This is a genomic window from Mariniflexile ostreae (assembly GCF_042427585.1).
Taxonomy (GTDB): Bacteria; Bacteroidota; Bacteroidia; order Flavobacteriales; family Flavobacteriaceae; genus Pseudalgibacter; species Pseudalgibacter ostreae.
The window spans coordinates 1-57,671 of the sequence record NZ_JBHMFC010000011.1; the positions used below are offsets into that span (position 1 = coordinate 1).

The following is a 57,671-nucleotide window of genomic DNA, read 5'->3' on the forward strand; positions in this document are numbered from 1 at the left end:
TAGAGCGCAGTTCAGAGGGGTTAGAAACGTAGAGTTCTTCCTATATAGACTTACAACAATTTATGCATAATCTTAAAATCCCACAACTTTATGACTTGATCCAGCATCATGGAAGGTTTATAGAAATAGAATTAAAATAAGCCTATTCTCAATAGTCCTAAAAATAAAAAGTCCTTACTTTTTTTTAAAGCAAGGACTTTTATTCTCTTGTTGGCCTACTAGGGCTCGAACCTAGACTCTTCTGGACCAAAACCAGACGTGTTGCCAGTTACACCATAGGCCAATATACGTTTGAGCGTGCAAATTTAGTATAAAGTTTTATTTAAGCAAACATTTTGACTAAAAAATTTCAAAAAACTTAAGCTTTACTTAAAAACATACAAAATTTAGTATTTATTAGTAAATTCGCCAGAGTAAATTAACAAATAAAACGAACTATAGCTTATCCTTTTTATAATCCTGCACATCACATGTTACCGTGCTCGCAAGATAACCCTTTGCAAATACCGTAAAACGGATGCTTTATAAGACCATTTTAATAGACACACCGATACATGAAAGATTTCAATTTTAAGAAATGGAATACCATTTTAGGATGGTTCACTTTTTTAATAGCGCTTACCGTATATAGCTTAACCGTAGAGCCTACAGTAAGCTTTTGGGATGCAGGAGAATACATCCTTACTGCAGCAAAACTTCAAGTAGGACATCCTCCAGGAGCACCGTTTTTCCAAATGTTGGGCGCTTTTTTCACTTCGTTTGCCCTAGAGCCTTCACAAATAGGTTTTATGATGAATATGATGAGTGCCTTTGCAAGCGCGTTCACCATTCTTTTTATGTTCTGGACCCTAACCATACTTTTAAAAAAACTAGCTGGAGGCGAAGAAATAGTAACTCAAGACAAAGCGGTGGCTATTTTAGGAAGTGCTTTTGTAGGCAGTTTGGCTTTTACGTTTACCGATTCTTTTTGGTTCAATGCTGTAGAAACAGAAGTTTATGCCATGGCCACATTAATCATGTCTGCTTTATTTTGGTTAGGCTTACGTTGGGAACAAGACATGGATAAACCTCGTGGCAATCGTTGGCTTATCTTAATTTCGTTTGTTATCGGGCTCTCCTTTGGAGTCCATTTTATGGGTTTACTAACCATTCCGGCTATTGGACTGGTATATTACTTTAAAAATTACAAAACGATTACTGTTAAAAATTTCATCATAGCCAATGTCGTATCCGTTGGTATTTTGCTATTCGTTTTTAAACTATTGGCCCCAAATATTCTCGAGCTTTTTAGTGTATTCGAAATATTTTTCGTGAACACTATTGGAATGCCCTTTAACTCGGGATCCATTATTGCCGGTATAGTTGTAGTTGCCGCTATCCATTACGGCTTGCGATACACCAGAAAAAAAGAGTACATCCACCTCAACACAGGTATATTGTGTATCACTTTCGTTATTATTGGTTTCTCCAGTTGGTTAATGCTTCCTATACGTGCCAATGCCGACGTTGTAATCAATGAAAACAATCCTTCTAGTGCTCGCGAGCTATTAGCCTATTACAACTTAGAGCAGTATCCTGAAACCCATTTGTTTTATGGCCCGCAATTCACAGATCAGTATGCGTATTTAGACGACAAAAACCCTTATATCGATGATAAACCTAAATATGAAAAAGATGAAGAAAAAGGTAAGTATGTTATCGTAAACGATTTTAAAAATGCTAAACAAAACTACAACTCTAAGCATGCTTCTTTTTTACCTAGAATGTGGAGCACAGAACATGCTGAAAACTACATGATGTTCTCGGGTTTTTTAGACTTTAAGTTAAAACCAGAATATCAAATGGAAAACCAGTTGCGAACCGCCATTTCAGATTTCAAAAGCAATGTGCAAAAAGGCAACGTGGATTATCAAGATTACAATAACTTTTTAAAGAAGTTTAAAAGCTATATCGATATTCAAAAACCATCCTTGTGGCAAAACATCACATACATGGTAGAATACCAGTTGGGCTATATGTACTGGCGTTATTTTATGTGGAATTTCACAGGACGACAAGACGACATCCAAGGCAGGTACGATAATCACGGCAATTGGATAAGCGGCATCAAACCTATAGACGAAAAGCTACTAGGCTTCTCCCAAGACAACCTCCCAAGCGACGTTAAAAACAACAAGGCAAGAAACACCTACTATTTTTTACCTTTTATCTTAGGACTAATCGGGTTATTCTTTTTGTTCAATAAAGACAAAAAACTGTTCTGGGTCATGTTGGTTTTTTTCCTTTTTACAGGAATTGCCATTCAAGTGTACACCAACGTAAGGCCTTTTGAACCTCGTGAACGCGATTATTCTGTGGTGGGCTCCTTCTACGTCTACGCCATTTGGATCGGTTTTGGTGTGTATGCCATATTTGAAACCATCAAAAAATACATGTCCGCTAAACTCGCAGGCCCTTTAGCCACAGTTGTTTGCTTAATATTAGTACCAGGAATTTTGGCTGCTAACAATTGGGACGATCACGACCGTTCAGGAAAATACACCGCCCAAGCCATGGCGAAAATGTATCTGGATTCCTGTGCCGAAAATGCCATCCTATTTACCATAGGCGATAATGACACCTTCCCGCTTTGGTACGCTCAAGAAATTGAGGGCTACAGAACGGATGTACGCATTATAAATACCAGTTTATTTCAAACCGATTGGTACATCGATCAAATGAAGCGCCAAGCTTACGAAAGCGAGCCCATACCTTCACAGCTTACGCACTTCGATTACAAATATGGTACCAATGATTATGTTATAAAAGACGCCATAACACAAGACACCTTAGACGTTAAGGACTTTTTAAACTTTGTAGTTAGCAAAAACCCAAAAACCAAATATAAGTACGCCTTAGAACAACAAGGTGTAGATGTATCTGCTATTAGAAGTCAAGATTTAAATGCAAGCTATTTACCTACCGAGCACTTAAGACTTCCTGTAAATAAAGAAAATGCATTAAAATACGGCATTGTAAAACCAGAAGATGCAGATAAAATCGTATCGCATATCGACATCAGAATAAAAGAAAGCGCTATTTATAAAAACCGCCTTTTAATGCTCGATATTGTGGCCAATAACGAATGGAAACGTCCTATATATTTTACAGGGGGCAGTTTTGGTGATGATGATTATATTTGGATGAAAGACTACTTGCAACTAGACGGCATGTGCTACAAGTTAGTTCCTATTAAAACGGCTGTAGATCGCGCAAATCCGTTTGATATGGGGCGAGTAGACTCCGATATTATGTATGAAAAAGTTAAAAACTGGGATTGGGGCAATAGTGGTAGCCCAGACATCTATCATGATACAGAAACGCGTAAAAACTCCATTACGTATCGTGGTAATTTAGCAAGATTAATAGAAAAATTAATCAATGAAAATCAATTAGATAAAGCTGAAGAAATTGCAGACATAGCCATGATCAATATGCCTGTAGAATATTTTGGTTTTTACACCCTCTTAGAGCCTTATATCAATTCCTATTATGAAGTAGGGGCTACAGAAAAAGCAAGAAAACTTTATAAAGAAGTCGCTAATAAGTATCAAGAAAATCTGTTATACTACAGTGGCTTAAAAGTAAAAAACCAAGAAAGACTATTTGAAGAGATTTATACAGATATTCAACGTTACAAAAGCTTGGTAGACATTCTTATGCGCTACGATAGAGAGTTTGCACAAACCGAAAGCGATACATTTAACAATAACCTTTCGCTATTCACTCATTTTATGGGTGAAGAAGACCGTGCACCTTTACCCGAAAATGATACTTTAGAAGCTCCTGTAGAAGACAGCAGCATTCTTAATATAAACGACGACGCCAATTAAATTTTAAATTGACTAAGGCATGTCCTTAATCCCTACTAAAACACCTTTAGCGGTAAAGAAGTTATTCCCAAACTATACTTGGAACCTCTCTACCGCTAAAAAAACCATTTATCTAACGTTTGATGATGGCCCTACACCCGAAATTACCAACTGGACTTTAAGCGTCTTAAAGCAATATCATGCTAAAGCCACTTTTTTCTGTATTGGAGATAATGCAGAAAAACACCCTGAGGTGTTTAAAACTATTTTAAAAGACGGGCACACTATCGGAAACCATACGCACAACCATTTAAATGGATGGAAAACCAAAACGAAAGAATACTTAAGAAGTATTGAAAAAACCCATGCTGTTCTCCAATCTTATTTCTCAAAACATGAAACGGGTGTTAGACTTAACGATCAAGAATGGCACAACCCTCTTCTTTTCCGTCCGCCTTATGGCCGAATAAAGCCTAAGCAAGGTCGAAGATTACGGGCTCTAGGTTACAAAATCATTATGTGGGACATACTGTCATTTGACTGGGATGCATCGGTAAGCCCAGAAACCTGTGCAAAACGTGTTATTAATAAAACTTCAAACGGAAGCATTATTGTGTTTCACGATAGCAAAAAAGCATCTAAAAACATGATGTATGCACTACCAAAGGTATTAGATTATTTTAGTAAACGCGGGTACTCGTTTGAGTCTATAAAATAAAAAAATCTAAAATAACGAAAGATTTATGCACGGTAACACGTAGTATTTACAGCAATTCAAATATACTGCTGTATAATATTTATAAGCGTATTAGCATCCTGCTCTCCACTTTGGCGCCATTTCATATCACCATGCTTATAAACAATTAAGGTTGGTAAAGTTTTTACACGCAATGCTTCTGCAAGCTGCTTGTTTTTTTCAACATCAATTTTTATAACCTTTGCTTTATCACCAAGTGCCGCAGCCACATCTCTCAACACGCCGTGCATAATATTAGAATGATCAGTCCTATCTGTAAAAAAATCTAATAAAACAGGAATTTCCTCATCTATAAGTTCTCCAAATTTTGACATATATTATTGTTTATTAGTCAAATGCATACTACAAACCTACACAATTTTTTTCGTGTTTAGCTAAGAGTCAATAAAATCAACTTGTATGCAGTACTGAGACCGTGCCTAATGTATAAAAAAACCACGAAAAATTAAAATTTTATTTCACCAGATTTAGGATCTATTTTCTTTTCCTTTTTTAAGTTCTATAACCGTTATTTCTGGCCAGATTCCCACACGGCCAGGAAAGGCCAAATAACCAAAACCCCTGTTCACGTTTAAATACTGCCCCATTTCTTTATAAATACCAGCCCAATGCTTATAGCGCCATTTTGCTGGGCTCCATTTAAACCAGCCCGGAATTTCTATCCCAAATTGCATACCATGCGTATGCCCGCTTAACGTTAAGTGATAATGGTAATCGTCTTGAATCACTTTTTTATCCCAATGGGTAGGATCATGACTTAGCAATATCTTAAAGTCGTTTTTAGCAATGTTTTTAGAGGCTAGTTTTAAATCTCCAGCGGTTTTAAAGCCTCCTGTACCCCAATTTTCAACACCAACCAATGCCAGGCGTTCCTCGCCTCTTTCAATAAACCGACTTTCATTCAACAACAAATCAAAGCCTATTTCTTTTTGAAGCGCTTTTAAATCTTCCAAATTTTGATGTTTTGCTGCTTCAGATTCCCAAGACACATAATCGCCATAATCATGATTTCCTAAAACCGAAAACAAACCATCTTGCGCCTTCATTTTATTGAAAACATTTTTATAAGGCACTAACTCCTCTGTTTTATTATTAACAATATCACCGGTAAAAAAAATAACATCACTTTGTTGTTCATTGATTAAGTTTACGGCATACTCAACTTTTTCCATATCATCAAAACTCCCAGAATGAATGTCACTAATTTGAGTGAGCTTATAACCATCGAACGCTTCAGGCAAATCTTCAAAATACAGACTGTATTTCAATACTTTATAATTATACCTCCCTTTATAAATGCCATAAATAATAGATGCTAATGGAATGGCCGCCACACCTAAAGCTATTTTACTTATAAAGTGCCTTCTAGAGGGTAGATAGTCTCCTTTTGCTGCACGTCCTTCAGTAAAGTAACGATAAAGTGCCTGCGGAATCCTAACAACATCTTCTCCAAACATCACCAATAACAAAACCATTTTAGGCACTAATACCATGACTAAAAACCCAAACGCATAAGCATGGGCATTGCTTAAACCTTCTCTTCGATTAAAACCATAATAATGCCCAATAAAACTTCCAATAACGGCAATAGAAATAAGCCAGTACATCCCCAAAACCCAATGATTTCTAACAAGTGTTTTAAGTGCCTGATAAGCATACAGATCTATGATGATATAGATAACAAGGAACACAACCCAACGAAGCATATTTCTTTTTTTTGGCTGCAAAGGTAATTGTTTTTAGGTTCTCATAGTTTTTGACTCTACCATTTTAACGGTACCTTATGAGTTATTGGCCATCAGGATATCAACAAGTTGCCTTATTCAATCTTTATCAGAAATCGTTTTTTGGGTTCATTAAAACACTTAGAACGAACTATGGAAGCCTGTGGCAAGGCATCCACCTTAGTACCTGTTATTAAAAAGCAATACCGTCCATAAAACTCTAATGCATACAAAACCTCCTTCATAGGTTTTTATAACACAACAACCACAACAGATAACATGTCCCGCTCTTTTGTTAATTCATAGAAAACATTATGCCACTAGTGGGAAAATCTAAAACGTAACCCAGCACTATCGGCACCAGCTTATTGGGCGTTTTTGGTAAAATGGTGGATGTTGGCGCATATTGCTATTAACCCAAATTTAGGTTTTGAAGAAAAACGCATGCGTATTAATTCCAGTTCTATAGGAGGTCACTTTTTTTCTATATAACGCTTAACTTTTTGTAATTTTGAAATTCCATCAAAACCAACAAAATGTCAGACCAAAAACGTCTTTTTTTAGTAGATGCTTACGCTTTAATTTTCCGTGGCTATTATGCCTTCATAAAAAATCCAAGAATCAATTCGAAAGGCGAAGACACCTCTGCCATCATGGGCTTTATGAATTCACTTTTAGATGTTATTAAACGAGAGCGCCCAGACCATTTGGCGGTTTGTTTTGACAAAGGCGGTAGTGCCGACCGTGTGGAAATGTTTGAAGCCTATAAAGCCAATAGAGATGAAACGCCCGAAGGCATCAAAACGGCCGTTCCCCATATTTGTAAAATTCTTGAAGCCATGCACATTCCCATTATGGTTAAGGAAGGTTACGAGGCCGATGATGTTATTGGCACGCTTTCCCGTCAAGCGGAAAAAGAAGGCTATAAAACGTTTATGGTAACACCCGATAAGGATTTCGCACAACTGGTAACCGAAAACATCTTTATGTACCGCCCTGTTTTTGGTGGCGGTTACGAAACTTGGGGCATACCAGAAGTACAGAAAAAATTTGAAGTCACAGACCCCATGCAGGTTATAGATTTTTTAGGCATGATGGGCGATTCTAGTGATAATATCCCTGGTTTACCTGGTGTAGGCGAAAAAACAGCCAAAAAGTTTATAGCGCAGTACGGCAGCATGGAAAATCTTTTAGCAAACACGCACGAGCTAAAGGGAAAAATGAAGGAAAAAATAGAAGCTGCTAAAGATTTAGGCATGCTCTCTAAAAAGCTGGCCACCATTATGCTAGATGTTCCTGTAACATTTAATGCCAAAGATTTTGAGTTGGAACAACCGGATACTGAAAAAGTAGTGGCTATTTTTCAAGATTTGGAATTTAGAAGATTAACGGACAATTTCTTAAAAACATTTTCTGTAGAAGCGGAGGTTTCGGCCAGCAATCCATCCGACAATGCCACAGGAAAACCTGAGGTAAAAACAACACCTAAAGCACAAGGCGCTGCTGGCGAAGGACAGTTTTCGTTGTTTGGCGGCGACCCATCTGAAGCAATAGAACACACACCGGAACATGTTCGAAAAACAGCAGAAAACACCTCACATTTTTATCAAAGTGTTGCGCCTGGCATAGGCACCAAATTATTCTTAAAAAACGTAATGGCTCAAACCAGTGTGTGTTTTGACACCGAAACCACAGGCTTAAACCCGCTAACAGCAGAGTTGGTAGGCATTGCATTTTCTTGGGAAGTGGGCAAAGGTTTTTATCTGCCTTTTCCCGAAAACAGAGACGAAGCCCAAGAACTTATAGAGCAGTTGCGCCCGTTTTTTGAGAATGAAGCCATCGAAAAAGTGGGCCAGAATTTAAAATACGATATTAAAGTTTTAGCGAAATACAATATTGAAGTAAAAGGCAAACTGTTTGACACCATGTTAGCGCATTATTTAATTAATGCAGATATGCGGCATAATATGGATGTTTTAGCCGAAACGTATTTAAATTACACCCCTATTTCTATTGAAGCTTTAATTGGAAAAAAAGGAAAAAACCAATTATCCATGCGAAGCGTGGCATTGGAAAAACAAACCGAATATGCGGTGGAAGATGCCGATATTACCCTTCAGCTTAAAGAACATTTTCAAAATGAATTAGGCGAAGCCAATACCCAAAAATTATTTGATGACATTGAAATTCCATTGCTTCGTGTGTTAGCGGCTATGGAGTTAGAAGGCATTAATTTAGATGAAACGTTTTTAAATTCCTTATCAGAACAGCTTGATAAAGATATCAAAACCTTAGAAACCACTATTTATACGGCAGCTGGCGAAGCATTCAACATCGCATCCCCTAAACAGTTGGGCGATATTTTATTTGACAAAATGAAATTGGTCGATAAGCCAAAGAAAACCAAAACAGGACAATACGCTACGGGTGAAGATATTTTAAGTTATTTGGCGAAAGACCACGATATCATTCAACATATTTTGGAGTTTAGAGCCTTGTCTAAATTAAAAAGCACGTACATAGATGCCCTACCTACACAAATAGAACCCTTAACAGGAAGAGTCCATACCGATTATATGCAAACCGTTGCTGCTACTGGACGTTTAAGTAGTAATAACCCAAACTTACAGAACATCCCTATTAGAACGGAGCGCGGACGCCAAGTACGTAAAGCCTTTATTCCAAGAAATGAAGATTACATCTTACTGGCTGCCGATTATTCACAAATAGAACTGCGTATTATCGCAGCTTTGAGCAAAGAAGAAAACATGATCAACGCCTTTAAAAACGGCGAGGATATTCATGCTTCTACCGCTTCCAAAGTATTTAATGTGCCTTTAGATGAAGTAACCCGCGAACAACGTAGCAATGCCAAAACGGTGAATTTCGGTATTATTTATGGCGTTTCCGCTTTTGGATTGAGCAACCAAACCGATTTATCCCGAAGTGAAGCCAAAGAGCTGATTGACACCTATTATGCGACCTATCCTAAATTACGGGGGTATATTAGCCAGCAGGTCGATTTTGCACGCGATAACGGTTATGTACAAACCGTTTTAGGGCGCAGACGCTATTTAAAAGATATCAATTCCCGAAATGCCGTAGTGCGTGGTGCAGCAGAACGCAACGCCGTAAACGCGCCCATTCAAGGAAGTGCTGCCGATATTATTAAAATAGCCATGATTAACATCTACAATAAACTTCAAGACGGGCAATATAAAACTAAAATGCTCCTACAAGTACATGATGAGTTGGTTTTTGATGTGTATAAACCTGAATTGGAAACCATTAAAACCCTTGTTAAAACCGAAATGGAGAATGCTTATAAGTTAGACGTGCCGCTTGATGTGGATTTGGGAACTGGAGCGGATTGGTTGGAGGCGCATTAATCTTAATACAAATAATAAATACTATGGCAAACAAATACTTGAGTTACATAACGGATGAGCATCTTATGCTCTGTATCAAAAATCTTCATAACTCATATTTAAGAGCAAAAGCCAACGTTAGTAAGAGAAAGTTTTATACAAATAAAATTGATATCGTGAAACTCACTTTTGATGCCAGTTTTAATGAGCTTGATGAAATAACTCTTATAAAAACAGAAATAAATAGACAAATTGATAAATCAATAAACAATTCTATTGGAACTTTTCATGAACAGATTTTAGGAGGTGTGGATGGTTTTGAAATTGGAAATTTTAGTGGCTTTGATATCAAAGCTTCAGACGACACCCTTTTTGCTGATATTAAAAACAAACATAACACCATGAACAGTAGTTCTGCCGAAAGTTTATTTCAAAAATTAGCAACCTATGCTGATACTTACAAACAAGCGCAATGCTATTGGGTTCAAATTTTAGCTAAAAGTAGTTTTAACGAAAAATGGTTTAGTGACATTAATGGTAAGGAGTACAGCCATAGCAGGGTAAATAAAATTTCTGGCGATCAATTTTATAAATTGCTTACAGGAAAAGAAAATGCTCTTTTCGAATTATATAAAATTTTACCAATAGCCATTTCTGATTATTTAAATAGCATTAAGAATGAAGCATCTGATAACAACTCAGCACTACAAGAAATTAAATCTAGCTCAGAAATCTCAAAGAGAAGTATCTTAGATGAAATTACATTTGAAAATTACAACTATTACTTAGGTTTTGATAAACTTAAATAATAATCATTAAGAAATTTTATAACAGAATACCCTATCTCCTTTCCCAAATTACAAGGTACAGCATTTCCAATCTGCTTGTATTGTTGAGAAATTGAACCTGCAAATTTCCAATCGTCCGGAAACGTTTGAATTCGAGCATACTCACGCACAGTAAAAGGTCGTGTTTCATCTGGATGACATCTTTCAGTTTGTTTTTGTGCAGGACTACAGGTTAATGTTAAACTTGGCTCGTCCCAGCCTATTCTTCTTGCCATTCCTGTTTTTCCGCCTCCTAAATAAAAACTCTTGCCCATATATTCTTTTTGTAACTCTAACGGCAAATCTCTCCAATAACCTTTTGGCGGCACTAAATCTAACACGTCCTTCTTATGTTGTGGATATTTTGAACCTTCAGATTTAGGAACATCAGTATCATATAATTTGCCTTTTTTCAAGGCATCAGACAAATTATAAATAGATTGATAAGGTCTTGGGTATTCATATTTCACATCAATATCTTTTCTAATACCAACCAAGATTAAACGCTCACGTTTTTGTGGAACTTTAAAGTTAATGGCTTTCAAAACTTTTACTGGAACAACATTATAGCCTATTTCATTAAGGATTGAAATCATGCCTTTTAATGTTTCGCCTTTTTCGTGAGACAAAAGACCTTTTACGTTTTCACCAATACAAATTGGCGGATTTACTTCTTTTACGGTTCGAGCAAATTCATAAAATAAAGTTCCTCTAGCATCTTCTAAGCCCAACCTTTTTCCTGCATAACTAAATGCCTGACACGGAAACCCACCAGTAACAATATCAACTTCTCCCCTATACTTTTCAAAATTAAAGGATTTAATATCACCCTCAAGCACATTCCAATGCGGCCGATTTTCCCTTAAAGTCTGGCAGGCCCATTTATCCATTTCATTTAATGCAACACAGCTAATTCCAGCCTTCTCTAGCCCTATGGCTAAGCCTCCTGCTCCCGCAAACAACTCTAAAACTTTAAACTCTTTTATAGGGGCTTCTGAATTATCCGTTTCAATATCAAGTTCATCAAATAATGGTTTTAAAAGAAAATTAATATCCTCTCTTTTGTAAACTCTGTATTCACTTATTGGCTCCCTTAAAGCATGAAGCTTCCCTTCTCTATCCCATCTACGTAAAGTTTCTTTACTTTTTCCAAGAATTTCTGCCGCTTCAGAAAGCGAATAATATTTTTCTGTAACCATATTACACAACATTAAACAATGGTTACAAATTTAAAAAATAATTTACTATTAATTATAATCTTTTTTCTAAAAAATTATTTAAATCTTATGAGCATAAATTCAAACTATAAAAATGGATATATGAAAATTCATAAAAACTCTCATCTATCCAAGACATATTATAAATTCCGAACTACAAACCCACTCCCCTACCTCTCCCAAACATTAAATTTAAGCTAAAAACTTCCTCAATAAAGATATAATGGTTATGTTACGAACTTTCTAAATATTTATAAATATAAACATATGATTTTCAAGAAACTTGTGGGCATTGAGCCTTTGGAACTGATTCCGTCTGCGAATAAAGCATTAGAGTCTTTTACAGAAACGCTTATATTGCATGAGGATATGCCAAGTAGTGCAGATGAGGTTGTAGCGCGTATTGGAGATGCCGATGGCGTTTTGGTAAGCTACAAAACCAATTTGGGGCGCGACATTCTAGAACGTTGTCCTAATATAAAATACATTGCCATGTGTTGCTCTCTGTATAACCCAGAAAGCGCCAATGTAGATATTCATTATGCCAACTCACGCGGCATAACCGTTACAGGGGTACGCGATTATGGCGATGAAGGTGTTGTAGAATATATAATAAGCGAACTCGTAAGGTGCTTGCATGGTTTTGGAACCACACCTGATGGTAAACAAAGAAAACCATGGGATGGTGTTGCACGTGAAATTACAGGTTTAAAAGTAGGAGTTGTAGGCTTAGGCAAATCGGGTGGCATGAATGCCGATGCACTTGCCTTTTTAGGTGCCGATATTTCTTATTTCGCTCGTAGTGAAAAAGAAGACGCTAAAGCAAAAGGCTATCGTTTTTTACCTTTAAAGCAACTGCTAGCAGAAAGTGAAGTGGTTATTACATGTTTAAATAAAAACACCATCTTACTGCACGAAGCAGAATTTGAGCATTTAGGAAATAATAAAATCTTATTCAATACAGGCCTGTCTCCTGCTTGGGACGCCGAACCTTTTGAAAAGTGGCTAAAAACAGGAGACAACCTGGTGTATTGCGATACCATTCCCGCACTAGGTGGAGAAGCATATCTAAAATATCCTAACGTAAACTGTATGAACGTTTCTACCGGACGCACGCGCCAAGCTTTTCGCAGATTAAGCGAAAAAGTACTGGCGAATTTTGCCGAGTACGCTAAAACGCAATAGGCGAAGTAATATTTCGCAACGTATTAACAATACTCCAGCCAGCGATTCTTGCCGTTTGACTATAAATGTTTAAAACGGCATGAATTTCCTGGCTTTTAATTTCTATACGATGATTATCGCCAACAAATTCTGGAATGGTTTTAATGGAAACCTTAACGTTCTCTGGCCCTGTTGATGCCAACGCGGCCGCTACAGAAACATTTACTTGCCTTGGAAAAAGCGCAATGGCCTCTACCGCACTCCCTTCAAAAGAAGTGTGTTCTTGAGTTTCGATAATAGGATCGTACACTGGGCTATATCTCATGGCTCGCGGTGACTTTGTAGATTCAAAAGTCACTTCGCTCTCCTCCATTAAAGATACGGTTCTTAACACATCAAATCCTCCAACGGCACCAGATGCAATGTGAACTCGGGTACCGTGTTCCAAAGCTGTTTTTTTAACCTCTTCATAAAAGGCAGTATCCGCAAGCCCCCCTATAGAAATCGTTACTATAGATGTTCCGTTCCTTAGGGTTGGTAACGCCAGTTCCTTTAAAGAATCTGGAGAAGATGCTTCTACAACATAATCTGGTTTAAGTTTAAGCAACTCGTCAAGAGAATGACAAGGTGTACATGTATATCCTCTATCGGTGTTATTAATGTGGTTCGAAAAAACCTGAGCTTTATCAAAAGTTCTGGAATACGTACCAATAATTTGAAAATCGGGCAATAAGCCTTTATCTAAGGCTTGTACTACTATGCTTGCAAGTCCCCCGCAACCTACAATGGCTAATGTTTTTTTTCTCATAAAGGCAAACATATAGCTTTTTTAAATTAAAAGCCAATGGATTAACCTTTCGAGTTATTTTACGTAAGAAAAAAATACTTAATTTAAGTCTATAGCTTTTAAATGCTCTATCCTGTTTCTAACCAAGAAGTCGTCAATCGTTTCAAAATGCTCGATAACCCTTTGGTCCTTAAATTCAAATACCTTTTTAGACAGCCCTTGCAAGAAGTCCCGATCGTGCGACACGAGTATTAATGTACCATCAAAGTCTAATAAAGCCTCCTTTAACACATCCTTAGATTTAATATCCAAGTGATTGGTGGGCTCGTCAAGTATCAGTAAATTAACAGGCTCTAATAATAATTTCACCATGGCCAATCTGGTTTTTTCACCACCAGAAAGCACGCTTACTTTTTTATCTATATCATCCCCTTTAAACATAAAGCGCCCTAATATATTTTTAACTTGAGTCCTAACATCTCCTTTAGCAACTTCATCTACTGTTTGAAAAACGGTTAAACCTTCATCCAGCAAGGCTGCTTGATTTTGGGCAAAATACCCCACTTTTACATTGTGTCCCAATTGGCATGTGCCTTCCACTTTTAGTTCGCCTAAAATGGCTTTTAACATGGTAGACTTCCCTTCGCCATTACGCCCAACAAAACACACTTTCTCCCCTCTAGAAATAGACATATTTGCGTTTTTAAAAACCACGTGCGCATCATAAGATTTTGAAACATCTTTAACTGTTACAGGGTAATCTCCAGAGCGGATGGTGGGAGGAAAACGCAGTCTTAAAGCAGAAGAATCTACTTCATCGATTTCAATAATCTCCAATTTTTCTAGCATACGCTCGCGAGATGTAACTTGATTGGTTTTTGAATACGTGCCTTTAAAGCGTTCTATAAACGCCCTATTTTCGGCAATAAATTTTTGCTGCTCTTGATACGCTTTTATTTGATGTGCCCTGCGCTCATCACGCAATTGCAAATAATGCGAATAATGGGCTTTATAATCATAAATACGCCCCATTGTAACCTCTATAGTCCTGTTTGTAATATTATCAATAAAAGCTTTATCGTGAGATATAACCATAACGGCCTTGGCTTTATGCAATAAAAAATCCTCTAACCAAATCACCGATTCGATATCAATATGATTGGTAGGCTCATCCAATAAAATCAAATCTGGTTTTTGAAGTAAGATTTTAACCAATTCAATACGCATACGCCATCCGCCACTAAACTCGTTGGTTAATCGGGTAAAATCTTCAGCTTTAAAGCCCAACCCTTTTAAAGCCTTTTCAACTTCAGCATCATAATTCACATCTTCTAAGGCATAATATTTCTCGCCTAAATCTGATACCCGCTCGATAATTTTCATGTACGCATCCGATTCATAATCGGTTCGGGTTTCCAATGCCTTGTTTAACGCCTCTATTTCATCACGCATTTTAAATACATGACCAAACGCCTTAGACGCCTCATCAAAAACAGTGGTGTTATCTTCCGTTAACAAATGCTGTGGTAAATAAGCAATTACAGCATCTTTAGGATATCTTACATGCCCGCGTGTCGCTTTTTGTTCATCAGCAATAATTTTCATCATAGTCGATTTTCCTGCACCATTTTTTCCCATTAATGCAATTTTATCGTTTTCATTAATAGTAAAAGACACGTCACTAAAAAGCGTATGTCCACTAAACTCAACTGCTAAATTATCTACTGAAATCATTTTATGAATTTTAAGGTTGCAAAATTAACAAAAGAGCGGTTTTAATGAACATTTTAAACGAAAATATATGAAAAACAGAAAACAGAGAACCCCAACAAAAAATAAAAAATAAATAAAAATTGAGGAGCAAAATCACAAAGAGCTCGCTATTATATAGTTGCGAAAACTAAAACATAAACAATTGCAAATCCTTTAGTTAGATATTTTTTTCAATAAAGAAAAACTATCAAAAAATATATTGAAAAAAAGCAGACTGTTGTATTTTTACTAAGTTTATTCTATATAGCATTAGAACGTTATATGCTTATTTAAATTAAAAAATGATTAGAAAGCTATTTATCACTCCGTTCCAGAAATTTATCAACACAGGAAGCCTGGCAGGCATCCTGCTTTTATCAACCACGATTCTGGCATTAATATGGGCGAATTCCCCTTTTGCACATGTTTATGAGAACCTTTTAAGGCACGAAATAGGTGTATCGTTCCAAAACTTCGAAATAAAGGAAAGCTTACTGTTTTGGATAAACGATGGGCTTATGGCTATTTTCTTTTTCCTAATAGGATTAGAGCTTAAGCGCGAACTGTTAATAGGTGAGCTAAATACCGTAAAAAAGGCCGCATTTCCATTTATTGCCGCCCTAGGCGGGGTGTTAGCCCCTGTTGCCATCTACATGTTTTTAAACCATTCGCCAGAAACAGAACCTGGCTGGGGTATTGTTATGGCTACGGATATCGCCTTTGCTTTAGCCGTTTTAAGTGCTTTGGGCAAAAGAGCGCCTTTAAGTCTTAAAATATTTCTAACAGCCTTTGCTATAATCGATGATATTGCAGCAGTATTGGTTATCGCTCTTTTTTATAGCACTAACATAGAGTGGTCGTATATTCTATATGGCTTATTATTAATAGGCTTTTTAGGCTTACTATATCACAAAAGAAAATACACCTTTACTATAGGGATTATTCTAGCCATTATTATTTGGTTTTTATTCTTAGGCTCTGGGATTCACCCCACTATTGCAGGTGTGCTATTGGCTTTTACCATTCCAATTAAAAGACGTATTGACCTGAACTCTTTTTCAAACAACTTAACCACTATTTCCGATAATATATCGAAAGCCCCTAATGAACCAGAGAAAAAACTGCTCACAAAAGATGAAATGAGCTATGTTAATAAGCTCATCCATTTAACCTTTGAGGTACGTTCGCCACTTCAACAACTAGAACACGCCTTACACAATCTTATTGCCTATTTTATATTACCTGTTTTTGCTTTTGCAAACGCCGGTGTTACTATTGGAGGAGGCAGCCATTTAGATTATGAATTAGTAGCCCATATTGCCGTGAGTTTATTTGTTGGTAAAATGCTAGGTGTTTCTTTATTCTCTTACATAAGCGTTAAACTAAAATTAACAGAACTGCCCTCAGGCGTTAAAATGAGGCATGTTATTGGTATTTCGGCCATTGCAGGTGTTGGTTTTACCATGTCTATTTTTATTGCTAATCTTGCCTTTTTAGATAACCCTGTACTTATAAACTCTTCTAAAGTGGGTATTGTAATAGGCTCTGTAATTTCAGGAATAGTAGGTTATACCTTGCTAAGACTTATGGACATTATCAAACAAAGAAAGAAGACTGCTTTATAAAATTATAAAAAAGCACAACTTATTATCTAAAGCCATTTTCGTTTTTAAACAAAAATGGCTTTATTTTGTATAGACATAACACGGTCTACACCATTTTTATGCAACCATGAACCCGTATGATAGCCATAAAAACATAACCCACTGAACACCATTCGAATAAACCAATCTCGTTTAGAATAGAATTGCTTATAAAAATCGCGCACACTATTTGGTAATCAAATATATAATCGTAAATTTGCAAACTCTTTTTAAGAGAGGAATGTTTAATTAGAAAAAAATAATAACGTGGACACATTAAGCTACAAAACCATTTCAGCCAATAAAGCTACTGTAGATAAGCAGTGGGTTTTAGTTGATGCTGATGGTCAAACTTTGGGTCGTTTAGCTTCAAAAGTTGCAAAACTATTAAGAGGCAAACACAAACCTAGCTTCACACCACATGTTGATTGCGGCGATAACGTCATTGTTATCAATTCAGAAAAAATCAACTTAACAGGAAACAAGTGGAATGACAAAACGTACATTCGTCACACAGGGTATCCAGGTGGTCAAAGAAGTTTAACAGCTGCAGAATTGTTCGGGAAAGACCCGTCAAGAGTTGTTGAAAAATCAGTAAAAGGAATGCTTCCTAAAAACAAATTAGGTGCAAATTTATTCCGAAACTTAACAGTTGTTGTTGGTTCAGAGCATGCACATGCTGCACAAAAACCAAAAGCAATCAATCTAGAAGAATTTAAATAAAATGGAAGTAATTCACAAAATTGGCCGTAGAAAGACGGCTGTTGCTCGTGCTTATGTTTCTGCAGGAAGCGGAAACATTACGATTAATAAAAAAGACTTAGCTAATTACTTTACTACAGCTACCTTACAGTACAAAGTAAAGCAACCATTAGTTTTGACTAACAATGACAGCAACTTTGATATTACAGTAAATGTATATGGAGGTGGTATTACCGGTCAAGCAGAAGCTGTTCGTTTAGCCCTTTCTCGCGCTATGTGTGAGGTAGATGCTGAAAACAGACTAACTCTTAAACCAGAAGGTTTATTAACAAGAGATCCAAGAATGGTGGAGCGTAAGAAATTCGGACAGAAGAAAGCGCGTAAGAAATTCCAATTCTCTAAACGTTAATATTATCTTTCGAATTGTATTTGCCTGTGATATATTAATCGCTGTGTAAATGCATTTCAAAACAAAAAAAATAAAACAAGTTATTGTTGTCCATAAGACTTTCCTATAATTATCAGGAAACAGGACTTAGTTTAGCATCTAAATGTTTAAGGCGAATTTGTAAAAAATGACCACTTAAGCATTGCTAATTCAACAGAACGTAAACTATTACACAAAAAATGGCAGTAGAAGTAAAAGAATTACTTGAAGCAGGTGTACATTTTGGGCATCTTACACGTAAGTGGGATCCAAACATGGCGCCTTATGTATATATGGAGCGTAATGGCATCCATATTATAAACCTATATAAAACAGCGGTTAAAATTGAAGAGGCTGGAGCTGCATTGGCAAAAATCGCCAATTCTGGACGTAAAATTTTATTCGTTGCAACAAAAAAACAAGCAAAAGATATTGTCGCTGAAAAAGCTGGTGGTATCAACATGCCATACATCACAGAAAGATGGCCAGGTGGTATGTTAACCAACTTTGTTACTATTAGAAAAGCCGTAAAAAAAATGGCAACTATTGATAGAATGAAGAAGGATGGTACTTTCATGACCTTATCTAAAAAAGAGCGTTTGCAAGTTGATCGTTTAAGAGCGAAGTTAGAGAAAAACTTAGGTTCTATAAGCGACATGACTCGTTTACCAGGAGCTTTATTTGTTGTGGATATTAAGCGTGAGCATATCGCGATTAAAGAAGCTCAAAAACTAAACATTCCTATTTTCGCAATGGTAGATACCAACTCAGACCCACGTCAAGTTGATTATGTAATCCCTGCAAATGATGATGCTTCTAAATCTATTGATAAAATTTTAACTCACGTTACTACTGCAATATCTGAAGGATTAGCAGAGCGTAAAGCGGAAAAAGATGCTACTGTAGATGCAGAAAAAGCACCTAAAGCTAAGACTGAAAAAGAGCCAAAAGCTAAAAAAGTTACCGCAGACGAAGAAGAATAATTAATAAAATTACACAATACAAAATAAGTCGTTTTAATTCTTTTCTTAGTTGAAATAATTTTAACGACTTTTTTAAATTAAAATAAGATATGGATTCTACAGTAAAAATAACAGCAGCAGAAGTAAACAAACTGAGACAATCTACCGGTGCAGGTATGATGGATTGTAAAAAAGCCTTAGTAGAAGCTGGTGGAGATTTCGATAAAGCTATCGAAGTTTTACGTAAAAAAGGACAGAAAGTTGCAGAAAAGAGAGCCGACAGAGAGTCTTCTGAAGGCGCTGCTGTTGCAAAAATAAATGCAGACGAAACTGAGGGGGTAGCAATCGTATTGGGTTGTGAAACAGACTTTGTTGGTAAAAATGATAATTTCGTAGCACTTGCCAATGAACTTGCTGAATTGGCCTTAAACTATAATACTAAAGAAGAGTTTTTAGCTGCTAGTTTTGGAAACATGACTGTTGCTGATAAATTAATCGAGCAAACAGGTGTTATCGGTGAGAAATTGGATATCACAGCTTTTGAAAAAATAAAAGCACCATATGTTGGCGCTTATGTGCACATCAATAAAATTGCAGCTTTAGTAGGTTTATCTTCTAAAGTTGATAATGCAGAGACTTTAGTAAAAGATGTAGCGATGCAAGTGGCTTCTATGGGAGCAACTTCGTTATCATACAAAGGTTTTGACGCAGCTTATGTTGCCTCTGAAACTGAAGCTAGAATTGCTGAAATTGAAAAAGATAATATTGAAAGAAGTCGTATGGGTAAAACACCTAAAAACGTACCTCAATATATTTCTATGGCACAAATTACGCCAGAGGTTTTAGAAAAAGCTGAAGAAGACGCTAAAGCTGAACTGAAAGCCGAAGGAAAGCCAGAAAAAATCTGGGACAAAATCTTACCAGGTAAAATGGAACGTTTTATTTCAGACAACACCACATTAGACCAAGAAAAATGTTTATTAGACCAAAATTTTATTAAAGATGATAAAATAAGCGTCGCTAAATACGTAGCGTCTTATGGTGATGTTGAAATTACAGGTTTCAAAAGAGCTTCTTTAGGATAATAATTAAGAACTTCAGCGCTACCGTTACATTGGTATCGGGAAGCACATTACATAAAAAACCCATCATACTTCAAAATATGATGGGTTTTTTATGTTTAAATTCCGCTACAGCAAATTAAGATATTGTTTATATTTGCACAACTCAATTTCGGAACGACTGCTTTTAGGCAAACAAAACCGAAAAAATCATATCTAAAAGAATGAAATACAAAAGAATACTACTAAAACTATCTGGCGAAGCTTTAATGGGGGACCGCCAATACGGTATCGACCCAAAACGCTTGGCAGAATATGCACAAGACATTAAAACCATAAGCGACAAAGGTGTTGAAGTCGCTATAGTAATAGGCGGTGGTAATATTTTTAGAGGTGTTTCTGGAGCCAGTAATGGCATGGATCGCGTACAAGCAGACCATATGGGCATGCTGGCCACAGTAATTAATGGTTTAGCCCTACAAAGCGCCTTAGAAGATGCCGGCTTAAAAACCCGCTTACAAACCGCTATTAAAATAGATGAGGTTGCCGAACCTTTTATTCGTAGAAAAGCCATGAGCCACCTTAACAAAGGACGTGTGGTAATTTTTGGTGGCGGCACTGGAAATCCCTATTTCACTACAGATTCTGCTGCAGTTTTAAGAGCTATTGAAATTGAGGCCAATGTCATTTTAAAAGGAACACGAGTAGATGGTATTTATAATGTAGACCCTGAAAAAGATAGTAAAGCTATAAAGTTTAACAACCTGTCTTTTGAAGAAGTGTTGAGCAAGGGCCTAAAAGTTATGGATACAACAGCTTTTACCTTAAGCCAAGAAAACGAATTACCTATCATTGTTTTTGATATGAACAAAAAAGGCAATCTATTAAAAGTAGTTTCGGGAGAAAAAATAGGAACTGAAGTAAACATCTAATTTCTGGCATAATTTTAGCATATTTATTGATCAAAAAAAGGTTTTAAAAATGGACGAGGATATTACATTTATATTAGACAGTGCAAAAGAAGCTATGGATAATGCTATTAAGCATCTTGAAAAGCAATTTACAAACATTCGAGCAGGTAAAGCGAGCCCAGCTATGCTAGGCAGTGTTATGGTAGACTACTATGGGTCACAAACCCCATTAACACAAATTGCCAATATAAATACACCCGATGGTAGAACCATTACGGTTCAACCTTGGGAAAAAAACATGCTACAAGAAATTGAACGCGGTATCGCTTATGCCAATCTAGGCTTTAATCCTATGAATAACGGCGAAACCATAATCATTAACGTACCGCCATTAACTGAAGAGCGCAGACGTGACTTAGCAAAACAAGCTAAATCTGAAACCGAAGATGCCAAAATAAGCGTTAGAACAGCCCGAAAAGAGGCCAATAACGATATCAAGAAAAATGACGACATTTCTGAAGACTTTAAAAAAAGTGCTGAATCGGATGTACAAAAAATGACAGATACATACGTTAAGAAAATTGATGAGCTTTACGAGTTTAAAGAAAAAGAAATCATGACCGTATAAATTAAAAAAGCGACTTATCATGTCGCTTTTTTATTCACCCTCTAGCACGTTTGGTCTTTGGAATGGTAAAACCTTATATCCTGTTTTTTTTTATTGTATGGACTACGCTATTAGAGGCCCAGTCTATGCACAACTTCAATACCGAGCCCAGACAAGATTCTATAAAAAAGAAAGCCTTTATAAAACAACTAGGAAACGGTTTCTTCCCTACTAAATATTTTAATTTCGATTTAAGATATTTAGTTAAATACAATCAATACGAAGCACTTAGAACAGGGCTTGGGGGGCTTACTAATGAAGCTTTTTCAGAAACATTTCGCATTAACGGCTATACCGTTTATGGCTTTAAGGACCATCGTTTTAAATATAGTATCGCTGGTGGTTTTAGACTATCTGAAAAAACAAACACCTGGATCGATTTTTCATATACCGACGATTTACAAGAAACCGGAAGCACCAATTTCTTAACAGATGGCCGTGCCTTTCAGTTTTTCGAACCACGCTTGCTAAATATTGATCTATTTCATAAACACGTCACGAAATCTATTGCATTAGAGCATCAAATTACTGCAAAACTAAATGCTGAAACTGAATTTTCTGTCAGCAAAATAGACCCTACCTATCGATATAGCTATCTATTGGGAACCCAAACCTTAGACAAATTCCATTTAAGCACTGCTAAATTAGGGTTACAGTGGAACCCATTTAATACTGCCGAACTCACTAATACTGGGCTAAAACAAATCAAACAAGGATATCCGAAGTTCACGATCCAATACACAAAAAGCTTTAAAGATGTTCTAAAAAGTGATTTTGGGTTTTCTAAATTGGATTTTAGAACTATTTATCAAGTTGGTGATATTAATAACCATCTTTCCGAAATCACCCTAGTATCTGGAATAGCGAATGGCAACACACCATTAACGCATCTATATCATGCTTATCCTAATAATATTAGAAAAGAAACGATTATACAACGGTTTTCAGTAGCAGGTCTTAACAGCTTTGAAACCATGTTTTTCAATGAGTTTTTTTCGGATAAGTTTAGCACCTTACAATTTAAACATTTTTTAAAACCTTTTAATATTTCACAGCGTTACAAACCCCAGTTGGTTTTAATAACACGTTATGCCATTGGAGATATGCAACATCCAGAAAAACACCAAGAGGTTAGTTTTGGATCTTTAAAAAAAGGATATACAGAATCTGGTTTCGAAATCAACAAGCTTTTATTTGGTTTCGGACTGAGTTTTACCTACCGTTATGGCGCATATCATTTACCAGATCTTAGCGATAATGTGGCCTTTAAGTTTACGTTTAATTTAACGTTGTGATTAAATATTCTAATGCACATTCAAAGGATTCAATCCTTACGCCTGTAATCCTTTCTTTTTGAAATTATCTAGGAGCTAGATGATATTTAATTTAAGATATTAAGAACAACACCAGAGAAAAATATGATGAGCAGACCCTGCTTATAAATTCAGGGTTAATAAAAAATCTTAAAAAACTCGATTTAAACACTATTTTTAGCTTTTGCATCATCTATATGATACTATATTTTAGGTCTACTATAAGCTTATACAGCGGTTTTCCTTACCTTTGCCCATCTTAAAATAAAGCATGTTAAAACTTTTCACAAAAGACTTTTGGGACATTATTGCACGTCTGATTTTACGCAATAAAATAATTATTCTGGTTAGTATCTTACTTATAACTATTTTTTTTAGTTTACAGTGGAAAAATATGCGCTTCACATTTACCGAAGCGAATTTGCTGCCAGATGACCATGAGGTCAATCTCATTTACAACGATTTTCTAAAAACATTTGGCGAAGAAGGCAACCTTATTGTTCTTGGCGTTAAAGACAGTACTCTATTTACTCCAGAAAAACTAAATGCCTGGAACAAGCTCTCCGATGCTTTTAAAGGGTATGGTGCTGTAGAAACCGTTATTTCAATTAAGGACCTTCAAAAGCTAGTGAAAGACACCTTGCATGAAAAATTTGTATTAGAACCTTTTATTAAAGACTCCATTACTTCCAAAGCTCAAATTGATACGCTTCAAGAAGAACTTTTTAATAAATATCCGTTTTACGATAATTTTTTATACAATAAAAAAACAAAAACCATACGCACAGGTATTTACATGGATAAAAGCATTGTAAATACATCTGCTAGAAAAGATTTTATAGTGGATGTTTTGGTCCCAAAAATAGAAGCTTTTGAAAAAGATACAAATCTAGATGTTAGAGTTTCCGGAATGCCGTATATCCGAACACTCAATGCCCAAATAATCGTAGACGAAATTAGTGGGTTTGTTTTGGCAGCTTTATTGGTAACCTCGCTCATTTTCTTTTTCTTTTTCAGGTCTTTTAGAGCCACCTTTATCGCCCTTATCGTGGTGTGTATTGGCGTGATGTGGTCTTTAGGCATCCTAGGGCTTCTCAATTACGAAATAACGGTTTTAACTGCATTGATACCTCCTTTAATAATTGTTATTGGAATTCCAAATTGTATTTTCCTTATCAACAAATACCAACATGAAGTAAAACTGCATGGTAATAAAGTAAGGTCGTTACAACGTGTTATCACTAAAATTGGTAACGCTACATTAATGACAAATGTTACTACCGCTTCTGGATTTGCCACTTTTATTTTAACAGAAAGCAAGCTTTTAAAAGAGTTTGGTCTTGTGGCTTCTCTAAGCATTTTGTCAATTTTTATTTTATGCATCCTTATCATCCCTATTATTTACACGTTTTTACCGTATCCAAAAGAACGGCATTTGGAACATCTAAATAAGCGATGGATAGGTGGTTTTGTAGACTGGATTGTGTTTATGGTGAAAAAAAAGCACATCACTATTTATTTTGTTTCCGTGGGCTTGTTGGTCTTGAGCATTATTGGCATTTACCAAATAAAAGTTTCTGGCAGCTTAATTGAAGACATGCCTAATAAAACGGAGTTTTTTGAAGATATTCGATTTTTTGAAAAAGAATTTAATGGCATCATGCCTTTAGAAATCATGATTGACACCAAACGCAAAAAAGGTGTCATGAAACTTTCTACCCTAAAGCGCATGGACGAATTGGAAGAATTAATCATGGAAATTCCAGAACTATCCAAGCCCATATCGGTAGTGGGGCTGGTAAAGTATTCTAAACAGGCCTATTATAATGGTAACACGAAGTTCTATCAATTACCCACGGCACAAGAGAACAGTTTTATTTTATCCTATGCTAAAAACTCCACAAGCAATGTGGACCTACTAAAAAACTTTGTAGATAGCACAGGGCAATATGCTCGTATAACAACATTTATGAAGGATATTGGAACCGACAAAATGGAGCGTATAGAAGAAAATCTTCAAACAAAAATAGACAAGGTATTCCCTAAAGAACAATATCATGTTACCATGACAGGGAAAGCATTGGTGTTTCAAAAAGGGACTAAGTATTTGGTTAAGAACTTAGCCATTTCGCTTTCATTGGCTATTTTCTTGATTGCGCTCTTTATGGCCTATATGTTTCGATCGGCACGAATGATTATAGTCTCCTTAATTCCCAATTTATTACCTTTATTAATAACCGCTGGGCTAATGGGATATCTGGGCGTTCCTATAAAACCTTCTACCATTCTGGTGTTTAGTATTGCTTTTGGTATTTCGGTAGATGATACCATTCATTTTCTGGCAAAATATAGACAAGAATTACAAGCTAATAACTGGAAAATTAAAACCTCGGTATTTAATGCTTTGCGCGAATCGGGAGTGAGTATGTTTTACACTTCTATTGTCCTGTTTTTTGGGTTCTCGGTCTTTATCATCTCTAGTTTTGGAGGAACCGTAGCACTTGGGGCTTTAGTTTCTGTTACGCTCTTATTTGCCATGCTATCCAATTTACTACTGCTACCATCTTTATTGCTCTCTTTAGAGCGGATTATTGCTAATAAAAAGGTCTTAAAAGAGCCAACCATCAACATTATTCCCGAAGATGATGAAGTAGACCCTAATTCTGATCCGGATAGTTATCGAAACTGAATTTAAAATTATTAATTTTACCTTTATATTTATATTTTAATTTTCAGCACACATGACATCATATACCGTATCCGAGTTATTATCTAAAGACATTAAGCTTGTAGAAGTTAGCGTGAAGGGCTGGGTAAGAACCTTTAGAGCAAATCGATTTTTGGCTTTAAACGATGGCTCTTCCCTCCAAAACATTCAATGTGTAATCGACTTTAAAAATACAGAAGATGCTGTTTTAAAACGCCTTACAACAGGTGCTGCAGTTCATATAAAAGGCGATTTGGTAGCAAGCCAAGGCAAAGGCCAAGCTGTAGAAATCAATGTAAATTCTATTGACGTTTTAGGAGATTCAGATCCAGAAACCTATCCTATTCAGCCTAAAAAACATTCATTTGAATTTCTTCGAGAAAACGCCCACCTAAGAACACGCACCAATACCTTTAGTGCTATAATGCGATTGCGTTCTGCATTATCTTTTGCTGTTCACAAGTATTTTAATGAAAACGGTTTTTACTACATGCATGCGCCTATTATAACAGGCAGTGATGCCGAAGGTGCGGGTGAAATGTTTAAGGTAAGCAAATTAAACGCAAAAAACCCACCCTTAGATGAAAACGGTGCGATCGATTATTCAAAAGATTTTTTCGGAAAAGAAACCAACCTTACCGTTTCCGGTCAATTAGAAGCCGAAACCTATGCCATGTCTTTAGGTAAAGTATATACCTTCGGCCCTACATTTAGAGCAGAAAACTCTAATACGTCTCGCCATCTTTCAGAGTTTTGGATGATAGAACCCGAAATTGCATTTTTAGATCTTGCAGGTAATATGGACCTAGCTGAAGATTTTATGAAATACGTGCTTAATTACATTCTCAAAAATAATAGAGAAGATTTAGAGTTTTTAGAAAATAGATTAATAGCAGAAGACAAAAGCAAACCAGAGGCAGAACGCAACACTATGGGTTTAATTGAAAAACTGCATTTTGTAATTGAAAACAACTTTAAACGTGTAAGCTATACCGAGGCGATTGATATATTAAAAAACAGCAAGCCTAATAAAAAGAAAAAGTTTAAATATCCTATTACCGAATGGGGCATCGACCTACAAAGCGAACATGAACGCTTTTTAGTTGAAAAACACTTTAAATGCCCTGTTATTATATTTGATTATCCAGCAAACATCAAAGCCTTCTATATGCGTTTAAATGACGACGGCAAGACCGTTAGGGCTATGGACATCCTCTTTCCCGGCATTGGAGAAATGATAGGGGGTTCGCAACGCGAAGAACGCTTAGAAGTCCTCCAACAAAGAATGGCAGAACTACATATTGATGAAAAAGAACTTTGGTGGTATTTGGATTTAAGAAAATATGGTACTGCCGTGCACTCTGGTTTCGGACTCGGTTTTGAGCGTTTGGTTATGTTCGTTACCGGCATGAGCAATATACGCGACGTTATACCATTCCCAAGAACACCGCAAAATGCAGAATTTTAGCTTATCTTTCATTATATTAGATATTTCAAGGGTTTAAAAACCGATTTTTAAGTTTCATATATCAAATCATAACATGCTTAAGCAACAATTACAATTCAAGTTATCACAAAAGCTATCGCCCCAGCAAATTCAATTAATGAAGTTGATACAGCTGCCTACACAAGCTTTTGAGCAGCGTTTAAAACAAGAACTTGAAGAAAACCCTGCACTTGAAACTGGAAAAGAGGAGTTAGAGAACGATTATGATGCCGACTTGGACAACTCCAATGACGACATCAATGACCATGAATCCATAAATACCGAAGACATTAATGTAGACGAGTATTTAAGCGATGATGAAGTACCGGACTATCGCACACAAGCTAATAATTACAGTAGTGATGACGAGGAGAAAAGCGTACCTTATGCTGCGGGTATGTCCTTTACACAATATCTAATAAACCAATTAAACACATACCGATTAGACGAAGAAGCACGAGAAATAGCAGAATTCTTAGTAGGAAGCGTTGATGAAAGCGGCTACATTAGAAGAACGTTGTCCGATATTACAGATGATTTGGCTTTTATACAAAATATTTATACTACAGAAGATAAAATTGCATCTGTATTAAAACTTGTTCACCAACTAGATCCTGCAGGAGTAGGCGCCAGAAATCTTCAGGAATGCTTAAGCATCCAACTTAAACGTAAAGAAAAAAATGCCAGCGTTGTATTGGCACTCGACATTATCGATACTGCTTTTGATCAGTTTACAAAAAAGCACTATAAAAAATTAATGCAAAAATTTAATGTTACAGAACTTCAATTAAAAGAAGCTATTTCAGAAATTGAGCATTTAAATCCAAAGCCTGGAGGCTCTTATTCTGGCAATAATAGGATTGTAGAACATATTGTTCCAGATTTTGCCATTAAAATTATAGATGGTGAACTAGAACTTACTTTAAATGGCCGAAATGCGCCAGAGCTTCACGTATCTAGAGAGTATAACAATATGCTAAAAGGCTATAGGGACTCTAAAGAAAAATCCAGTTCGCAAAAAGATGCCGTATTATTTATAAAGCAAAAATTGGATGCTGCCAAATGGTTTATAGACGCCATAAAACAACGCCAGCAAACCCTGTTTGTAACCATGAGCGCTATAATGCAGTATCAAAAAGCCTTTTTCTTAACCGGAGACGAGCGTAAGCTTAGGCCTATGATTCTTAAAGATATTGCAGACGAAATAAACATGGATGTATCCACCGTCTCTCGAGTAGCCAATAGCAAATATGTAGACACGCCTTACGGTACAAAACTGATTAAAGAGTTCTTTTCAGAATCCATGAAAAACGACCAAGGGGAAGACGTATCTACACGAGAAATAAAAAAGATATTAGAAACCGTAATTGAAGAAGAAAGCAAAAGAAAACCACTAACAGACGAAGCCTTGGCTTTAATACTGAAAGATAAGGGCTACCCTATCGCTAGACGAACGGTAGCGAAATATAGAGAACAATTAGATATTCCTGTGGCACGGCTAAGAAAGAAAATATGATACATTTTATTCTAAAAAGCATCTCATATATATTCCATCCGCTTTTAATGCCTTTATTTGGAGTTATTTTTTATTTTTATCAATCTCCTAGATTTATTCCCAAAGATGTCGTCTCAGCGAAAGTGATTTCTATATCGATTTTAACTATTTTACTTCCCATTCTAGTTTATTCTTTATTAAAAATTATAGGAAAAGCTAAAAGCATACATCTCCAGACCACACGTGAGCGCATAATTCCTTTAGCAGCAAACTGTATTATTGTTTTTTTAATTATAAATTACGTCGTAACCTCTGAACTCCTTTTTGAGTTGTATTTTTTTTTTCTAGGCATTTTAATATCTAACCTAAGTTGTTTGATATTGGCCGTTATGAATTTCAAAGCCAGCATCCATATGATAGCCGCTTCTGGAATTATCATGTTCTTTATTGCTTTAAGCATTCACTTTAGTATTAATATCAACACCACACTGGCTATCATGACCATATTAGTTGGTGCTATTGCAACCTCTAGGTTACATTTAAATGCACACACTTATAAAGAATTGATTATGGGAGTTTTTATCGGTTTTGTTCCGCAACTCTTACTGGTAAGTTATTGGTTATAATATTTTAAACATCTTTTTTACAGCGCTAATATTAGAGAATATAAAACATCAGACCAATTTTCAATTCATTCATATCAATAGGGCTTCCATTTAAAGAAGCATGCGAATTTAATATGGTGTTGAGTCCATAATAAAAATGAAAATTCCACGTACTATATCCAGCACTTAAAGTTAATCCATATTGAAAGTTATTAAAATCGGCGATATCCCTATATTTAAAGTCGCCTAAGCTCCCTCTATATTTAGCGGCATGGGAAAACATATAACCAAGCTTAAAGCCTGTATAAATACGCCAAAAATCGTAATCGGAAGCGGTAGAGGTGCGCCATCTAAACTCAATAGGCAATTCCACAACATGTGTTGAAAATTTATTTCTTTTATAATGTCCTGACACATCAGTTAAGATGGTATAAACAGGCTTATTAGACGCGTCTTTATAAATTAACATATTTTGGTTGAAAGAATTTGTAGCATAGCCCAGCCCCACTCCAATAGCCATGTTTCGTCTACTGTTAAGAGGCATATCCTTAATAAAGCCAAAATAGAAACCTGTAGAAAACCCTGTTTGAGATACCTCGTGAGGTTTTTTACCAAGAAGATTATAAGTTACCCCAGCATAAAATTGATCTTCTTTATATAACGAATCCACGTCTTTTACAAGACTATCTTGTGCAAAGCTACTTAGAAAGCAAATGGAGAAAACAATAAAAAAGACTGTGTTTTTCATTTAAAAATATAACTATAAGAATGAGGAAATAATGAGTCATAAATATACTTAAAAAAAAAGGACGTTTTGAATAATCAAAACGTCCTTTTCCAATAAAATCAAGATATTTAATTCACAACCTTACCTTTCTTGGTGGTATAGTTGATTTTCAATGCATTTACTTTACGCAACTCCTGTTTAATGTCGCCAATTAATCCCATATTCGCTTTACTATCAACTTTTAAAGCTGTAGTTAAAAAAGGTATTAATTCTTCACGTTTAGAAGCGCGTTCTGCCGCTATAAAAGAAGCAATTTCATCTACTCCAGCAAACTTATCGTTAAGCTGTATTCTAGCTTCTGTACCAAATTGCTTATAATTAGCGCTTGGTTTTCCCGCATAAATATACATGACCAAATCCTTTTTGTCAAGTTTCTCAACTTGATCGGCAAATGGTAAGTTATTTTCAATCATTAAGGTGTTTTGCCGCATAACGGTTGCTACCATGAAAAAGAATAACAACATGAATACAATATCCGGTAAGGAAGCTGTATTTACTGCTGGCATTTCCCCTCCTTTTTTCTTTTTAAATTTAGACATACTTATCTGTTTAACTTAAATTATTTCTGTACTTCAGAAAGCTTTTGAGGATATTCAATTTTAATTTGTTCTATCTTCTTTTTTAAAGCTTCTTTGTTACCAGGCCAATTAACATCGTTGTTATTTGCTTCCATTTCAGCAAATGACGTACCGTATAAGGACTGTGCTCTTTTATCTCTTAACACATTATATGCTGCTACCAATTCGTTTTGAACAGATATATAAGCTTCATAAGAGGTTTCTCTATCATTAGCTAACGAGATGATCGCTTTATCTGGATTGTCAGAAGATTTTGGGTCTTTTTTACCATTACAGTAATCACAAGATCCATCGCCACCATTATCTAAAAACTCAACGGCAGCTTTTCTTAAATCTTTAAGTTCCATAACCTCATCCTCTACAAGCAATTGGTCATTTTTATTAATAAGTACCGTAAAAATATTTTTCTCTTTAATAATTACGTTTTCGTCAGACTCTTCCATAGGAGGAAGTTTACGGTTAATTCCCGAATCGGTCTCAATAGTAGTCGTTACTAAGAAAAATATCAATAACAAGAAAGCAATATCGGCCATGGAGCCTGCATTAACTTCTGGTGCTGCTCTTTTTGCCATAGTTTTATCTATTAAATATTTTTTTAACTCCTGAAAACACCATTGATCCTATTGCCACTACCGCAAGAATATAGAACGTATATAACCCAGCTCCAACATATCGTGAAGTAGATTCCGTTACGTCTTGTCCTTTAGATGTGAAAGGTGTTAGATCCAAATCACTTCCAGATGACATTACAAAAGAAATAACGATAATTGCGGCAAAAAGCCCAACAGTTACCAATGTCTTTTTAACATCTCCAGAAAACAAGCCTTTTAAAACATAGATTAAGACTAGTAATATGGCAAGGGCTAGCACAACATATGTAACGTACAGTACATTATTGCCCATACTATCTGCTGTACCTGCGTCTCCTGCCATAATCATTAGTGCAAAAATAGCACCAATAATACCAAGAGCGTAAGCCAAATATTTTACAATTTTATATAAACCCATAATTTTTTTAATTTTAAATTACAATTTTCTTTGTCTGATCAACATATCCATTAACGTGATAGAAGCATCTTCCATATCGTTAACAATGCTGTCAATTTTAGCGATAATGTAATTGTAAAAAACCTGTAGAATAATTGCAACAACAAGACCGAATACAGTTGTTAAAAGTGCTACTTTAATACCACCTGCAACAAGTGAAGGTTGCATATCTCCAGCAGCTTCAATTTTATCAAACGCTTGAATCATACCAATTACCGTACCCATAAATCCTAACATCGGAGCCAAGGCGATAAATAATGAAATCCAAGATACATTTTTCTCTAACTGTCCCATTTGAACACCTCCATAGGCCACAATAGCCTTCTCAGCAGCTTCGATGCCTTCATCGGTTCTATCTAATCCTTGGTAAAAAATAGAGGCAACAGGGCCTTTTGTATTTCTACAAACTTCTTTTGCTGCTTCAACTCCACCTGATGCTAAGGCATCTTCTACTTCTTGAGTTAATTTTTTTGTATTTGTTGAAGATAAATTTAAAAAGATAATTCTTTCGATAGCTATAGCCAGTCCAAGAATTAAACACAACAACACAATCCCCATAAACTCAGGGCCACCCTCAATAAAACGTTTTTTCAATTCTTGATGAAACCCAATTCCTTCAACAGTTGTTGCTGTTGCCTCATCTTGTCCTTGAGTAATGGTTGCAACGGTTGTAGCAGCAGTTGAGGTCGTGCTTGTTGCATTAGCTGTTCCGAATGCCATCATTCCTGTAATGGCAAGGATAGAAAATAATCTTTTCATGTTCTAGATCTTAATTTTATTAGTTAAAGTGTTAAAGATATAAAAAAAATACAATAAAAAAACAAAAATCAAGCAGAGAGGAAGGGATTCGAACCCTCGATACCCTTTTGAGGTATACACGCTTTCCAGGCGTGCGCCTTCGACCGCTCGGCCACCTCTCTTTATTTTTTACTGTACTGTTTCTGGGGTTGAAATAACAAAAAAATCTTTGAACGCTAAAATTTTATAAGTTAATTTTTAAATCATTTCTCCTCGCATAGGGGTTTCATATTTGGTTTTGAAGCTGTTACCTATAATATTATTACCTAACAGATGCATTAATTTTGTGATTGCAGCCTCTGTTGTGAGGTCTTTTCCTGATATAACACCACATTTTTTCAGGTGTTCGCTGGTTTTATAGTCACCCATCTGCACACTTCCGCCTAAACACTGTGTAACATTGATAATAAAAACACCTTTTTCAATGGTTTCCTTTAGTAAATTTGTCATCCAAATTTCAGTACTACAGTTTCCCGAACCGTAAGTTTCTAAAATAATCCCTTTTAAATTTGGTGTATTAAACACACTTCGCAAAAATAATTCTGAAATCCCTGGAAAAAGCTTTACAATACCAACATGAGCATCCATATTTTTAAAAACGCGCAACGGTTTATCTAAATCAGGCTTGAATAAATGTTGATGGTTAATCTTTAAACGCACACCAGACTCCGCTAAATCAGGATAATTTGGAGAAGAAAACGCCTGAAAATGTTCCGCATTAACTTTTGAGGTTCTATTGCCCCGATATAGTTTATATTCAAAATATAGACACACTTCCTTAATTATAGGGTTCCCTTTGTGGTGTAAAGCGGCAATTTGAACAGCCGTCATTAAGTTTTCTTTTGCATCGGTACGAAAATCGCCTATAGGGAGCTGTGACCCCGTAAAAATGACTGGTTTAGCCAAATTCTCTAACATAAAACTTAAGGCAGACGCCGTATAGCTCATCGTATCACTGCCATGCAATACAACAAAACCATCAAAGCCATTATAATTCGACTCTATTATCTCTGCTATTTGAACCCAATATTTCGGATTCATGTTACTAGAGTCTATAGGGGCTTCAAAAGACAAGGTGTCTATAGAACAATCCAACAGCTTTAATTCGGGTATATGTTCTAAAAGATTTTCAAAGTCGAATACCGCTAAAGAACCCGTTTTAGAATCTTTTACCATCCCAATGGTTCCGCCAGTGTAAATAAGCAATATGTTTGGTTTAGACATCTTTGTTTTACGGTTTTTAATCTTTATACTAATTAAAAAGAGGTTTATTATTTCAAGCCTATGTCGCAGACGTTTTGAAAAAACATATCTTTTAGAAATCGACCATCAGCCCTCCAAGTTTTATCTGTTAAATCCCAAAAACATCTTTTGAATTTTGAGTCGTTATTTTCGCTACCTCGTCAACAGGAAGACGGTATAGCTCTGACAACTTTTCCAACACTTTTACGATATAAACACTTTCATTGCGTTTTCCTCGATATGGAACAGGCGCTAAATAAGGCGAATCGGTTTCCAAAACAATATGTTTCAAATCTATCTGATTCAAGAACTGGTCTATTTTCCCATTCTTAAATGTAACCACTCCCCCTATTCCTAATTTCATGTTATAGGAAAGCGCTTGTTTTGCTTGTTCTAGGTTTCCAGTAAAACAATGGAAAATACCGAATAAATCTTCGCTTTTTTCAGTCTCTAAAACTTCAAACACCTCATCAAAAGCTTCGCGGCAATGGATTACTATAGGCAACTTATAGTGTTTGGCGAGTTGGATTTGATGTTTGAAGGCGTTTTTTTGAATTTCTAAAGTAGTTGTATCCCAGTACAAATCTATTCCAATTTCTCCAACCGCATAATATTTTCGGGCTGCGAGCATGCTTTCTACATGCTGGAGTTCTTCTTTATAGTTCTCTTTTACATGGGTGGGGTGCAAGCCCATCATTAAAAACACATAATCGGAAAAGTCTTTTTCGAGTTGAAGCATCGCTTCCGTGTACGTAGAATCGATTGCTGGAATAAAGAAACGAGATACACCGTGCGCGATGGCGCGTTGTATCATCTCATTTCTATCATCTTCGAAAGCTTCACTGTATAAATGGGTGTGGGTATCGGTAATTATCATATCACAAAAATAAAGAAGAATTCAATGTTTATTAGAATTTTTAAAGAATTTCCAAAACAAAAAGATCTCACAGGTTTCGAAAACTTGTGAGATCTTTAGCCAGCTTCACCTGCAGAGTTACTCCGTTTTAAAAATATGAAAGCAGGAAATCCTAATCTAGCTTCTTGACCAGCTTTTGAGCCTCCTTATAATGATCTGCATCTTTAGGAATGGTTTTTAAAATTTCTAAACTAGCCTCATAATCCTTCTGTTTTAATTTACTCAAGGCCAAATACCAAGTGGCTTTGTTTTTATAGGCCGAATGCCCTTCTCTTAAATCCAGAAGTAATGCATCGGCTAACTCAAAATCGTTCAGTTCTATATTGGAAATGGCGCTATATAGTTTTAATTCAGCGTTATGGCCATCTTCAGCAATCAATTGTTTAAAAGCGCTTTCCGCAGAAGCGAAATCTCCAGAATTAAAAGCATTTTCTGCAGTTTGCAATACACTATCATTTTCACCTCTAACCATCAAACTAAGGGTTTCATAATCATTATAATCATCAAAAGACGGGTTGGAAAAAGTATGGAACATAAAAATGCCGACCAACACAGCAACACTTGCTGCAATAGCATATTGCCAAGGTTTAAATTGAATTCTTTTTTTCGAAGCATATTGCTTTTCAAAATAAGCATTTGAAATATTTTTTAAATTATTTTGAAATATGGCAGCTTGTGCTTCATTTTCAAATGTATGTTCTAAAAAAGAAGAGAGTTCTTTATAAGATAAGAAGGCTTTATGGAATGTTGGATCATTTTTTAAGCGCAATTCGAAAGCCACCAATTCGTGGTCGGATAAAGCATGGGATAAATAAGATTCAAAGAGTATGTAATTTTGGTTTTCCATCATCATTCGTTATTAAGTTGGTTAAACTTGGGTGACTCTTGAACCAATTCTGTTAGTTTCCCAATGCACAACGATTTCTTTTTCCTGGCATAAGCATATGTTATGCCCAAACTTTTAGCCACCTCTTCCATAGATTTTATTTTAAAAGTAGCGGTAAGCAAATCTTTGCACGCAGTTCCTAATTCATGGAACATTTCTGTAAATAGAGCATGTTTTTCACCAAATACAGATGTCTCAAAAGCTAATTCTTGAGCCTCGTCATCTATAGATAAAATAGCTTCATTAATTGTTACCTCTTTTTTTGAAGATTTTTTTAATTCATTTAACCATCTTCGCTTGCACAACAAAAAGAAATATGCATCAAAGGGGCAGGTTAATTCTAGTTTTTTTTCAAGAGCCTGATGGTATATCGTTATTAGTGTTTCCTGAACAACATCTTGTGCTTCGTCTGTACTACCGCTATTCTGTTTAACATAATTAACAACCTTTGGCACAAAGCGATCATATATAGACTGTATAACAAACGAATTGTTTTGCAACAGGCCGTCTATATACTTTTGATCGTCGTGTATTTTTTTTTCATTCATGAACCCTTGTATTTGCTACTAAAGTAAAAAAACTTTCAAAACAAAAGGGCAACAATTTTTAAATGGTTTTAATATAAAGATATAACAGCCAAAATTTAGGCCAAAAAAAATAATCTTATCAAATATTCCTCAACCCTAAAATAGACCCACAAAACTATAGATTTAGTAGCATATGGCAGCACTATCGTATTCAAAAAAACATTAGCTCATCGCAACTCCAAAAACAAATTAAAAAAAAAATCAAAAAACAGGGTAACAATTAAGTTTCTCTATTGATATAAGCTTGAACAACAATTAAAATCCCATTTCATTATGAAAAAACCAAAATTATTTAACAAACACTCAAACAAAATGACAAAACACTTAAGAAACATTTTCGGAACATTAGTCGTCACAACTTTACTTTTTACAAGTTGTGATAAAAAAGAAAGTATCGATAACGATTGTGATGGTAATTGCAACCCAGCAACAGCTGAGTCGTTTAACAATCTTAGAGAAAAAGCTCTCGATAAATTAACACAAAACTTTCAATTCGATGCAGAAGACACCAATGTGGTTTTTACCTCGCAAAAAGGTGTTAAAATCTCTATCAACACATCCTGTCTAACTCTAAACGGAGAGCCTGTTACAGGACCTGTTGATTTAGAGTATGTGGAAATATTTGAAAAAGGCAACATGCTAGCAACTAACAAACCTACTATGGGACTTAAACCGAATGGCGATAAAGCTCTTTTATTAACAGGTGGTGAGTTTTTTGTAGAAGCGACCCAAAACGGCACGGCTTTAGAAACCACTTGCTCATTTCAAATGGAAATCCCAGCAGATTTAACTGGTGGTGTAGATCCAGAAATGATACTTTGGGACGGTATTATTGATGACGACGGAAACTTAGTCTGGGACGAACAAGAGCGAGATGCCGCTAATGGAAAAGGTGGTGTGTTTGGTGAAGGCAACCAATATTTCGGGTTTTTCCAATCGTTTGGATGGACAAATGTAGACCGATTTTACAACGATTCTCGTGAAAAAACAACTATTCTTGTTGGAGTTCCTACAGGGTACAACAATGCAAATAGCGCTGTTTACATCTCCTATGATGGCGAAGAAACCGGTTTAGCTCAATTGGATACTTACGACGAGACTACAGGATTGTTTAGCGAGCATTACGGACAAATTCCTATTGGATTAGAATGTCATATCATTTTTGCTACTGAAGAAAACAACAACTGGAAGTATGCTATAAAAGCCGTAACCATTGTAGAAAACGATATTATTACGTTTACAGAAGCTGAAACAGAACTAGCAACTGAAGCACAACTCGCAACCCTTATAAATGGTTTACCATAACTATCTAGTCCTATAACGACGACCTACTTATATCGTTTGGCCCCCTTTTTAACCTACTTACTAAGTGCCAGAAACCTTTTGTTTCTGGCACTTCTTATTTAAAAGGGGGTAACAAAAAAGAAAAAAATGTATATACATATAGATCGGCTATTTGTTATGAAAAAGAAGATTTACATATTATTCATTATTGCACTTACTTGGTTTGTTCTAAGTGCACATATTATGATTGTGCTATCTAATATCATAATAGATTAATCATGTCCTTTCGTTTTAAGCAGCTTTAAAGCGCGGTTTTTGTATATTTAGACCTATTAAAACTACTTACCCTTATGAATAAACGGTTATTTTTTATCACAGTATCCCTTTTTTGTTTTTCTAGCCAAGCCCAAAAAGAGACTGAAACCGATACTATTACACGAACCGCAACCATTATACATACGGCTAACGGTAACGAAGTATCTTTCACTCCAGAAACGCCCACTTTAAATCAAATTGCCGGCGCTCCAAAAGCATTTTACAGTCATTATTGGGAGTTTGGTGATGGTCATTATAGTACAGAAGAAAATCCAAAACATGTTTATAAGCACAAAGGCGACTACGATGTGAGATTATGGGCCACCAATAATTACGATACAGGTAAGCCCCCTACAACTAGACCGAAAAAAATTACCATAAGTAATGTGGATACCGAATATAAGGATACCGCCTCTATGGAAGAGGATTTTCTTTTAAAACGAAACAGAGAACCTGTTCCTGCCGAAGATATGGTCGTGATTATGAGTTATAAGAACAAGAAAAACTATGTTACTAACGGCAAGCTTTATCTGTTTTATAATGAACTGAAATACAAAGCCGATAATTTTGAATGGATTGAAACCAGAACCCATCATAATGAGAAAAAAATATTAACTGAAGCTCTTGCTTACACGCATGAAACAGATAATGAAAACACCTATTTAGCATCTTTAGAGAATACCTTATACAAAACAGCACAAGTTTTACAGGATTCTACCGAAAAAATGAATTTACCCCTAACGCTTCAGGAATCTAAAAGTTTTTATAAAAACTGGAGCCTTTTGGAATTTAGCAACATGCAACCTAACGAAGAACGAAATATTTTTGTAAGTTTAAAAACAACCCCAGAAATGCTTAAAGACACTAGTGCCATTATTTCTGTTAGAGGCATCTATGTTCCAGATGCCAGTTACGACAACCATAAGGTAAAAGATATGGAAATGGAAATTGTAACCTCACACGACCCCAATAAAATGTCTTCCAATGGCACTTTTATGAACTATAGGTTGGTACGCTTTAAAAACTTAAAATATAAAATCAAGTTTCAAAACAATGGCGAAGGGCCAGCAAATACCATCCGTCTAGAAACTGACATCCCAGATATGTTAGACAAATCCACTTTAAAAGTTCTGGATATGTATCCAAAATGCGACATATGCCCAAAACGAGAGGTCTTATACAGTTGTTTAGATACCACTTTTACCGATACCCAAGCTATATTCACATTTAAAAACATCTACTTACCTGGTAGCGAACAAAAAAATGTAAAAGAATACGATTCTACAAAAGGCTTTGTAAAGTATAGTATTAAATTCGCCAAAGATTTTCACAAACAGAAAACAAAAAGCAGAACAGCCATCATTTTTGATAAGAATGATCCCATTATCACAAACTACTCCACAACACGATTTTTACCAGGCATTTCAATAGGAGCAAAAACAGGATATAATGCATTTTCAAATTTAAAAAATTCTGAAAGTTACTTTTTTGGAGCAACCCTATCCCCCTACAAATCGTATCGTTGGTACTGGCAAGTAGAGTTCATGAATAATTTCCATAACTACGATTCAGAAATGAAGATTCAAGAACGTCTTATTGAAGATAGCCCACAAGGCTTACGTTTGTTAGAACGCACGACCACCAACGCCTCTTACGAGAACATGGATTGGGACATTCCTGTTTTAATACGCTATAATGTAAACAATTATATAGGGCTGGGCGCTGGCTTACAAAACACCTTCTCTCTATCGGAAAAACAAGATCAATCTGTATTAATAGAGCTGTTTGAAGGAGACAAACCAGATGTTCCTGTTTTTGATTCAGAAACAAGTAACATAAAAACAAGCGATTCTTTTACAAATTTAAGAACAGGCTTATTGTTTGAAGCAACAGCAGGTTTTGCTAGAATCGGACCAAGTTTAGGGGCACGTTATATCCTTAACTTTGAAAATGATTTTAACTACTGGCAATTTTATGCCATTTGGAAATTTTAAGCTTAAAGCGTTTTGGGTTCATTATGGGTATGTATAAAGTATATGTTTTATTCTTCTTCATAAGCACGATGGGTTTTGCTCAAACTCTGGAAGAGTCGATATATGTGGCCACAGAAACCTTTATTTCTAACAAAAGTGAAACGGCCTACCAGACCTTAAAGAAACACATGCGTTTTTTTAAAAATCAAGTAAAAACTAAAGATGAGCAACTGGCCTTAGTTTTTTCTCAATGCCATCAAGGATTTTACCTGAGTGAAAATTCTAGATTATATGAAGCTACCTTAACATATGAAGATGCTTTAAAACGATTTCAAGACCACCAGCTTTCAAGCTTATCAGATTTTGATATTATTGAAAACTGCTTAAAGCCTCTAGGCAACCTTTACATACAAACTGGAGATTACACGAATGCCGAGAGCATTATAAAACAATATACTTTTTTAGCAAAGCAACATAAAAACACACATCACCAAGTTAGCGGAGCCATTAACTTGGCGAAGCTATATCAAACCATTGGAAATCATGAAACCGTTTTAAAGCTTATTAGCAACGCTTTTCGAATTTCCAAAATTTCTCATAAACAAAAAGAGCATTTACATCATATCAAGTCAACAAGTTTAATCGCTTTAAACCAGTATGACGAACGTGCTGCCTCAAATCGTTTAGAAAAACCTTCAACCTTCCAAAAAGAAAGAAACAACTATGCCATTGCATTAAAAAATGGCAATTATAACGACGCACTAAAAGCTTTTAATGCGGCAAAGGTTTTTCTAAACGATGAGAACCTTAACACTCGAGAACAGGCAAAACTTCACTTTCAAGAAGCCCAATTACAACATCTTTTAAACCTTCCAGACCAAGCTTTAGAAACATTGCAACGCGCCATAAAAACTTTAATACCCGAGTTTAATACCAATAGCCTTCCAAACCAAGCCCATTTATACGCAGAAAACACTTTTATAGACATTTTTGATCTATACGCCGTCCTTCAAAAAAACCCTGAACAGGCTTTAAAAAGTTATGATCTTAGTTTTCATGTATCTGAATTGTTACAAGATAATTGGACCTCTCAAGAAGCAAAAATTATTAATGAAACCAATAACCGTATTAGAAGTGAAAAATGCATAAGCCTCCTTTTTGACTGGTATCAACAAACAAAAGATAAGGCTGCTTTATCTAAAGCACTACACTATTCCGAAAACAGCAAGGCATCTACTTTAAAAGCTATTTTCCAAAAAAAAATGCGTCTGCGCAAGTTTCCTACAGATTCTTTGTTAATACAAGAATTAGAGCTTTTAAAAGCCCAAGAACGCATTACAAGTTTACTTATAAAAGAACAATTAAGCGCTAATCGAGCTTCGAAAATTAATGATTTAAGCAGGCAACTTAGTGGGATTAGTTTAGAAATAAAAGCAATAAAGCCTGCGATTTCAAAAAAACACGCTGATAGTAAAAATCCATTCCCCCTAAAAGCATTACAAGAACAGTTACTAAAAGACAATGCCGTTTTAATGGAATATTTTTATGGTGAAACAGCTATTTATCAATTTATAGTTTCCGGCACAAAAATTTTTTTAAATAAGATTGATTTGAATAGTACTAGTAAAAACAAAATCCTCGAGTATATCCATCTTTTTGATGAAGCTTCTATAATAAATAACGATATCGATCTTTTTACCCATAAAGCATTCGATCTCTATAAATTCTTAAACTTTGATGCTGTTTCATCACATAAAAACGTAATGCTTATCCCTGACGGACTATTGAATTTCATACCATTTGAGACGCTTTTAAATTCTAAAAAAAAAACCACATCGTTTTCCAACATGCCATTTGTGGTTAAAACCCAGAATATCGCGTATAATGCCAGTACCTTCTTTTATTTAGCAAAAAACAAAACCACTCCAGCCCCTAAACTGCTAGGTGTTTTTCCTGTTTTCGAAAACACTAAGAAACAGCTCACCTATTCTGTAAATGAGGCACAGGCCGTTATAGATGAAACACAGGCCACTTTGCTTATGAATAACGAAGCCAGTAAAGCAAACTTTATCCAAAACGCGCCTCAATATGGTGTTTTACATCTGTCTACGCACGCGAGTAGCGGCAATCTTACAAAACCTGCAAATATTGATTTTTATGATGAAACCTTATATTTAAATGAGCTATATAGTTTAAATTTAAATGCGGATTTGGTAGTGCTTAGCGCCTGCGAAACAGGCATAGGAAAGCTCTATAAAGGCGAAGGCCCTATGAGCATTGCACGTGGTTTTCAATATTCTGGAGCCAAGAATTTATTGTTTTCATTGTGGCAAATAAATGATCTTTCAACCTCACAAATCATGCACGCCTTTTATTCGAGCTATAACAAAACACACTCCGCATATAACTCTAATCGGCAATCGAAATTAGATTATTTGCAAAATGAAGATATTAGCAATGTTAAAAAATCACCCTATTATTGGGGCGCCTTTGTGTATTATGGTGATATAACAAAACCCAACGATTCCATACCCTTACTTTATATATTAATAGGCATAATTTTGATTCTTATTGCCGTATTTTTACTTCTGAAATTGAAAAAATCCCATGGAAAAATCATTGCAGGAATTTCTAATTAAAAAAGGATATTCCAAAATCAAACTAAAATTCACGAAAACAAATCATTTTGAAATGAAAGCCAAGATTAACGGTATTAAAGGCCGTTTTATTCTAGATACGGGTGCCTCTAGCTCTTGTGTAGGCTTTGAGGCTATCGAAGCTTTCAATCTAAAAGTTAAAGACTCTGAAATTATGGCCGCAGGTGCAGGTGCCAGCAACATGGAAACCAAATTATCTAAAAAAAACAGAATAAAAATCGGCACATGGCAGCATGATAAAATAGTTTTGATTTTATTCAACCTCACACATGTTAACACGGCACTTATCAATCATAATTCCACTCCAGTAGATGGCATAATTGGTGCCGATGTTTTAAAGAAAGGGAAGGCAATTATTGATTATGAAAAAAAATATTTATACTTAAAAGCAATTTATTAAACTGATATACTTATATTTGGATTGCTATTAATAGTTTAAGGGAAATTACAGAAATGCTCTGATCCGAAATTACGGTTTAGAGCATTTTTTTTACTTTCAAAAAACGTCAAAGCGCATAGTTCTATGCCTTTATGTTTCTCAAGGGCCTTCCTACTTTATTGTGTTCTTAGCTAAATGCACGTTTACCCCTTCAACATAATAATCTCTAAATCTTTAATCTGATAGATTTTTAAACTTCAGCACCCTGCTTTTAAATATAAAAGAATTCATAATGTGCTTAAATATTGGATTGGCAAACGTAATACTACCTCATGTTATCTTAACATCATGCCATGAGCACTTAAATTAAAGACATTCTCCCCTAAGTTTTAGCCATAAAAAAAGGGACTCCATAACTGAAATCCCTTATATATCATTTAAAAAACGTATTAAAGCTCCAGTGCTTTTTTAACATCATTATCCATCAACAACTCTGTTGGATTTTCTAACGCCTCTTTAATTGCGACTAGAAAACCAACACTCTCCTTTCCATCAATAAGTCTATGATCATATGATAAAGCCACAAACATAATAGGACGTATTTCTACCTTACCCTGTACAGCTACAGGACGTTCTACTATATTATGCATTCCTAATATTGCACTCTGTGGGGGGTTTATGATGGGCGTAGACAACATACTTCCAAATACACCACCATTAGTAATGGTAAAGGTACCTCCTGTCATCTCATCTACAGTAATTTGACCATCTCTTGCGCGTAAAGCTAAACGTTTTACCTCAGACTCTACGCCTCTAAAACTTAAGTTTTCAGCATTCCTGATTACAGGTACCATTAAGCCTTTTGGGCCAGAAACAGCTATACTGATATCACAAAAATCATAAGTAATCATTTCCTTCTCATCAATCATAGAATTTACAGAAGGATACATTTTAAGAGCTCTAACAACTGCCAAGGTAAAGAAGCTCATAAAGCCTAAGCCTACACCATGTTTACTTTTAAAGGTCTCTTTATACTCGTTTCGCAGCGCAAAAATAGGCGACATATCAACTTCGTTAAAAGTCGTTAACATAGCCGTTGTATTTTTAACCTCTACCAAGCGTTCTGCAACCTTACGGCGCAACATGGACATTTTGCTTCTTGAAGTTCCTCTGCTACCACCTGTAGGGGTTCCCATAGAAGGTACTGCCTGTACAGCATCATCTTTCGTTACACGACCATCTTTTCCAGTTCCAGAAACCGACTTGGCATCCATACCTTTTTCTGCTAAAATCTTTTTAGCCGCAGGACTAGCTGTTCCTGTAGCATAAGTTTTAGGTTCTGGTGTTTTTGATGCTTCTGTATGAGTTGATGTTTCTGTTTTAGGCGTTTCTTTTTCTTCCTTCTTTGCTTCCTTTTGGGTATCGCCTTCAGGCTTTTTAGCACCCGTATCAATAAGGCAAACAACAGCGCCTACAGCCACTGCATCACCTTCCTCTGCTTTAAGCGTAATAATTCCACTTTCCTCCGCTGGAAGCTCAAGGGTTGCTTTATCACTATCCACCTCTGCTATCGCTTGGTCTTTTTCAACATAATCTCCGTCCGCTACTAGCCAAGTAGCGATTTCAACTTCTTTTATAGACTCTCCTGGCGAAGGTACTTTCATTTCTAAAATCATTCTTTATAATTTTAATTGTATATGACTTATTTTTTTTCTTTTGATATTATGCATTACCAAAAATAGCATCAATAACACGACGCTGTCTGCGTTTATCCCTTGCATTGGAACCTGGTGCTGGCACAGAGTTATAGGGTCTGGAATACACTTCTAGTTTCACAAAATCCATGCGTTCAGAAATATGGCTCCATGCCCCCATATTTTTAGGTTCTTCCTGGGCCCAAATATAAGTTTCTGCATTCGTATATTTTGCAATCACTTTCTTTATTTTTTCTTCATGCAACGGAAACAATTGTTCTATACGTACAAGAGCAATGGTCTTGTTCTCCAAAAGCTCACGTTCTGCTAATAAATCATAATAAAATTTACCAGTACAGAACAGCACTTTTTTAACATCTTTAGGATCCAACGTATCGTCTATCACTTCTTGAAACTCTCCTTCTACAAGCGCACTTAAAGACGACACCGCTTTCGGGTGGCGCAATAAACTTTTAGGAGTTAAAACAACTAAAGGCTTTCTAAAATCACGTTTCAGTTGTCGACGTAACAAGTGGAAAAAGTTAGCAGGAGTTGTACAATCTGCTACAATCATATTGTCAAGGCCACACAATTGTAAATATCTTTCCATTCGTGCGGAAGAGTGTTCCGAACCTTGACCTTCATATCCATGTGGCAATAACACCACTATTCCATTTTGAGATTTCCATTTATCTTCTGCCGCCGATAAATATTGGTCAAATATTATTTGGGCGCCATTACTAAAATCACCAAATTGTGCTTCCCAAATGGTTAATGTATTTGGGTTTGCCATGGCATAACCATAATCAAAACCAAGCACCCCATATTCGGATAGCGGGGAATTATAAATATACATTTCTCCTTTATTTTCAGGATTGGTATTCAATAAATTGATACGCTCCTCTGAAATTTCATCTCGTAAAATAGCGTGACGATGGCTAAAAGTTCCACGTTCTACGTCTTGCCCAGAAATACGAACATCAAAACCTTCTTCCATTAAACTTCCATAAGCCAAGGTTTCGGCCATTCCCCAATCTAATTCATCCGATTCAAAAACCATTGCAGCCCTGCCTTGCAGTATCCGCTCAGCTTTACGCAAAAACTTAACTCCCTCTGGTACCGTGGACACAATTCTCGCTATGTTTTCTAGATTTTTTTTAGGATATGTGGTGTTCTCTGTTTCCAACATGGCCTCTACACCTCTGCGGGTAAAACCTACCCAGCGCTCCTGCATAAACTCTCTTACCTTAGAAGAACTTTCTCCTTTAGACTTTTCATAATGAGATTCTAAAGTCGATTTAAACTCTTTTACAATAGCCTCAGAATAAGCTTGATCAATAACATTTTCAGCAATCAATTTTTTAGAATAGATTTCAAAAGGATTGCTGTGTTTTGCTATTTCTTTATATAATTTAGGTTGGGTAAAACGAGGCTCATCACCTTCATTGTGCCCATATTTACGATACCCTAACAAATCGATATAAACATCTTTTTTATATCGCATTCTATAAGCCAAAGCCAATTCTACCGCATGTACTACTGCCTCAGCATCATCTGCATTTACGTGCAACACAGGAGACAATGTAACTTTTGCTATATCAGTACAATAAGTACTGGAACGTGCATCTAAATAATTGGTTGTAAAACCTATTTGATTATTTACAACAATATGAACCGTCCCTCCTGTTTTATAGCCATTTAATTGACTCATTTGCGCAATTTCATAAACAATGCCCTGCCCAGCAATGGCAGCATCTCCATGAACAAGGATAGGAATAATTTTAGATGAATCACCTTTATAATCCGTATCAATTTTTGCTCGGGTAATACCTTCTGCAACCGCCGCCACAGTTTCTAAATGTGATGGGTTAGGTACTAAATTCATGATAATACTTTTCCCGTTTTGAAAAGTTTTATCCAAAGTTAAACCTAAATGGTACTTTACGTCACCGTCAATATATTCATCTTCAAAATCTTTACCATCAAACTCATTAAAAAGTTCGTATGCTGGTTTTCTAAAAATATTAACCAAGGTGCTTAAGCGACCACGATGCGCCATACCCAACACACATTCTTTCACGCCATATCTTTCCACAGACATGTACAGCATGTTACTTAATGCTGGAATTAAAGACTCTCCTCCTTCCAAAGAAAACCGTTTTTGCCCCACATACTTGGTTTGCAAAAAATTCTCAAAAGTAACGGCATGGTTTAATTTTGAAAGGATATATTTTTTTGTGTCATTGCTAAATTTAGGTTGATTATCGTAGACATTCAACTGGTCTTGCCACCAAGCAATCACCTCAGGATTACGCAAATACATATACTCCATACCAATAGAACTACAATAAATTAGCTCTAAATGATGGATGATTTTACGCAATGACTGCGCTCCGCCCAGACCCAAAATTTCACCGGCATTAAAAACGGTATCTAAATCGTCTTTTGAAAGCCCGAAATTCTCTATGGCCAAAGTTGGGGCATAGGTTCGTCGATCTCTAACAGGATTTGTTTTGGTGAATAAGTGACCACGCATACGATAGCCATCAATAAGCTTAACCACTTGAAATTCCTTTTGCAAAAGCTCAGGAATTTGAGGCGAAACCCCCTCCACTATTTCATGATTTGGCTCATAATTCTCCGAACCAAAATCATAGCCTTGAAAAAAGGCCCTCCAGCTTGGCTCTACAGCATCTGGGTTTTGTAAATATTGATCGTACAAATCAGCAAAATAAGCTGTGTGTGCGGCGTTTAAAAAGGAAAATTTATCCATTATTATTTTTAATATCGTTTCTAAAATTCAGAAATTCTTCAAAAATACAACTTTTAACAAAAAAAGATGTTTCTTTTAATATATTTATAGGGTATATAAAGCAGATTCACTAAATAATTATTATTCGCGTTAATTTGTTAGTGAATTATATGTTTTAGATTTATAAATTATATAATAGCTAATTTAAATCATTTTTTATCATTAAAAAAGTAATAGTGCCCCTTACTATAAAAGAAAAAACTATGCAAACTCGTAAAAAATTACTGATTATCTTTTTACTACTATCGTCTTTAACCTTTTCACAAATGAAAAACAGTAATCTATTTTGGGAAGACGTTCATTTTGGCGGCGGCATTGGGTTAAGTTTTGGGGACGGTTTTTTTAGTGGCACTTTAGCCCCTAGCGCCATTTACGAATTCAACCACCAGTTCGGTTTAGGCATCGGACTTAACGCTACATTTAACAGTTTAAAAAACACTTATAAATCTACTATTTTAGGCGGAAGTATTATAGGGCTTTACAACCCAATAACAGACCTACAACTTTCTGCAGAACTTGAAAACGTTAATGTAAGTCGCGTTTACAATACTCCGCTAAACCTTAAGAACGACCATTACTGGTCTCCCGCGCTGCTTATTGGCGCTGGCTATCGAAATGGCCCTGTTACCATGGGTATTAGGTACGATATTCTTTATGATGCGTCTAAAAGTATTTATGCCGACCCTTGGTCTCCTTTTGTAAGATTTTACTTTTAGAAAATAAAATAAGTGCGTCGTGCAAAATATTTTCAACCTTAAATATGATTTTCATCATATTTAAGGTTAATGCTAGATGATAACTTTACATTTTTAAATCTTTTAACATGAAGTTGTCACTAAATTTTCTAACCATAATACTAATATCACTACTCGTTGGCTGCGGTGGTAAAGAAGAGAAAAAAAAGGCAAGTTTTTCATATGAAAACAAAGCACCAACAGAAAAAAAAGTATCCCAAACTGAAAAAATACTTGCTTCTGAAAAAGTAGACCTAACCAATAAGGGGGTGGGACCAATAAAGAATCTAACATTAGACGCCGAAATAGACAAAGCCCTTGCTAGACAAGGTAAAGCGGTGTTTAAAAACATGTGCGCCTCATGCCATAGACTAGATAAAAAATTTATAGGCCCTGCACCAACAGGCATATTAAATCGTCGCACTCCGGAATGGATCATGAATATGATTTTAGTTCCTGAACAAATGGTGAAAGAAGATCCATTAGCAAAGGAGCTGCTATTAGAATACAACGGCTCTCCAATGATAAACCAAAACATATCTGAAGAAGATGCTAGAGCAATTTTAGAGTATTACAGAACTTTAAAATAAGCCACCTGTTTTACAATGGAATCATATTTGAAACTGTAGTAGCAAATGAAACAGTAAATCTTGTATTATAATAGTGTTTATGCTCTAAAATGAAACACCAGCCTAAACATCTATTAAAAATAGGATTTTAAGAATACTGATGTCTAAACCAGACTTTTTGCCACTCTCGTTTTAGAATCAGCAAGGTAACATCTTCCGATAGTTTAAGAATATCCTCACCGTTTAATGCCTTTACTTGACTTTCAGAAACATCAATAATATACAGTAAGTTGAGATACTCGGTAAATTTCTCTTGAATGAGCTTATAAACGGTTTCATGCAGCAATAGTTTTAAGCTCGTAGGCAAAACATCTTCATGAAAATCCAAATCGATATTTGCCAAAAGAAAATCTTTATTCAATTGAGAGATTAACTTTTTATACAAATTCAGTCGATATGCCTCCTGGATCAAATCCTCAAAAGTAGCTGCTACATTCATGTTTATTTTCCCGATTAAAATAAGTTTTTATATATTCAGTTCAAAACGTGCTTTCTATAAAGTAGCAACATTTATTAAAAGCAGGCTACACGTCCCTATTCATCAACGCACTTCCAAATGCTTTTAAAAGCCGCTTCTTATCCTCAGGGATATTCAATCCTTCTAATGTTACAAAAGCTTTTTGAGTATAAGCTTGAATGGCTTTTTTGGTAGCCTCATCAGCACCTGAAGCTACAAACAACTGCTTAACGGTTTCCACTTTCTGCTCGGTTTCTGTTGGATTGGACAAAAACAAGTCTGTTAGCCTCTTTTTTTCAGAAGCATTTAAAACCTCCAAAGCTTTTAAATATAGATAGGTTTTCTTGTTTTCAATAATATCCCCTCCAACTTGCTTTCCAAAAGTTTCAGGATTCCCAAAAGCATCTAAATAATCATCTTGTAATTGAAAAGCAATGCCCAAGTATCTTCCAAATTCATAAATATCATTCTGATCGGACTCCGTAGCATGGGCTACAATGGCCCCCATTTTCATGGCTGCAGCGACTAAAACGGCTGTTTTATATTCAATCATTTTTAAATATTCTGGAATTGACACATCGGATCTCGTTTCAAAATCGACATCATACTGTTGTCCCTCACAAACCTCTAAAGCTGTTTTACTAAAAAGTTTTGCTAAAGCTTGAAAGATAGTCGCATCATAGTTCTCAAATAATTGATAAGCTATAATAAGCATGGCATCTCCAGAAAGGATAGCCGTATTGGTATCCCATCTCTCATGCACGGTTTGTTTCCCACGACGCAAAGGCGCATCGTCCATAATATCATCATGCACTAAAGAAAAGTTATGGAATACCTCAATGCTTAACGCAGCATCCAAGGCTTTTCTATAATCCTTACCAAAAATGTCTGCAGTCATTAATGTTAAAACAGGTCGCAACCGCTTCCCTCCTAATCTCAATATATAAGCAATAGGCTCATATAGGTTTTCAGGCTCTTTCGTTATCGAATAGTTCTCTAGATAATCAATAAACGCCTTTTGATATTTTTCTATTTCAAGCATGACGCAAAAATAAATTAATTAAACACATTAAAATAGTACAAGCTTAAATTAAATCCTTAAAAAAATATAAACTACGGAAACTTATTTTGTTTTTAAAGTTTCCGTAGTTTATATTTGCGCCCTATTATGAGAGAAAAGATTTTAATTGGTGCCACAGATTTATTTTTAAGCTATGGTTTTAAAAGTGTAACCATGGATGATATCGCTAATACTTTAGCCGTATCTAAAAAAACAATTTACCAACATTTTGAGAATAAAACCCGATTAGTAGAAGCCACAACCGAACATTTGTTCCATGGCATTTCCCATGGCATCGAACAAATTTGCGCTTCCGGAAAAAACCCCATCGAAGAAATTTTTAGCATTAAACATTTTGTGGCTGTATACCTAAAAAATGAAAAAGCGTCGCCCCAGTACCAATTGCAAAAGTATTATCCAAAGATTTTTAAGAAATTAAAAACCCAACAGTTTTGTGTCATGCAAACATGTGTATCCGACAATTTAAATAGAGGCATTGCTTTAGGGCTATATAGAGACACCATACATGTTGATTTTATTTCGAGAATCTATTACAACACTTTCCAGCTTATTAAAGACAAGGACTTATTCCCTGAAGATAAATTCTCTATGAAAATGCTCTTAAACAATTATATTGAATACCATTTACGTGGTATTTGCACAGCTAAAGGACTAGAAACGCTTCATAATTATATAAACTCCAATCCGTCGTAAATGAAAAAAAAACTTATTATATACCTTAGTTTAATACTCTCGTGCACTTTATCTGCCCAAGAAACACCCCAAAGTTTCTCCTTGCAAGAAGCCATAGAGTATGCTTTAAAACACAACCGATCCTCTATAAATGCTTCTCGCGATATCGCAGCGGCCAAAAAACAAAAATGGGAAACTACAGCCTCTGGTTTACCGCAAATAAATGCTAATGTAGATTACCAGAACTTTTTAAAACAACAAGTATCCTTACTTCCTGCCGAATTTTTTGGCGGAAATCCGGGTGAGTTTGCAGAGGTGGCTTTTGGTACGAAACAAAGTATAAATGCGACTGCCACATTAAGTCAGAAAATATTTGATGGATCCTATATTGTAGGACTTCAATCGGCAAAAGTATATTTGAATATTTCTAAAAATCTTAAAACAAAAACCGATTTAGAAGTAAGAAAATCGGTTATAGACGCTTATGGCAATGTACTCCTTGCCGAAGAAAGCATTGAGATTTTAAACAAGAACATTAAGGTGCTTCAAAACAACCTAAATGAAGTTACAAAAATTTATGAAAACGGACTGGGTGAAGAAGAAAGCGTTGAACAATTACAAATCACCTTATCTGGCGTTGAAAGCAGTCTTAATAAAACATTACGCTTAAAAAAACTAGCGTATCAGATGCTGAATATCACACTCGGATTGGACATAAACAACAAAACAGAGCTTACCGATGATTTAGAAATTCTAACCGCTCAAAACATGTCTTTAGAAATATTAAATACGGACGACAATATAAAAAACACCATAGACTATAAAATTGCCGAAAACGATAAGATTTCTAAAGCATTACTTTTAAAACTAGAAAAGAGCAAAGGCCTTCCTACCTTAAATGCCTTTTTAAATGGTGGCTATGTGGCTTACAATGAATCGTTCAATTTTACAAGCAAAGACCAGCAGTGGTTTGGTTCGTCCTTATTCGGCGTAAGCTTAAATATCCCTATTTTTAGTTCTTTAGCAAGAAGCGCTGCCACAGCTAGAGCAGCAATAAATCTCGATAAAGCAGAAACAGATTTAATCCAAAAGGAGCAGGAATTAAAACTCCAAATTGCATCTGCCAAAAGCGACTACCAATTTGCTATTGAAGAGTATAGCAATAAAAAACAAAACCTAAGCCTTGCCGAGCGCATCGAGAAAAAAAACCAAACCAAGCTTTACGAAGGTCTGGCTTCAAGTTTTGAATTAAGACAAGCTCAAACACAACTTTATACCGCACAACAAGAATTTCTGCAGGCCATGTTAAATGTTATTAATAACAAAGCAACCTTAGAAACGATTACAAATACCACCCATTTAAACGAATAATTACTATGAAAAAAATAACAACCATAATCTGTATTGCTTTGGTTCTTTCTTCATGTGGCCATAAAGAAAAGTCTGTAAAAGATTTAATCGCTAACGGCTCGCTATTAGAATTACGAGCGAAGAAAAAAGAACTAAGCCAAGAGCAGTCTGAGATAAAAAATGAATTATCTGCTCTTGAAAATAGAATTAACGCATTAGACAATACCAAGCACAAAACGCTTGTTACTACTATAAAACTTAGTGATACTGTTTTTAGACACTTTACAGAAGTACAGGGCGACGTAGGAACGGATCAAAACATCATTATCTATCCGCAGTTCTCTGGCACTTTAACACAGGTTTACGTAAAAGAAGGCCAAGACGTTACTAAAGGCCAACTGCTTGCTAAGATTGATGATGGCGGACTCTCTAGCCAATTGGCACAAGTAAGAGTTCAAGCAGAGTTGGCTAAAACCACTTTCGAGCGTCAATCGCGATTATGGGATCAAAATATTGGTAGCGAAATTCAATACTTACAAGCTAAAACCAATTATGAAGCATCAAAGAGTTCTTTTGATCAATTAGAAAAACAATTTGAAAAAACCAATATTCGCGCCCCATTTACAGGCACAATAGACCAAATTATAACAGATCAAGGAAGTTTAGTAAACCCAGGGCAAAGTCCGCTAATGCGAATTGTAAACACTAGCGATATGTATGTAAAAGCAGATGTTCCAGAAAATTATTTGGGTAAAGTTACCGAAGGTTCTGAGGTGGTAGTCGATTTTATTTCATTAGGAAAAACATATACTGGCAAAATACGTCAAGTATCCAATTTTATCAATCCAGACAACAGAAGCTTTAGCATTCAAGTAGCGCTTCCCAATAAAGACAACATTCTTAAGCCCAACTTAATAGCTACAATTAAATTGAACGATTATATTTCTGAAAAAACAATCGTGATCCCTAGCAGTATTGTTCAAAAGAATAGCAAAAACGAATCTTTGGTTTTCATCTACACTCCAGAAACAGATTCCACAGGTACGGTAAAACAAACCGTTATAAAAACAGGAAAAGAACAAGATGGACACATTGAAGTTTCTGAAGGCATAAAATCTGGCGATATTATTATTCTTGAAGGCGCCAGAACCTTACGTGACGGCCAAGAAGTAAGTATAAAAAACGCAAACAATGAGCAGTAAAAACACCTATAAAGATTTTAAAATCTCGACTTGGGCCATAGATAACAGGATGACGGTTTACGTTATTATCCTAATTCTATTGGTTGGCGGTGCTATGGCATATGTTAATATGCCTAGAGAGTCGTTTCCCGAGATTATTGAAACCAAGATTTATGTTAGCACTTTAAATCCAGGAAACTCTGCTGAAGATATTGAGAAATTCATCACAGAACCTCTTGAAGAAGAGTTCAAGAACATTAGTGACGTTAGAGAAATTACTTCACAAACACTTCAAGATTATTCTACAATTTTGGTTGAGTTTGAAGAAGATATTCCGGTTGCAGAAGCCAAACAACGGGTAAAGGATAAAATTGACCAAGTAAAAGCAGACGCCACATGGCCTACATTAAGTAACGGATCTAAAGCTGAACCGAATGCATTCGACCTGAATATTTCTGAAGAATTTCCTATTCTCAATATTAATATGACAGGCAATTACACCACAGACCAATTAAAGGACTATGCAGAACACTTGCAAGATAAGATAGAGTTGCTTTCTGAAATTAAAGAAGCTACCATTCGCGGTGTAGACGATAAGGAAGTAGAAGTTGCCGTTGATATTTATAAAATGTCTGCTGCCATGGTTAGTTTTGATGATGTTATCAATGCTATCAGTTATGAAAACAAGACCATTTCTGGAGGTAATATTATCAATAACGACTTTCAGAAAAACATAAGGATTATAGGTGAAATTGAAACGCCTTCAGAGTTGGGGAATATCATCGTTAAAAAAGATGGTGGCAATGTCTATTTAAAAGATATTTCACAAATCAGCTTCAAAGAACAAGATGCGACAACCTATGCGAGGGAGTCTGGCGAACCTGTTTTGATGTTAGATGTTAAGAAGCGGTCTGGCAGAAACATGATTGAAGCTGTAGAGCAAATAAAAGAGATTATAGAAAAAGAAAAAGCCAACTATTATCCTGAAGGACTAGAAATTACGACTTCTAACGACCAATCGATAAAGACCCAAAATCAGGTTAACGACCTAGTAAACAACATTATTTTCGGAGTGATTTTGGTTGTGGGCGTGCTTATGTTCTTTCTTGGCTTTAGAAACGCGCTGTTTGTGGGGTTTGCCATACCACTTTCGATGTTAATGGCGCTTATCATATTAAATGCCATGGGCTTCACCATGAATACCATGATTCTATTTGGTTTAGTAATGGGGCTGGGCATGCTGGTAGATAATGGTATTGTGGTGGTTGAAAATGTATATTCTTTAATGTCGCAAGGAGTGCCCAGACTAAAAGCTGCAAAACAAGGGATGGGAGAAATTGCCTGGCCTATTATTGCGTCTACCGCAACAACACTAGCCGCATTTTTCCCTTTAGGCTTATGGCCAGGAACAGTTGGTAAGTTTATGGTTTACTTCCCCATAACACTGTCTGTAGTATTGAGCTCATCTTTATTTGTCGCATTATTGATCAACTCTATGCTTACGGCCCACTTTATGAAAACCGAGGAAGAGCCTTTTACAAAACGTAAGTTGGTGCGCTGGAGCTTAATAATGTTTTTTGTTGGTATTATGCTTTTAGCCGGTGGCCTTCTTATGGACTCTGGCACCTTGGTGGGCTTTGGAAACCTAGCCCTCCTTACAGCCATTATGTTATGGGTTTACAAATATATTTTAAGGGGCGCTATAGATTATTTTCAATATAAATCTTTAAAACAACTGGAAAACCTTTATGAAGCTACCTTAAAATGGTCTATTAAAGGTAAAATGGCCTATGTGGCATTGGCCGGAACACTTTTCCTATTAATTCTATCGTTTATATTAACAGGACTCGTACAGCCCAAGGTGTTGTTTTTTCCTGAAAATGAACCCAATCAAATTATTACCTATATAGAATATCCTGAAGGTACGGCCATTGAGAAAACAAATGCACTGACTAAAAAAATTGAACAACGCATCTACCATACCATAAAAAAATATGAAGATGCCAATGGTTACAATTTCATGGTGGAATCGGCTGTTTCTCAAGTTGGCAAGGGCTCTGGAAATCCACAAACCGATGGCGGCAACCAAAGCGATATGCCCCATAGAGCGAAAATAACGCTTTCCATGCGTGATTTTCAGTTGCGAAGAAATATAAAAAGCAGTTCGGTTTTAGAGGAAGTGAGACATGCTGTTAGGGGCTTCCCTGGCGCTTCAGTGGTTGTTGAAAAAGATGCAGCAGGCCCACCCACAGGCTATCCTGTTAACATCGAAATTATTGGTGAGGATTACGACCAAATGTTAGTAGAGTCCCAAAAGCTAAGAACCCATATCGAAGGGCTTGGCCTTTCTGGTATTGAAGAACTTAAGGTAGATGTTAATAAGTCAAAACCTGAATTAAACCTACGTATCGATCGCCAAAAGGCTGGTCAATTGGGGGTTTCTACATCACAGATTGGAAACACCATTAGACGTTCTATTTTTGGTCAAGAAGTCTCAACCTATAAAGACGGGGAAGATGATTATCCCATTATGGTGCGCTTTAACAGTACAAACAGGTATGATGAAAGCACTATTTTAAATCAACCCATTACGTTTAGAAACAACCAAGGCCAACTGGTTCAAATCCCTATTGCGCCTTTAGTAGAAAAAACGAATATAGAGGCTTTCAACGTTATAAAGCGTAAAAACCTAAAACGCGTTATCACCCTGTACTCCAATGTTATAGGCGGCTACAACCCTACTGAAATTGTTAACGAATTGAAACAAGATTTAGCAAATTATGATACCCCATCAGGTATTAGTTTTAAATTTACTGGCGAGCAGGAAAAACAAGCAGAAAACCAAGCGTTTTTATTGAAAGCATTGCTATTTGCACTTGGAGGCATTCTGTTAATTTTAGTTGCACAATTTAATTCTATTTCAAAACCTATCATCATTCTTAGTGCTGTTATATTAAGTTTGGGCGGAGTATTTCTAGGTCTGGTTGTTTTTCAAATGGACTTTGTGGTGATCATGACCATGATGGGCATCATTTCATTAGCAGGAATTGTTGTAAACAACGCCATCGTTCTTATCGACTATACTCAAATTCTTATCGATCGAAAAAAACAAGAATTAAATGTGAGTAGCGAACAGTATCTTACAAAAGCACTGTATTATGAACTTATTATAGCTGGTGGAAAATCGCGTTTACGGCCTGTACTTTTAACGGCTATAACTACAGTTTTAGGATTAATTCCGCTTGCAATCGGTTTTAACATTGACTTCTTTGGATTGTTTACCAAATTCAGTCCAAATATTTATATTGGTGGTGATAACGTTATTTTTTGGGGGCCTTTGGCCTGGACGGTTATTTTTGGATTAATTTTCGCAACCTTCTTAACTTTAATAGTGGTACCTGCCATGTTTTACCTTACCAATCGTGCTAAAATAAGATTTGCAAAAGAGGTGAAATTACCTTTAGGCAAATAATCGATATTAAAGCTTAATTTCTCTTTGAAAACCTTAAACTTGATCTTAATCAAATTTGAGGTTTTCAATTTTTAATAAATAACCCGCATTATTTCACTTTTAAACAGATAACTCATTAAATTTGCATTCTTAAACACTTAAAACAGCTTTTATAAAGCTGTTCTTTTTTAAATTAAACGTATGTACAGAAGTCACAATTGCGGCGAATTAACTGCTGCAAACATCAATACAGAAGTAACCCTTGCAGGTTGGGTTCAAAAATCGAGAGATAAAGGGTTTATTGTTTGGGTAGATTTGCGCGACCGTTATGGCATTACGCAACTGGTATTTGATGAAGAGCGAACTTCCAAAACATTAATTGAGCAGGCTCAAAATTTGGGGCGTGAGTTTGTGATCCAAGTAAAAGGGCAGGTGATTGAGCGTGCATCAAAAAACCCAAATATCCCTACTGGAGATATAGAAATACTGGTTTCAGAATTGACTATTTTAAACGAATCGATTCTCCCGCCTTTTACCATCGAAGACAAAACAGATGGTGGCGAAGATATTAGAATGAAATACCGCTATTTAGATATTCGTAGAAATCCTGTAAAAAACAAACTTATTTTCAGGCACAAAGTCACACAAGAAGTAAGGAACTACCTTTCAAAAGAAGGATTTATAGAAGTAGAAACACCTTATTTAATAAAGTCAACACCAGAAGGCGCTCGCGAT

At 35.8% G+C, this 57,671-nt stretch carries 46 protein-coding genes and 2 tRNA genes (1 of these 48 running past the window's edge); 28 read left to right on the top strand and 20 right to left on the bottom strand.

The genetic code is table 11. The features are described 5' to 3' along the window. Positions 1-210: 210 nt before the first annotated feature. A tRNA-Gln gene (locus tag ACFFU9_RS04135) sits at positions 211-283 on the bottom strand. 271 nt (positions 284-554) lie between these two features. Here ACFFU9_RS04135 and ACFFU9_RS04140 point away from each other — a divergent pair. Both ACFFU9_RS04140 and ACFFU9_RS04145 read left to right on the top strand, forming a co-directional pair. After that, the gene (locus tag ACFFU9_RS04140; protein ID WP_379860113.1) at positions 555-3,872 is read left to right on the top strand and encodes a glycosyltransferase family 117 protein; all 3,318 of its coding nucleotides are present in this window, start codon (positions 555-557) and stop codon (positions 3,870-3,872) included. A gap of 19 nt (positions 3,873-3,891) precedes the next feature. Further along, positions 3,892-4,569: a polysaccharide deacetylase family protein gene (locus ACFFU9_RS04145; protein WP_379860114.1), complete on the top strand. Its 678-nt coding sequence runs from the start codon at positions 3,892-3,894 to the stop codon at positions 4,567-4,569. Positions 4,570-4,625: 56 nt separating this feature from the next. Here the strand turns inward: ACFFU9_RS04145 and ACFFU9_RS04150 are convergent, their stop codons facing one another. After that, positions 4,626-4,922: a thioredoxin family protein gene (locus tag ACFFU9_RS04150; RefSeq protein ID WP_379860116.1), complete on the bottom strand. Its 297-nt coding sequence runs from the start codon at positions 4,920-4,922 to the stop codon at positions 4,626-4,628. Between the two features lie 153 nt (positions 4,923-5,075). Further along, complete coding sequence (locus ACFFU9_RS04155; protein ID WP_379860117.1) at positions 5,076-6,314, bottom strand: metallophosphoesterase; 1,239 nt, start codon at positions 6,312-6,314, stop codon at positions 5,076-5,078. Between the two features lie 554 nt (positions 6,315-6,868). Here ACFFU9_RS04155 and polA point away from each other — a divergent pair. Continuing rightward, positions 6,869-9,721, top strand: coding sequence for a DNA polymerase I (polA, locus tag ACFFU9_RS04160; protein WP_379860118.1), 2,853 nt, complete (start codon positions 6,869-6,871; stop codon positions 9,719-9,721). A 23-nt stretch (positions 9,722-9,744) separates the two neighbouring features. Next, positions 9,745-10,509, top strand: a complete 765-nt coding sequence (locus tag ACFFU9_RS04165; protein WP_379860119.1) for an Eco47II family restriction endonuclease — start codon at positions 9,745-9,747, stop codon at positions 10,507-10,509. Here the strand turns inward: ACFFU9_RS04165 and dcm are convergent. Then, complete coding sequence (gene dcm / locus ACFFU9_RS04170; protein ID WP_379860120.1) at positions 10,482-11,726, bottom strand: DNA (cytosine-5-)-methyltransferase; 1,245 nt, start codon at positions 11,724-11,726, stop codon at positions 10,482-10,484. The genes ACFFU9_RS04165 and dcm overlap by 28 nt on opposite strands. 285 nt (positions 11,727-12,011) lie before the next feature. Here dcm and ACFFU9_RS04175 point away from each other — a divergent pair, with 285 nt between their 5' ends. Next, positions 12,012-12,929 carry an NAD(P)-dependent oxidoreductase gene (locus tag ACFFU9_RS04175; protein WP_379860121.1) on the top strand — a complete coding sequence of 306 codons (918 nt, stop codon included), beginning with the start codon at positions 12,012-12,014 and terminating at the stop codon, positions 12,927-12,929. Here ACFFU9_RS04175 and ACFFU9_RS04180 read toward each other — a convergent pair. Further along, positions 12,916-13,716, bottom strand: a complete 801-nt coding sequence (locus tag ACFFU9_RS04180; protein WP_379860122.1) for an aspartate dehydrogenase domain-containing protein — start codon at positions 13,714-13,716, stop codon at positions 12,916-12,918. The two genes, ACFFU9_RS04175 and ACFFU9_RS04180, sit on opposite strands and share 14 nt — an antisense overlap. A 78-nt stretch (positions 13,717-13,794) precedes the next feature. Continuing rightward, positions 13,795-15,429 carry an ABC-F family ATP-binding cassette domain-containing protein gene (locus ACFFU9_RS04185; RefSeq protein WP_379860123.1) on the bottom strand — a complete coding sequence of 545 codons (1,635 nt, stop codon included), beginning with the start codon at positions 15,427-15,429 and terminating at the stop codon, positions 13,795-13,797. Positions 15,430-15,749: 320 nt separating this feature from the next. On the opposite strand from ACFFU9_RS04185, the gene nhaA reads away from it, so the two are divergent. From nhaA to ACFFU9_RS04245, 12 genes are all read left to right on the top strand, one after another. Continuing rightward, positions 15,750-17,072: a Na+/H+ antiporter NhaA gene (nhaA, locus tag ACFFU9_RS04190; protein ID WP_379860124.1), complete on the top strand. Its 1,323-nt coding sequence runs from the start codon at positions 15,750-15,752 to the stop codon at positions 17,070-17,072. 285 nt (positions 17,073-17,357) lie between these two features. After that, positions 17,358-17,813 carry a 50S ribosomal protein L13 gene (gene rplM / locus ACFFU9_RS04195; protein WP_379860125.1) on the top strand — a complete coding sequence of 152 codons (456 nt, stop codon included), beginning with the start codon at positions 17,358-17,360 and terminating at the stop codon, positions 17,811-17,813. Between the two features lies 1 nt (position 17,814). Beyond that, complete coding sequence (gene rpsI / locus ACFFU9_RS04200) at positions 17,815-18,201, top strand: 30S ribosomal protein S9 (protein WP_379860126.1); 387 nt, start codon at positions 17,815-17,817, stop codon at positions 18,199-18,201. 218 nt (positions 18,202-18,419) lie between these two features. Next, a complete protein-coding gene (gene rpsB / locus ACFFU9_RS04205; protein WP_379860127.1) occupies positions 18,420-19,202 on the top strand; it encodes a 30S ribosomal protein S2 in 783 nt (260 codons plus the stop codon). Between the two features lie 89 nt (positions 19,203-19,291). Then, on the top strand, positions 19,292-20,266 hold the full coding sequence (gene tsf, locus ACFFU9_RS04210) for a translation elongation factor Ts (RefSeq protein WP_379860128.1): 975 nt from the start codon (positions 19,292-19,294) through the stop codon (positions 20,264-20,266). Positions 20,267-20,466: 200 nt separating this feature from the next. Beyond that, positions 20,467-21,174, top strand: a complete 708-nt coding sequence (gene pyrH / locus ACFFU9_RS04215; protein WP_379860129.1) for a UMP kinase — start codon at positions 20,467-20,469, stop codon at positions 21,172-21,174. 49 nt (positions 21,175-21,223) lie between these two features. Beyond that, positions 21,224-21,781, top strand: a complete 558-nt coding sequence (gene frr, locus ACFFU9_RS04220; protein WP_379860130.1) for a ribosome recycling factor — start codon at positions 21,224-21,226, stop codon at positions 21,779-21,781. 62 nt (positions 21,782-21,843) lie between these two features. Beyond that, positions 21,844-23,115 carry a DUF5686 family C-terminal domain-containing protein gene (locus ACFFU9_RS04225; RefSeq protein ID WP_379860131.1) on the top strand — a complete coding sequence of 424 codons (1,272 nt, stop codon included), beginning with the start codon at positions 21,844-21,846 and terminating at the stop codon, positions 23,113-23,115. A gap of 289 nt (positions 23,116-23,404) precedes the next feature. Further along, on the top strand, positions 23,405-25,822 hold the full coding sequence (locus ACFFU9_RS04230; RefSeq protein WP_379860132.1) for an efflux RND transporter permease subunit: 2,418 nt from the start codon (positions 23,405-23,407) through the stop codon (positions 25,820-25,822). Between the two features lie 52 nt (positions 25,823-25,874). Further along, entirely contained in the window at positions 25,875-27,308 is a 1,434-nt protein-coding gene (gene asnS / locus ACFFU9_RS04235; RefSeq protein ID WP_379860133.1) for an asparagine--tRNA ligase, read from the top strand. A gap of 73 nt (positions 27,309-27,381) precedes the next feature. Next, positions 27,382-28,842: an RNA polymerase factor sigma-54 gene (gene rpoN, locus ACFFU9_RS04240; protein WP_379860134.1), complete on the top strand. Its 1,461-nt coding sequence runs from the start codon at positions 27,382-27,384 to the stop codon at positions 28,840-28,842. After that, positions 28,839-29,447 carry a hypothetical protein gene (locus ACFFU9_RS04245; RefSeq protein WP_379860135.1) on the top strand — a complete coding sequence of 203 codons (609 nt, stop codon included), beginning with the start codon at positions 28,839-28,841 and terminating at the stop codon, positions 29,445-29,447. Before rpoN ends, ACFFU9_RS04245 begins: the two co-directional genes overlap by 4 nt. 31 nt (positions 29,448-29,478) lie before the next feature. On the opposite strand, the gene ACFFU9_RS04250 is transcribed toward ACFFU9_RS04245, so the two are convergent. From ACFFU9_RS04250 to ACFFU9_RS04295, 10 genes are all read right to left on the bottom strand, one after another. Next, positions 29,479-30,174 (bottom strand): porin family protein, encoded by a 696-nt coding sequence (locus tag ACFFU9_RS04250; protein ID WP_379860136.1) that lies wholly within the window; start codon positions 30,172-30,174, stop codon positions 29,479-29,481. A gap of 107 nt (positions 30,175-30,281) precedes the next feature. Further along, the gene (locus ACFFU9_RS04255; protein WP_379860137.1) at positions 30,282-30,752 is read right to left on the bottom strand and encodes an ExbD/TolR family protein; all 471 of its coding nucleotides are present in this window, start codon (positions 30,750-30,752) and stop codon (positions 30,282-30,284) included. 20 nt (positions 30,753-30,772) lie between these two features. Then, positions 30,773-31,363 carry an ExbD/TolR family protein gene (locus ACFFU9_RS04260; protein ID WP_379860138.1) on the bottom strand — a complete coding sequence of 197 codons (591 nt, stop codon included), beginning with the start codon at positions 31,361-31,363 and terminating at the stop codon, positions 30,773-30,775. Positions 31,364-31,367: 4 nt separating this feature from the next. After that, positions 31,368-31,799, bottom strand: coding sequence for a hypothetical protein (locus ACFFU9_RS04265; protein ID WP_379860139.1), 432 nt, complete (start codon positions 31,797-31,799; stop codon positions 31,368-31,370). A gap of 18 nt (positions 31,800-31,817) precedes the next feature. After that, complete coding sequence (locus ACFFU9_RS04270) at positions 31,818-32,597, bottom strand: MotA/TolQ/ExbB proton channel family protein (protein ID WP_379860140.1); 780 nt, start codon at positions 32,595-32,597, stop codon at positions 31,818-31,820. Between the two features lie 73 nt (positions 32,598-32,670). Continuing rightward, positions 32,671-32,758, bottom strand: a tRNA-Ser gene (locus tag ACFFU9_RS04275). A gap of 76 nt (positions 32,759-32,834) precedes the next feature. Further along, entirely contained in the window at positions 32,835-33,860 is a 1,026-nt protein-coding gene (locus ACFFU9_RS04280; RefSeq protein ID WP_379860141.1) for an asparaginase, read from the bottom strand. A gap of 127 nt (positions 33,861-33,987) precedes the next feature. Beyond that, positions 33,988-34,755, bottom strand: a complete 768-nt coding sequence (locus ACFFU9_RS04285; RefSeq protein ID WP_379860142.1) for a TatD family hydrolase — start codon at positions 34,753-34,755, stop codon at positions 33,988-33,990. 151 nt (positions 34,756-34,906) lie between these two features. Further along, positions 34,907-35,647 carry a tetratricopeptide repeat protein gene (locus ACFFU9_RS04290; RefSeq protein ID WP_379860143.1) on the bottom strand — a complete coding sequence of 247 codons (741 nt, stop codon included), beginning with the start codon at positions 35,645-35,647 and terminating at the stop codon, positions 34,907-34,909. Then, positions 35,644-36,228: an RNA polymerase sigma factor gene (locus ACFFU9_RS04295; RefSeq protein ID WP_379860144.1), complete on the bottom strand. Its 585-nt coding sequence runs from the start codon at positions 36,226-36,228 to the stop codon at positions 35,644-35,646. Before ACFFU9_RS04295 ends, ACFFU9_RS04290 begins: the two co-directional genes overlap by 4 nt. 312 nt (positions 36,229-36,540) lie before the next feature. On the opposite strand from ACFFU9_RS04295, the gene ACFFU9_RS04300 reads away from it, so the two are divergent. The 4 genes from ACFFU9_RS04300 to ACFFU9_RS04315 all read left to right on the top strand — a co-directional run bounded on the left by ACFFU9_RS04300 (position 36,541) and on the right by ACFFU9_RS04315 (position 42,896). Further along, entirely contained in the window at positions 36,541-37,572 is a 1,032-nt protein-coding gene (locus ACFFU9_RS04300; protein ID WP_379860145.1) for a hypothetical protein, read from the top strand. A 329-nt stretch (positions 37,573-37,901) separates the two neighbouring features. Then, a complete protein-coding gene (locus ACFFU9_RS04305; protein WP_379860146.1) occupies positions 37,902-39,860 on the top strand; it encodes a PKD domain-containing protein in 1,959 nt (652 codons plus the stop codon). Between the two features lie 23 nt (positions 39,861-39,883). Then, positions 39,884-42,478 carry a CHAT domain-containing protein gene (locus ACFFU9_RS04310; RefSeq protein WP_379860147.1) on the top strand — a complete coding sequence of 865 codons (2,595 nt, stop codon included), beginning with the start codon at positions 39,884-39,886 and terminating at the stop codon, positions 42,476-42,478. Continuing rightward, positions 42,447-42,896: a retropepsin-like aspartic protease family protein gene (locus tag ACFFU9_RS04315; RefSeq protein ID WP_379860148.1), complete on the top strand. Its 450-nt coding sequence runs from the start codon at positions 42,447-42,449 to the stop codon at positions 42,894-42,896. Before ACFFU9_RS04310 ends, ACFFU9_RS04315 begins: the two co-directional genes overlap by 32 nt. Positions 42,897-43,324: 428 nt before the next feature. On the opposite strand, the gene odhB is transcribed toward ACFFU9_RS04315, so the two are convergent. Together odhB and ACFFU9_RS04325 are read right to left on the bottom strand one after the other, a co-directional pair. Further along, positions 43,325-44,551 (bottom strand): 2-oxoglutarate dehydrogenase complex dihydrolipoyllysine-residue succinyltransferase, encoded by a 1,227-nt coding sequence (gene odhB / locus ACFFU9_RS04320; protein ID WP_379860149.1) that lies wholly within the window; start codon positions 44,549-44,551, stop codon positions 43,325-43,327. 46 nt (positions 44,552-44,597) lie between these two features. After that, entirely contained in the window at positions 44,598-47,342 is a 2,745-nt protein-coding gene (locus ACFFU9_RS04325) for a 2-oxoglutarate dehydrogenase E1 component (protein ID WP_379860150.1), read from the bottom strand. A gap of 242 nt (positions 47,343-47,584) precedes the next feature. Here ACFFU9_RS04325 and ACFFU9_RS04330 point away from each other — a divergent pair, with 242 nt between their 5' ends. Further along, on the top strand, positions 47,585-48,097 hold the full coding sequence (locus tag ACFFU9_RS04330) for an alpha-ketoglutarate decarboxylase (protein WP_379860151.1): 513 nt from the start codon (positions 47,585-47,587) through the stop codon (positions 48,095-48,097). Positions 48,098-48,204: 107 nt separating this feature from the next. Next, on the top strand, positions 48,205-48,705 hold the full coding sequence (locus ACFFU9_RS04335; protein ID WP_379860152.1) for a c-type cytochrome: 501 nt from the start codon (positions 48,205-48,207) through the stop codon (positions 48,703-48,705). A gap of 127 nt (positions 48,706-48,832) precedes the next feature. On the opposite strand, the gene ACFFU9_RS04340 is transcribed toward ACFFU9_RS04335, so the two are convergent. After that, positions 48,833-49,183 (bottom strand): hypothetical protein, encoded by a 351-nt coding sequence (locus tag ACFFU9_RS04340; protein ID WP_379860153.1) that lies wholly within the window; start codon positions 49,181-49,183, stop codon positions 48,833-48,835. An 85-nt stretch (positions 49,184-49,268) separates the two neighbouring features. Next, positions 49,269-50,243: a polyprenyl synthetase family protein gene (locus ACFFU9_RS04345; protein WP_379860154.1), complete on the bottom strand. Its 975-nt coding sequence runs from the start codon at positions 50,241-50,243 to the stop codon at positions 49,269-49,271. A 126-nt stretch (positions 50,244-50,369) separates the two neighbouring features. Between ACFFU9_RS04345 and ACFFU9_RS04350 the strand changes: the two genes are divergently transcribed. From ACFFU9_RS04350 to aspS, 5 genes are all read left to right on the top strand, one after another. Continuing rightward, positions 50,370-50,975, top strand: a complete 606-nt coding sequence (locus tag ACFFU9_RS04350; protein WP_379860155.1) for a TetR/AcrR family transcriptional regulator — start codon at positions 50,370-50,372, stop codon at positions 50,973-50,975. Continuing rightward, the gene (locus ACFFU9_RS04355; RefSeq protein ID WP_379860156.1) at positions 50,976-52,325 is read left to right on the top strand and encodes a TolC family protein; all 1,350 of its coding nucleotides are present in this window, start codon (positions 50,976-50,978) and stop codon (positions 52,323-52,325) included. A gap of 5 nt (positions 52,326-52,330) precedes the next feature. Further along, positions 52,331-53,506 carry an efflux RND transporter periplasmic adaptor subunit gene (locus ACFFU9_RS04360; RefSeq protein WP_379860157.1) on the top strand — a complete coding sequence of 392 codons (1,176 nt, stop codon included), beginning with the start codon at positions 52,331-52,333 and terminating at the stop codon, positions 53,504-53,506. Further along, positions 53,496-56,957 (top strand): efflux RND transporter permease subunit, encoded by a 3,462-nt coding sequence (locus ACFFU9_RS04365; RefSeq protein ID WP_379860158.1) that lies wholly within the window; start codon positions 53,496-53,498, stop codon positions 56,955-56,957. Before ACFFU9_RS04360 ends, ACFFU9_RS04365 begins: the two co-directional genes overlap by 11 nt. A 180-nt stretch (positions 56,958-57,137) precedes the next feature. Further along, on the top strand, positions 57,138-57,671 hold the start of the coding sequence (aspS, locus tag ACFFU9_RS04370) for an aspartate--tRNA ligase (protein WP_379860159.1). The gene runs 1,221 nt beyond the window's last position; the window shows 534 of its 1,755 coding nt (coding positions 1-534); its start codon is at positions 57,138-57,140; the stop codon falls past the right edge of the window.

What these genes read in the sequence shown, in the direction of transcription:
- ACFFU9_RS04295 (WP_379860144.1), bottom strand. Translation starts at nt 36,228, where the DNA reads ATGAATGAAAAAAAAATACACGACGATCAAAAGTATATAGACGGCCTG.
- ACFFU9_RS04225 (WP_379860131.1), top strand. Translation starts at nt 21,844, where the DNA reads ATGGTAAAACCTTATATCCTGTTTTTTTTTATTGTATGGACTACGCTA.
- ACFFU9_RS04300 (WP_379860145.1), top strand. Translation starts at nt 36,541, where the DNA reads ATGAAAAAACCAAAATTATTTAACAAACACTCAAACAAAATGACAAAA.
- ACFFU9_RS04180 (WP_379860122.1), bottom strand. Translation starts at nt 13,716, where the DNA reads ATGAGAAAAAAAACATTAGCCATTGTAGGTTGCGGGGGACTTGCAAGC.
- ACFFU9_RS04260 (WP_379860138.1), bottom strand. Translation starts at nt 31,363, where the DNA reads ATGGCAAAAAGAGCAGCACCAGAAGTTAATGCAGGCTCCATGGCCGAT.
- ACFFU9_RS04150 (WP_379860116.1), bottom strand. Translation starts at nt 4,922, where the DNA reads ATGTCAAAATTTGGAGAACTTATAGATGAGGAAATTCCTGTTTTATTA.
- nhaA (WP_379860124.1), top strand. Translation starts at nt 15,750, where the DNA reads ATGATTAGAAAGCTATTTATCACTCCGTTCCAGAAATTTATCAACACA.
- rpsI (WP_379860126.1), top strand. Translation starts at nt 17,815, where the DNA reads ATGGAAGTAATTCACAAAATTGGCCGTAGAAAGACGGCTGTTGCTCGT.
- ACFFU9_RS04245 (WP_379860135.1), top strand. Translation starts at nt 28,839, where the DNA reads ATGATACATTTTATTCTAAAAAGCATCTCATATATATTCCATCCGCTT.
- ACFFU9_RS04265 (WP_379860139.1), bottom strand. Translation starts at nt 31,799, where the DNA reads ATGGGTTTATATAAAATTGTAAAATATTTGGCTTACGCTCTTGGTATT.
- ACFFU9_RS04330 (WP_379860151.1), top strand. Translation starts at nt 47,585, where the DNA reads ATGCAAACTCGTAAAAAATTACTGATTATCTTTTTACTACTATCGTCT.
- ACFFU9_RS04140 (WP_379860113.1), top strand. Translation starts at nt 555, where the DNA reads ATGAAAGATTTCAATTTTAAGAAATGGAATACCATTTTAGGATGGTTC.
- ACFFU9_RS04250 (WP_379860136.1), bottom strand. Translation starts at nt 30,174, where the DNA reads ATGAAAAACACAGTCTTTTTTATTGTTTTCTCCATTTGCTTTCTAAGT.
- rpoN (WP_379860134.1), top strand. Translation starts at nt 27,382, where the DNA reads ATGCTTAAGCAACAATTACAATTCAAGTTATCACAAAAGCTATCGCCC.
- ACFFU9_RS04255 (WP_379860137.1), bottom strand. Translation starts at nt 30,752, where the DNA reads ATGTCTAAATTTAAAAAGAAAAAAGGAGGGGAAATGCCAGCAGTAAAT.
- ACFFU9_RS04325 (WP_379860150.1), bottom strand. Translation starts at nt 47,342, where the DNA reads ATGGATAAATTTTCCTTTTTAAACGCCGCACACACAGCTTATTTTGCT.
- ACFFU9_RS04335 (WP_379860152.1), top strand. Translation starts at nt 48,205, where the DNA reads ATGAAGTTGTCACTAAATTTTCTAACCATAATACTAATATCACTACTC.
- ACFFU9_RS04165 (WP_379860119.1), top strand. Translation starts at nt 9,745, where the DNA reads ATGGCAAACAAATACTTGAGTTACATAACGGATGAGCATCTTATGCTC.
- odhB (WP_379860149.1), bottom strand. Translation starts at nt 44,551, where the DNA reads ATGATTTTAGAAATGAAAGTACCTTCGCCAGGAGAGTCTATAAAAGAA.
- ACFFU9_RS04175 (WP_379860121.1), top strand. Translation starts at nt 12,012, where the DNA reads ATGATTTTCAAGAAACTTGTGGGCATTGAGCCTTTGGAACTGATTCCG.
- ACFFU9_RS04360 (WP_379860157.1), top strand. Translation starts at nt 52,331, where the DNA reads ATGAAAAAAATAACAACCATAATCTGTATTGCTTTGGTTCTTTCTTCA.
- rpsB (WP_379860127.1), top strand. Translation starts at nt 18,420, where the DNA reads ATGGCAGTAGAAGTAAAAGAATTACTTGAAGCAGGTGTACATTTTGGG.
- frr (WP_379860130.1), top strand. Translation starts at nt 21,224, where the DNA reads ATGGACGAGGATATTACATTTATATTAGACAGTGCAAAAGAAGCTATG.
- tsf (WP_379860128.1), top strand. Translation starts at nt 19,292, where the DNA reads ATGGATTCTACAGTAAAAATAACAGCAGCAGAAGTAAACAAACTGAGA.
- ACFFU9_RS04350 (WP_379860155.1), top strand. Translation starts at nt 50,370, where the DNA reads ATGAGAGAAAAGATTTTAATTGGTGCCACAGATTTATTTTTAAGCTAT.
- ACFFU9_RS04145 (WP_379860114.1), top strand. Translation starts at nt 3,892, where the DNA reads ATGTCCTTAATCCCTACTAAAACACCTTTAGCGGTAAAGAAGTTATTC.
- asnS (WP_379860133.1), top strand. Translation starts at nt 25,875, where the DNA reads ATGACATCATATACCGTATCCGAGTTATTATCTAAAGACATTAAGCTT.
- ACFFU9_RS04345 (WP_379860154.1), bottom strand. Translation starts at nt 50,243, where the DNA reads ATGCTTGAAATAGAAAAATATCAAAAGGCGTTTATTGATTATCTAGAG.
- ACFFU9_RS04230 (WP_379860132.1), top strand. Translation starts at nt 23,405, where the DNA reads ATGTTAAAACTTTTCACAAAAGACTTTTGGGACATTATTGCACGTCTG.
- ACFFU9_RS04185 (WP_379860123.1), bottom strand. Translation starts at nt 15,429, where the DNA reads ATGATTTCAGTAGATAATTTAGCAGTTGAGTTTAGTGGACATACGCTT.
- ACFFU9_RS04290 (WP_379860143.1), bottom strand. Translation starts at nt 35,647, where the DNA reads ATGATGATGGAAAACCAAAATTACATACTCTTTGAATCTTATTTATCC.
- ACFFU9_RS04340 (WP_379860153.1), bottom strand. Translation starts at nt 49,183, where the DNA reads ATGAATGTAGCAGCTACTTTTGAGGATTTGATCCAGGAGGCATATCGA.
- ACFFU9_RS04315 (WP_379860148.1), top strand. Translation starts at nt 42,447, where the DNA reads ATGGAAAAATCATTGCAGGAATTTCTAATTAAAAAAGGATATTCCAAA.
- ACFFU9_RS04305 (WP_379860146.1), top strand. Translation starts at nt 37,902, where the DNA reads ATGAATAAACGGTTATTTTTTATCACAGTATCCCTTTTTTGTTTTTCT.
- ACFFU9_RS04270 (WP_379860140.1), bottom strand. Translation starts at nt 32,597, where the DNA reads ATGAAAAGATTATTTTCTATCCTTGCCATTACAGGAATGATGGCATTC.
- ACFFU9_RS04285 (WP_379860142.1), bottom strand. Translation starts at nt 34,755, where the DNA reads ATGATAATTACCGATACCCACACCCATTTATACAGTGAAGCTTTCGAA.
- ACFFU9_RS04365 (WP_379860158.1), top strand. Translation starts at nt 53,496, where the DNA reads ATGAGCAGTAAAAACACCTATAAAGATTTTAAAATCTCGACTTGGGCC.
- polA (WP_379860118.1), top strand. Translation starts at nt 6,869, where the DNA reads ATGTCAGACCAAAAACGTCTTTTTTTAGTAGATGCTTACGCTTTAATT.
- dcm (WP_379860120.1), bottom strand. Translation starts at nt 11,726, where the DNA reads ATGGTTACAGAAAAATATTATTCGCTTTCTGAAGCGGCAGAAATTCTT.
- pyrH (WP_379860129.1), top strand. Translation starts at nt 20,467, where the DNA reads ATGAAATACAAAAGAATACTACTAAAACTATCTGGCGAAGCTTTAATG.
- ACFFU9_RS04310 (WP_379860147.1), top strand. Translation starts at nt 39,884, where the DNA reads ATGGGTATGTATAAAGTATATGTTTTATTCTTCTTCATAAGCACGATG.
- ACFFU9_RS04355 (WP_379860156.1), top strand. Translation starts at nt 50,976, where the DNA reads ATGAAAAAAAAACTTATTATATACCTTAGTTTAATACTCTCGTGCACT.
- ACFFU9_RS04155 (WP_379860117.1), bottom strand. Translation starts at nt 6,314, where the DNA reads ATGCTTCGTTGGGTTGTGTTCCTTGTTATCTATATCATCATAGATCTG.
- ACFFU9_RS04280 (WP_379860141.1), bottom strand. Translation starts at nt 33,860, where the DNA reads ATGTCTAAACCAAACATATTGCTTATTTACACTGGCGGAACCATTGGG.